Annotated in this window: 50 protein-coding genes (2 of these 50 running past the window's edge); 29 read left to right on the forward strand and 21 right to left on the reverse strand. The window is 70.2% G+C overall.

Going from position 1 to position 55,561, the window contains the following annotated elements; translation table 11 throughout:
- Together IAI59_RS12705 and IAI59_RS12710 are read left to right on the forward strand one after the other, a co-directional pair.
- Positions 1 to 86: the 3' end of a hypothetical protein gene (locus tag IAI59_RS12705; RefSeq protein WP_207418297.1), read on the forward strand. The gene continues 130 nt to the left of window position 1, outside the view; the window shows 86 of its 216 coding nt (coding positions 131–216); its start codon lies beyond the left edge, outside the window; it ends in the stop codon at positions 84 to 86.
- Positions 87 to 134: 48 nt separating this feature from the next.
- The gene (locus tag IAI59_RS12710) at positions 135 to 1,202 is read left to right on the forward strand and encodes a threonine aldolase family protein (protein WP_207418296.1); all 1,068 of its coding nucleotides are present in this window, start codon (positions 135 to 137) and stop codon (positions 1,200 to 1,202) included.
- On the opposite strand, the gene IAI59_RS12715 is transcribed toward IAI59_RS12710, so the two are convergent.
- The 3 genes from IAI59_RS12715 to IAI59_RS12725 are packed head-to-tail and all read right to left on the reverse strand — an operon-like array spanning position 1,199 to position 4,636.
- The gene (locus tag IAI59_RS12715) at positions 1,199 to 2,596 is read right to left on the reverse strand and encodes a dipeptidase (protein WP_207418295.1); all 1,398 of its coding nucleotides are present in this window, start codon (positions 2,594 to 2,596) and stop codon (positions 1,199 to 1,201) included. The two genes, IAI59_RS12710 and IAI59_RS12715, sit on opposite strands and share 4 nt — an antisense overlap.
- A 37-nt stretch (positions 2,597 to 2,633) precedes the next feature.
- On the reverse strand, positions 2,634 to 3,968 hold the full coding sequence (locus IAI59_RS12720) for a sensor histidine kinase (protein ID WP_207418293.1): 1,335 nt from the start codon (positions 3,966 to 3,968) through the stop codon (positions 2,634 to 2,636).
- Positions 3,968 to 4,636 carry a response regulator transcription factor gene (locus IAI59_RS12725; protein WP_207418292.1) on the reverse strand — a complete coding sequence of 223 codons (669 nt, stop codon included), beginning with the start codon at positions 4,634 to 4,636 and terminating at the stop codon, positions 3,968 to 3,970. The genes IAI59_RS12720 and IAI59_RS12725 overlap by 1 nt, the downstream gene beginning before the upstream one ends.
- 131 nt (positions 4,637 to 4,767) lie before the next feature.
- Between IAI59_RS12725 and IAI59_RS12730 the strand changes: the two genes are divergently transcribed.
- From IAI59_RS12730 to IAI59_RS12740, 3 genes are read left to right on the forward strand one after another with little or no spacing between them, the layout of a single operon-like run.
- The gene (locus IAI59_RS12730; RefSeq protein ID WP_207418291.1) at positions 4,768 to 5,541 is read left to right on the forward strand and encodes an ABC transporter ATP-binding protein; all 774 of its coding nucleotides are present in this window, start codon (positions 4,768 to 4,770) and stop codon (positions 5,539 to 5,541) included.
- A 10-nt stretch (positions 5,542 to 5,551) separates the two neighbouring features.
- Positions 5,552 to 6,433, forward strand: coding sequence for an ABC transporter permease (locus IAI59_RS12735; RefSeq protein WP_207418290.1), 882 nt, complete (start codon positions 5,552 to 5,554; stop codon positions 6,431 to 6,433).
- A gap of 26 nt (positions 6,434 to 6,459) precedes the next feature.
- Complete coding sequence (locus IAI59_RS12740; RefSeq protein WP_237180831.1) at positions 6,460 to 7,485, forward strand: ABC transporter substrate-binding protein; 1,026 nt, start codon at positions 6,460 to 6,462, stop codon at positions 7,483 to 7,485.
- A 40-nt stretch (positions 7,486 to 7,525) separates the two neighbouring features.
- On the opposite strand, the gene tpiA is transcribed toward IAI59_RS12740, so the two are convergent.
- Positions 7,526 to 8,269 carry a triose-phosphate isomerase gene (tpiA, locus tag IAI59_RS12745; RefSeq protein ID WP_207418289.1) on the reverse strand — a complete coding sequence of 248 codons (744 nt, stop codon included), beginning with the start codon at positions 8,267 to 8,269 and terminating at the stop codon, positions 7,526 to 7,528.
- A 133-nt stretch (positions 8,270 to 8,402) separates the two neighbouring features.
- Here tpiA and IAI59_RS12750 point away from each other — a divergent pair, with 133 nt between their 5' ends.
- The 8 genes from IAI59_RS12750 to lexA all read left to right on the forward strand — a co-directional run bounded on the left by IAI59_RS12750 (position 8,403) and on the right by lexA (position 16,791).
- Positions 8,403 to 10,310, forward strand: coding sequence for a peptidylprolyl isomerase (locus IAI59_RS12750; protein WP_207418288.1), 1,908 nt, complete (start codon positions 8,403 to 8,405; stop codon positions 10,308 to 10,310).
- On the forward strand, positions 10,307 to 11,815 hold the full coding sequence (trpE, locus tag IAI59_RS12755; RefSeq protein ID WP_207418287.1) for an anthranilate synthase component I: 1,509 nt from the start codon (positions 10,307 to 10,309) through the stop codon (positions 11,813 to 11,815). Before IAI59_RS12750 ends, trpE begins: the two co-directional genes overlap by 4 nt.
- 11 nt (positions 11,816 to 11,826) lie before the next feature.
- A complete protein-coding gene (locus tag IAI59_RS12760; RefSeq protein ID WP_207418285.1) occupies positions 11,827 to 12,429 on the forward strand; it encodes an anthranilate synthase component II in 603 nt (200 codons plus the stop codon).
- On the forward strand, positions 12,429 to 13,436 hold the full coding sequence (gene trpD / locus IAI59_RS12765; protein ID WP_207418284.1) for an anthranilate phosphoribosyltransferase: 1,008 nt from the start codon (positions 12,429 to 12,431) through the stop codon (positions 13,434 to 13,436). The genes IAI59_RS12760 and trpD overlap by 1 nt, the downstream gene beginning before the upstream one ends.
- Positions 13,437 to 13,480: 44 nt before the next feature.
- Positions 13,481 to 14,287, forward strand: coding sequence for an indole-3-glycerol phosphate synthase TrpC (gene trpC, locus IAI59_RS12770; RefSeq protein ID WP_207418282.1), 807 nt, complete (start codon positions 13,481 to 13,483; stop codon positions 14,285 to 14,287).
- Positions 14,284 to 14,757 (forward strand): cyclic pyranopterin monophosphate synthase MoaC, encoded by a 474-nt coding sequence (moaC, locus tag IAI59_RS12775; RefSeq protein ID WP_207418280.1) that lies wholly within the window; start codon positions 14,284 to 14,286, stop codon positions 14,755 to 14,757. Before trpC ends, moaC begins: the two co-directional genes overlap by 4 nt.
- The gene (locus IAI59_RS12780) at positions 14,757 to 15,962 is read left to right on the forward strand and encodes a molybdopterin molybdotransferase MoeA (RefSeq protein WP_207418279.1); all 1,206 of its coding nucleotides are present in this window, start codon (positions 14,757 to 14,759) and stop codon (positions 15,960 to 15,962) included. The genes moaC and IAI59_RS12780 overlap by 1 nt, the downstream gene beginning before the upstream one ends.
- Before the next feature lie 106 nt (positions 15,963 to 16,068).
- Positions 16,069 to 16,791, forward strand: a complete 723-nt coding sequence (lexA, locus tag IAI59_RS12785) for a transcriptional repressor LexA (protein WP_207418278.1) — start codon at positions 16,069 to 16,071, stop codon at positions 16,789 to 16,791.
- Here the strand turns inward: lexA and IAI59_RS12790 are convergent.
- Complete coding sequence (locus IAI59_RS12790) at positions 16,785 to 19,001, reverse strand: ComEC/Rec2 family competence protein (RefSeq protein ID WP_207418277.1); 2,217 nt, start codon at positions 18,999 to 19,001, stop codon at positions 16,785 to 16,787. The two genes, lexA and IAI59_RS12790, sit on opposite strands and share 7 nt — an antisense overlap.
- A gap of 111 nt (positions 19,002 to 19,112) precedes the next feature.
- Here IAI59_RS12790 and gltX point away from each other — a divergent pair, with 111 nt between their 5' ends.
- From gltX to IAI59_RS12810, 4 genes are all read left to right on the forward strand, one after another.
- Positions 19,113 to 20,504, forward strand: a complete 1,392-nt coding sequence (gene gltX / locus IAI59_RS12795) for a glutamate--tRNA ligase (RefSeq protein ID WP_207418276.1) — start codon at positions 19,113 to 19,115, stop codon at positions 20,502 to 20,504.
- Between the two features lie 13 nt (positions 20,505 to 20,517).
- Positions 20,518 to 21,711 (forward strand): M20 aminoacylase family protein, encoded by a 1,194-nt coding sequence (locus IAI59_RS12800; protein ID WP_207418275.1) that lies wholly within the window; start codon positions 20,518 to 20,520, stop codon positions 21,709 to 21,711.
- Positions 21,708 to 22,169, forward strand: a complete 462-nt coding sequence (locus tag IAI59_RS12805; protein ID WP_207418274.1) for a hypothetical protein — start codon at positions 21,708 to 21,710, stop codon at positions 22,167 to 22,169. Before IAI59_RS12800 ends, IAI59_RS12805 begins: the two co-directional genes overlap by 4 nt.
- Positions 22,170 to 22,232: 63 nt before the next feature.
- Positions 22,233 to 23,021 carry a DUF6065 family protein gene (locus IAI59_RS12810; protein ID WP_207418272.1) on the forward strand — a complete coding sequence of 263 codons (789 nt, stop codon included), beginning with the start codon at positions 22,233 to 22,235 and terminating at the stop codon, positions 23,019 to 23,021.
- Here IAI59_RS12810 and IAI59_RS12815 read toward each other — a convergent pair.
- On the reverse strand, positions 22,993 to 24,333 hold the full coding sequence (locus IAI59_RS12815) for an ATP-binding protein (RefSeq protein ID WP_207418270.1): 1,341 nt from the start codon (positions 24,331 to 24,333) through the stop codon (positions 22,993 to 22,995). The two genes, IAI59_RS12810 and IAI59_RS12815, sit on opposite strands and share 29 nt — an antisense overlap.
- Positions 24,330 to 25,076, reverse strand: a complete 747-nt coding sequence (locus tag IAI59_RS12820) for a response regulator (RefSeq protein WP_207418269.1) — start codon at positions 25,074 to 25,076, stop codon at positions 24,330 to 24,332. Before IAI59_RS12820 ends, IAI59_RS12815 begins: the two co-directional genes overlap by 4 nt.
- A gap of 96 nt (positions 25,077 to 25,172) precedes the next feature.
- On the opposite strand from IAI59_RS12820, the gene IAI59_RS12825 reads away from it, so the two are divergent.
- The 6 genes from IAI59_RS12825 to IAI59_RS12850 are packed head-to-tail and all read left to right on the forward strand — an operon-like array spanning position 25,173 to position 31,558.
- The gene (locus IAI59_RS12825) at positions 25,173 to 25,823 is read left to right on the forward strand and encodes a DNA-3-methyladenine glycosylase family protein (RefSeq protein ID WP_207418267.1); all 651 of its coding nucleotides are present in this window, start codon (positions 25,173 to 25,175) and stop codon (positions 25,821 to 25,823) included.
- Between the two features lie 22 nt (positions 25,824 to 25,845).
- Positions 25,846 to 27,027 carry an aminotransferase gene (locus IAI59_RS12830; RefSeq protein WP_207418266.1) on the forward strand — a complete coding sequence of 394 codons (1,182 nt, stop codon included), beginning with the start codon at positions 25,846 to 25,848 and terminating at the stop codon, positions 27,025 to 27,027.
- Positions 27,028 to 27,045: 18 nt separating this feature from the next.
- Positions 27,046 to 28,269: an ABC transporter substrate-binding protein gene (locus tag IAI59_RS12835; protein ID WP_207418265.1), complete on the forward strand. Its 1,224-nt coding sequence runs from the start codon at positions 27,046 to 27,048 to the stop codon at positions 28,267 to 28,269.
- Positions 28,270 to 28,275: 6 nt separating this feature from the next.
- Complete coding sequence (locus tag IAI59_RS12840; RefSeq protein ID WP_207418264.1) at positions 28,276 to 30,114, forward strand: ABC transporter permease; 1,839 nt, start codon at positions 28,276 to 28,278, stop codon at positions 30,112 to 30,114.
- Positions 30,111 to 30,857, forward strand: a complete 747-nt coding sequence (locus IAI59_RS12845) for an ABC transporter ATP-binding protein (protein ID WP_207418263.1) — start codon at positions 30,111 to 30,113, stop codon at positions 30,855 to 30,857. Before IAI59_RS12840 ends, IAI59_RS12845 begins: the two co-directional genes overlap by 4 nt.
- The gene (locus IAI59_RS12850) at positions 30,857 to 31,558 is read left to right on the forward strand and encodes an ABC transporter ATP-binding protein (protein ID WP_207418262.1); all 702 of its coding nucleotides are present in this window, start codon (positions 30,857 to 30,859) and stop codon (positions 31,556 to 31,558) included. The genes IAI59_RS12845 and IAI59_RS12850 overlap by 1 nt, the downstream gene beginning before the upstream one ends.
- A 638-nt stretch (positions 31,559 to 32,196) precedes the next feature.
- Here IAI59_RS12850 and IAI59_RS12855 read toward each other — a convergent pair.
- The 4 genes from IAI59_RS12855 to IAI59_RS12870 are packed head-to-tail and all read right to left on the reverse strand — an operon-like array spanning position 32,197 to position 37,450.
- Complete coding sequence (locus IAI59_RS12855) at positions 32,197 to 33,531, reverse strand: aspartate aminotransferase family protein (RefSeq protein ID WP_207418259.1); 1,335 nt, start codon at positions 33,529 to 33,531, stop codon at positions 32,197 to 32,199.
- A complete protein-coding gene (locus IAI59_RS12860; protein ID WP_207418257.1) occupies positions 33,528 to 34,571 on the reverse strand; it encodes a phosphotransferase in 1,044 nt (347 codons plus the stop codon). The genes IAI59_RS12855 and IAI59_RS12860 overlap by 4 nt, the downstream gene beginning before the upstream one ends.
- The gene (locus IAI59_RS12865; RefSeq protein ID WP_207418255.1) at positions 34,568 to 36,862 is read right to left on the reverse strand and encodes a molybdopterin-dependent oxidoreductase; all 2,295 of its coding nucleotides are present in this window, start codon (positions 36,860 to 36,862) and stop codon (positions 34,568 to 34,570) included. Before IAI59_RS12865 ends, IAI59_RS12860 begins: the two co-directional genes overlap by 4 nt.
- Positions 36,863 to 36,883: 21 nt before the next feature.
- Complete coding sequence (locus IAI59_RS12870; RefSeq protein ID WP_207418253.1) at positions 36,884 to 37,450, reverse strand: DUF2585 family protein; 567 nt, start codon at positions 37,448 to 37,450, stop codon at positions 36,884 to 36,886.
- Positions 37,451 to 37,562: 112 nt separating this feature from the next.
- Here IAI59_RS12870 and IAI59_RS12875 point away from each other — a divergent pair, with 112 nt between their 5' ends.
- Positions 37,563 to 38,801, forward strand: a complete 1,239-nt coding sequence (locus tag IAI59_RS12875; protein ID WP_207418252.1) for an O-antigen ligase family protein — start codon at positions 37,563 to 37,565, stop codon at positions 38,799 to 38,801.
- Here IAI59_RS12875 and IAI59_RS12880 read toward each other — a convergent pair.
- The 7 genes from IAI59_RS12880 to IAI59_RS12910 all read right to left on the reverse strand — a co-directional run bounded on the left by IAI59_RS12880 (position 38,798) and on the right by IAI59_RS12910 (position 47,147).
- Positions 38,798 to 39,622 carry a creatininase family protein gene (locus IAI59_RS12880; RefSeq protein WP_237181124.1) on the reverse strand — a complete coding sequence of 275 codons (825 nt, stop codon included), beginning with the start codon at positions 39,620 to 39,622 and terminating at the stop codon, positions 38,798 to 38,800. The genes IAI59_RS12875 and IAI59_RS12880 overlap by 4 nt on opposite strands.
- 20 nt (positions 39,623 to 39,642) lie before the next feature.
- Positions 39,643 to 40,617, reverse strand: a complete 975-nt coding sequence (locus IAI59_RS12885; RefSeq protein WP_207418251.1) for an ABC transporter ATP-binding protein — start codon at positions 40,615 to 40,617, stop codon at positions 39,643 to 39,645.
- Positions 40,614 to 42,458, reverse strand: a complete 1,845-nt coding sequence (locus IAI59_RS12890) for a dipeptide/oligopeptide/nickel ABC transporter permease/ATP-binding protein (protein WP_207418250.1) — start codon at positions 42,456 to 42,458, stop codon at positions 40,614 to 40,616. The genes IAI59_RS12885 and IAI59_RS12890 overlap by 4 nt, the downstream gene beginning before the upstream one ends.
- The gene (locus IAI59_RS12895) at positions 42,455 to 43,405 is read right to left on the reverse strand and encodes an ABC transporter permease (RefSeq protein ID WP_207418249.1); all 951 of its coding nucleotides are present in this window, start codon (positions 43,403 to 43,405) and stop codon (positions 42,455 to 42,457) included. Before IAI59_RS12895 ends, IAI59_RS12890 begins: the two co-directional genes overlap by 4 nt.
- Complete coding sequence (locus IAI59_RS12900) at positions 43,405 to 44,922, reverse strand: ABC transporter substrate-binding protein (RefSeq protein WP_207418248.1); 1,518 nt, start codon at positions 44,920 to 44,922, stop codon at positions 43,405 to 43,407. Before IAI59_RS12900 ends, IAI59_RS12895 begins: the two co-directional genes overlap by 1 nt.
- A 269-nt stretch (positions 44,923 to 45,191) precedes the next feature.
- Entirely contained in the window at positions 45,192 to 46,127 is a 936-nt protein-coding gene (locus IAI59_RS12905) for a dihydrodipicolinate synthase family protein (protein ID WP_207418247.1), read from the reverse strand.
- A gap of 36 nt (positions 46,128 to 46,163) precedes the next feature.
- On the reverse strand, positions 46,164 to 47,147 hold the full coding sequence (locus tag IAI59_RS12910) for a Gfo/Idh/MocA family protein (RefSeq protein ID WP_207418246.1): 984 nt from the start codon (positions 47,145 to 47,147) through the stop codon (positions 46,164 to 46,166).
- A 128-nt stretch (positions 47,148 to 47,275) separates the two neighbouring features.
- On the opposite strand from IAI59_RS12910, the gene secD reads away from it, so the two are divergent.
- The 3 genes from secD to IAI59_RS12925 all read left to right on the forward strand — a co-directional run bounded on the left by secD (position 47,276) and on the right by IAI59_RS12925 (position 51,111).
- The gene (gene secD, locus IAI59_RS12915; protein ID WP_207418245.1) at positions 47,276 to 48,859 is read left to right on the forward strand and encodes a protein translocase subunit SecD; all 1,584 of its coding nucleotides are present in this window, start codon (positions 47,276 to 47,278) and stop codon (positions 48,857 to 48,859) included.
- Positions 48,860 to 48,872: 13 nt separating this feature from the next.
- On the forward strand, positions 48,873 to 49,832 hold the full coding sequence (gene secF / locus IAI59_RS12920; RefSeq protein ID WP_207418244.1) for a protein translocase subunit SecF: 960 nt from the start codon (positions 48,873 to 48,875) through the stop codon (positions 49,830 to 49,832).
- A 97-nt stretch (positions 49,833 to 49,929) separates the two neighbouring features.
- Positions 49,930 to 51,111: an EAL domain-containing protein gene (locus tag IAI59_RS12925; RefSeq protein WP_207418243.1), complete on the forward strand. Its 1,182-nt coding sequence runs from the start codon at positions 49,930 to 49,932 to the stop codon at positions 51,109 to 51,111.
- Here IAI59_RS12925 and IAI59_RS12930 read toward each other — a convergent pair.
- Complete coding sequence (locus IAI59_RS12930) at positions 51,108 to 52,280, reverse strand: iron-containing alcohol dehydrogenase (RefSeq protein ID WP_207418242.1); 1,173 nt, start codon at positions 52,278 to 52,280, stop codon at positions 51,108 to 51,110. The genes IAI59_RS12925 and IAI59_RS12930 overlap by 4 nt on opposite strands.
- 106 nt (positions 52,281 to 52,386) lie before the next feature.
- On the opposite strand from IAI59_RS12930, the gene IAI59_RS12935 reads away from it, so the two are divergent.
- Positions 52,387 to 52,710 carry a YnfA family protein gene (locus IAI59_RS12935; protein ID WP_207418241.1) on the forward strand — a complete coding sequence of 108 codons (324 nt, stop codon included), beginning with the start codon at positions 52,387 to 52,389 and terminating at the stop codon, positions 52,708 to 52,710.
- On the opposite strand, the gene IAI59_RS12940 is transcribed toward IAI59_RS12935, so the two are convergent.
- Positions 52,707 to 53,993, reverse strand: a complete 1,287-nt coding sequence (locus IAI59_RS12940; RefSeq protein ID WP_237181125.1) for an MFS transporter — start codon at positions 53,991 to 53,993, stop codon at positions 52,707 to 52,709. The two genes, IAI59_RS12935 and IAI59_RS12940, sit on opposite strands and share 4 nt — an antisense overlap.
- An 86-nt stretch (positions 53,994 to 54,079) precedes the next feature.
- On the opposite strand from IAI59_RS12940, the gene IAI59_RS12945 reads away from it, so the two are divergent.
- The gene (locus IAI59_RS12945; RefSeq protein WP_207418238.1) at positions 54,080 to 55,012 is read left to right on the forward strand and encodes a LysR substrate-binding domain-containing protein; all 933 of its coding nucleotides are present in this window, start codon (positions 54,080 to 54,082) and stop codon (positions 55,010 to 55,012) included.
- Here the strand turns inward: IAI59_RS12945 and IAI59_RS12950 are convergent.
- On the reverse strand, positions 54,978 to 55,561 hold the 3' portion of the coding sequence (locus IAI59_RS12950) for an ABC transporter permease (protein WP_207418236.1). Its footprint extends 403 nt past the window's final position; 584 of the gene's 987 nt are visible here — the last part of the coding sequence; its start codon lies off the right edge, out of view — the gene reads right to left on this strand; its stop codon occupies positions 54,978 to 54,980. The two genes, IAI59_RS12945 and IAI59_RS12950, sit on opposite strands and share 35 nt — an antisense overlap.

Consider the following 55,561-nt stretch of genomic DNA (forward strand, 5'->3'; position numbering starts at 1 on the left):
TCGCGATCGTCGTGCTGACGGTGGCGGTCGCGCTGGTCCTGCTCGCGCGGCTCGGGTTGTTTATCTGGCGCGAATTGGGCGACTGACACGCCGGCGCTGGCCTTCCTGTCCCTTTGTCCGGAGCGACCCGCCTCATGGTCCATGCCCCCGATCGGCCGCCGGCCGATGCGCCTCTCGTTCGCATCAACCTGTATTCGGACACCCAGACCCGCCCCACCCGCGCGATGCGGGAAGCGATGCTGGAGGCGGAGGTAGGCGACGAGCAGTTCGGCGACGACCCCACCGTCAATGCCTTGTGCGACCGCATGGCCGCCCTGATGGGCAAGGAGGCGGCGGTTTTCCTGCCTTCCGGCACCATGTGCAACGTCGTCGCCATCCTGACGCATTGCCGCCCGGGCGAGGAAGTGCTGGCCCATGAAACGGCGCACATCCTGTCCAGCGAGGGCGGCGTGCATGCGGCTTTGGCGGGCACGCAGATCAACCCGTTGCAAGGTTCGCGTGGCATGTTCAGCGCGGACACCCTGCGCGCCGCGATCCGTCCCCGGAGCCGCTACGCCCCGCCTCAGCGCCTGCTGGAAGTAGAGCAGACGGCGAACATCGGCGGCGGGGCGGTTTGGCCGCAGGCGGAGCTGGACGCGGTGGTCGCCGTGGCGCGGGAGCAGGGCTGGTCCACGCACATGGACGGTGCCCGCCTGATGAACGCGGTGGTCGCCAGTGGCATCCCAGCGGCGGAGATGACCGCTGGCTTCGATTCGGTGTGGCTCGACTTCACCAAAGGCCTGGGCGCGCCGCTGGGTGCGGTGCTGGCGGGGTCGTCGGACTTCATCGGCCAGGCTTGGCGTTGGAAGCAGCGGCTGGGCGGCTCCATGCGTCAGGCCGGCATCTGCGCCGCCGGCTGCCTGCACGCTCTGGACCATCACGTGGACCGGCTGGCGGAGGACCATGCCAACGCCAAGGCCCTGGCCCGTGGCTTGCGGCAGATTCCCGGCATGGCGGTGGAGGAGCCGGATACAAACCTGGTGTTCTTCGACCCCGCCGAGAGCGGCATGGACGCGGCGGCGCTGGTGGGCGCGCTGCGCCTGCAGGGCATTCAGATCTCCATGCTCGGAGGCCGTATCCGCGCCTGCACGCATCTGGACGTGACCGCGGCCATGGTCGAGGAGACCCTGGCCGCGATCCGCACCATCGTGGCGAAGGGCTAGTCGCCGGCGGCCAGCCGCGCCATCAGGCGGGCGTGGCTGCGGGCACCGGCATGCAGGCAGGCCAGCTCGAACTTCTCGTTCGGGCTGTGCACCTGGTCGTCATCCAGGCCGAAGCCCATCAGCAGGCTGTCCAACCCGAGAATGCGCTTCAGGCTTTCCACCACCGGGATCGAGCCGCCGCCGCCTGCCAGCACCGCCGGCTTGCCAAACTCATCCTGCAAAGCGGTACGGGCGGCGGCGAGGTAGCGCGATTCGGTCGGGATCGACAGGCCGGGCGTGCTGGCGAAGACCTGCATTTCGAAGGTCGCATCGGCCGGGATGCGGGCCTGCACGAACTGGCGGATGCCCTCGACGATCTTCTCCGGCTCCTGCCCCGGCACAAGGCGGCAGGACAGCTTGGCATGGCCCTCGCAGGCAATCACCGTCTTGGAGCCGTCACCGGTATAGCCACCCCAGATGCCGTTGATGTCGGCGGTCGGGCGGGCCCAGAGCCGTTCCAGCGCGTGCCGGCCGGCTTCGCCCCCCGGGACGGACAAACCCTGGGCGCCGAGGAATTCAGCCTCGTCAAAGCCAAGGGCGGCCCATTCCGCGCGCTGGTTGTCGCCCGGTTCGATCACGCCGTCGTAGAAGCCGGGGATGTTGACGCGACCGTGCTCGTCCTTCAGGTCGCCCAGCACCTTGGTCAGCAGGTTCAAGGCATTGCCGGCGGAGCCGCCATACAGGCCGGAATGCAGATCCCGCGTCCCGAGGCGCAGGTCGATCTGCACATAGGCCATGCCGCGCAGGCTGACCGTCAGCGCCGGCGTTGCGGGGTTCCACATGTTGGTGTCGCTGATCAGCGCCACGTCGGCGGCCAGCGTCGCCTTCTCGGCCAGCAGCACGGCGTCCAGGTTCGGGCTGCCGACCTCCTCCTCGCCTTCCACCAGCACCGTCAGCCGCACTGGCGGGCCGCCCGCCACCTTGTCCCAGGCCCGCAGCGCGGCCAGCCAGGTCAGCACCTGGCCTTTGTCGTCCACGGCGCCGCGGGCAACAATGCGCCGGCCACGCGGCCCTTCCGTGACCACCGGCTCGAAGGGCGGGCTGTCCCACAGCGCCAGCGGCTCCGGCGGCTGCACGTCGTAGTGGCCGTAGATCAGGACGTGCGGGGCATCCCCCCCGGGGCCGGGATGCGTCGCGATGACCACCGGATGCGTCGGTGTGTCCTTGAGGGACACGGTGAAGCCGAGCGCCTCCAGCTGCCGTTGCAGCCAGGCGGCGGCATCGCGGCAATCGGGCGCATGGACCGGCTGGGCGCTGATGCTGGGGATGCGCAGCCATTCCATCAGGCTGGCTTCGGTTTCGCCCCGCGCGCTGTCGAGCGCGGCGAGGACGGCGGGGAGCTGTGTGTCGGACATGCGGCAGTGTCGCCCTGCCCCGCCCCGGCGCGCAAGCCTAGCCCGGAAGCGTCACGATCACCGCGAAGCCGATGCCGGGGCGGCTGCGAAAGGACAGCGTGCCGCCATGCGCCCGCGCCACCTGATCGGCGATGGCGAGGCCAAGGCCCGCGCCGCGCTGCTCCTCGCCCCGGCTGTGGAAGGGCTCGCGCACGTGTTGCCAGCGGGCATGGGGGATGCCGGGCCCGTCGTCCCTGATTTCCACCACCACCTGGCCCGCGTCGCGCATCACCACGACATCCAGGGTCTGCCGCGCGCCGTGGCGCAGCGCGTTGTGGATCAGGTTGCTCAGCGCCTCGCGCAGGCTGACGCGGTCGCCGAGCACGGTCACCGGCTGGGCGGGCAGGTCCAGGCCCAGCGCGACGTTGCCGGCCAAAGGCTCCAGAGACAGCAGCACCTGTCGCACCAGAGCCCCGAGGTCGATCGGCTCCGGCCGCACCACGCCGCTGCGGTGGACCACCATGGCGTGGTCGAACAACTGCGCCGCCAGACGGCCGAGTTGCGCGGCGCGGTCCTGCACGCGGTCCAGGTGCTGCCGGCGGGCCGCGTCGTTTGGCGCATCCTGCATCAGGTCCAGCTGCAGCGTCAGCGCGGTCAGCGGTGTCCTCACCTGGTGGGCGGCGTCGCCGATCAGTCGCTGCATCTGCCGGATGTGCGCGTCGAGCCGCGCCATGAAGGCGTTGATGGCGGTCAGGAGGGTGTTGATCTCGGGCGGGGCGCGCAAGTCCAGCGGCCGCAGGTCCTGCGGGTCCCGCGCCGCGATCGCCCGCTCCACCCGCACCAGAGGCGCCAAAGCCTGCCGGACCGCCAGAACGGTGCCCAGCAGGGCCACGGCACTCATCCCGAGGATCACCACCATGGCCTTGGCGGTCAGCCCTTCGGTCATGGCCTCGCGGGCCCGGAGGGTCTGCGCCAGCGTGACGGTGGCCCATCCCGAGGGCATGTCCCGGACCGTGGTCACGGTGCGGTAGCGCTGGCCGTGCAGGTATGCTTCCCCCAGCACGGGCCCCCTGGGGCGGCCCGTGGCGGCCGTGGGCAAGGCCGGGTTGCCGGCCACCACGATGCCGCGCGCATCCACGACCTTGTAGGTCACGAGATCCTGCACGGCGAGTCCGGCGATCACGGCGATCGGCGGCTCCACGGTCAGCACGCCGCCCTGCACGTACATGTTCTCGGTGATCTGCGCGGCGCCGGAAAGCAGCAGCGCGTCGAAAGCCTGATCCGCCGTCAGCCGGGCGTAGTAGCCGGCGGCGGCGGCAAAGGCGCCGGCGACCAGCAGGATCACCGCCAGCATGCGAGACAGGATGCGGGCATGCAGCGAGCGCTGGCGCATCAGCGCAGCACGATCTTGTAGCCCAGGCCCCGCAGGGTGCGGATCTCGGTGTTCGATGCCGCCAGCTTGCGGCGCAGCCGGGCCATGTGCTGCTCCACCGCGTTGAGGCTGGCGGTGTCATCCAGGCCGAACAGCCGGTCCACCATCTGCTCCTTCGGCACGATGCGGCCGGAACGGCCGACCAGCAGTTCCAGGATCATCTGCTCGCGCCGGGTCAGTTCCACCGCCTCCCCGGCCAGCGTCACGCCGTGGGTTTCGAGGTCGAGCGCGAGATCCCCGAAGCCGATCTGGTTGGTGGCGTTGCCGGTGCCCCGCCGCAGCAGCGCACGGACCCGTGCCTCCAGCTCACGTAAATCGAAGGGCTTGGTGAGGTAGTCGTCGGCTCCAAGATCCAGCGCCGTCACCCGGTCATCCACCTGCGAACGGGCGGTCAGCATCAGCACCGGCGTGCCGGACTTGCGCGCCCGCAGGCGGCGCAGCAGCGTCAGCCCATCCGTGCCGCCGGGCAACATGACGTCCAGGACCACGAGGTCATAGCTTTGCAGCTCCAGCCGGGCTTCGGCAGCCTCGGCCCCGGTTTCCCAGTCCACCAGGTGCCCGAGCTTTAACAGGCGGGCCTGCACCCCCTCGCCGACGTCTTTGGTGTCTTCGACCAGCAGCACGCGCATGTTCCGACCTTTGCTGCGGGTGCGAACGAAAGAATCTGATCCGCCGTCAGCTAGCCAACAGCTTCGCACGGTAGATCGGAGATCAAGGCCACGCCAGCAAGGTGCGGCATCCAGATAGGAGGAGGAAGCGGATGGCTCTCGCCACCCCCGGCGCAGACGTGCCCTTGCTGCAGGTGCAGGGCGTCACGCTGCAGTACAAGACCTCGGAATACGTCGTCACCGCCACGCACCGGGTCGATTTCGACGTCTATTCCTCGGAACGCTACGTGCTGCTCGGCCCGTCCGGGTGCGGCAAGTCGACGCTGCTCAAGGCCATCGGCGGCTACCTGTCCCCTTCCGAGGGTACGATCCGCCTGAAGGGGCGCGAAGTGCGCGAGCCTGGCCCCGACCGGATGATGGTCTTCCAGGAATTCGACCAGTTGCTGCCCTGGAAGACAGTGCAGGAGAACGTGGCCTTCGCCCTCACCGCGTCCGGCAAGGCAAGCGGTGCCGAGGCCAGGGACCGGGCGGCGCACTACATCGAGAAGGTGGGGCTCGCGAAGTTCGCCGACTCCCATCCCCACATGCTGTCGGGCGGCATGAAGCAGCGCGTCGCCATCGCGCGCGGCATGGCGATGGAGCCGGACGTGCTGCTGATGGACGAGCCCTACGCCGCGCTCGACGCCCTGACCCGACGGCGGATGCAGGAAGAATTGCTGCAGCTCTGGGACGACACGCGCTTCACGGTGCTGTTCGTCACCCACTCCATCGAGGAAGCGATCCGTATCGGCACGCGCATCCTGCTGCTGTCGCCCCATCCCGGGCAGGTGAAGGCGGAGCTGAACAGCATTCCGCCCGCCGAGCTGGGCACAGCCGCGCAGGCGGAGCTGGAAACGCGCATCAACGACATGCTGTTCGTTCACTAGGAGCCGCGCCATGAGCATCGCCCTGAACCAAGCACCGGTGCCGGCCCGCCCGGAAATCATCCGCGAGCCCGCGACCTCCGGCTTCGGCGCCGTCCAGAAGCCGATCTCCGCCTGGGAATCGGTCTACCGCCTCGGCTTCCTCCGCAAGGCGTTTATCCTGATCGTGCTTGCCGTGATCTGGGAGATCTACGGACGCTGGCTCGACAACCCGCTGCTGTTCCCGCCGTTTTCGGAAACCGCCTCGGCGCTGGTCGCCAACCTGCTTAACGGGGTGATCCCGGAACGCGCGATGGTGTCACTGAAGACCCTGGCGGTCGGCTACGTGATCGGCGTGGTCCTCGCCTCGCTGCTGACGGTGGTGGCCATCGGCTCGCGCATCGGCACGGACCTGCTGGAAACGCTGACGGCGATGTTCAACCCGCTGCCGGCCATCGCGCTGCTGCCGCTGGCGTTGATCTGGTTCGGGCTTGGCTCCGGCAGCGTCATCTTCGTGCTGGTGCATTCCGTGCTCTGGGCCATCGCCCTGAATACCCATGCCGGATTCCGCTCCGTGTCCAACACGTTGAAGATGGTCGGGCTGAATTATGGCCTGCGCAACATCAGCCTGGTCCGCCACATCCTGATCCCGGCCGCCTTCCCCAGCATCCTGACCGGGCTGAAGGTCGGCTGGGCCTTTGCGTGGCGCACACTGATCGCGGCGGAGCTGGTGTTCGGCGTGTCCTCGGGCAGCGGCGGGCTGGGGTGGTTCATCTTCGAGAACCGCAACCAGCTTGAAACGGCCAACGTCTTCGCAGGCCTGTTCTTCGTCATCATCATCGGCCTCTTCGTCGAGAACGTGATCTTCGCGAACATCGAGAAGCGCACGATCCGCCGCTGGGGCATGCAGCACTAACCAACAATATCGTCGGGAGAACGACCATGATCACCAAGCGTCACCTGCTGACCGCCACGGCTGCCCTCGGCACCGCCGGCGCCCTTGGCTTCAACATCCGCCCCGCCCATGCGGAGGTGAACCGCCTGCGCGTGTCGCACGGCTACGGCATCCTGTACCTGCCGCTGATCGTGATGCGCGACCAGAAGATGATGGAGAAGCAGGCCGAGAAGGCCGGCCTTGGCGGCATGGCGATGGAATGGCAGACGCTGGATGGCGGCAACGTCATCAACGACGCCATGCTGGCCGGCTCGCTGGACATCGCCGGCACTGGCTCCCCCGGCTTCATCACCCTGTGGGCCAAGGCGCGTGGCATTCCGCGGGCCGAGGTGATCGGCGTGTCGGGCATGAGCACCTGTGCGCTGGTGCTGAACGCCAACCGGCCGCATCTGAAGACGCTGGCGGACTTCACCCCGAACGACAAGATCGCCCTGCCTGGCATCAAGACCTCGCTGGCGGCGGTGGTGCTGCAGATGCTGGTGGCCAAGCAGTTCGGCGCCGAGAACTACGCCAAGCTCGACCCGATGACCGTCGGCCTGCCCCACCCCGAGGCGGCACAGGCGCTGCTGAGCGGCAAGACGGAGATCGCGGCGCATTTCGCCTCGCCGCCGTTCTCGATCATCGAGTTGAACAACCCGTCCATCCACAAGGTGATCGCCGCCAGCGACGTGTTGGGCGATTCGACACTGGACGTTATCTTCGCGCCCAAGCGCTTCGTGGATGCCAACCCGCGCACCATGCAGGTGTTCCTGGCCGCGCTGGACGAGGCGAACGAGTTCATCAGCAAGGACCCGATGGCCGCCGCCCAGGCCTTCAACCGCGTCACCCGCACCACGGCCACCGACGAGGACGTGGTGAAGATGATCAAGGACCCGGACACGCGCTTCTCCGCCACGCCGCACGGCGTTCTGGAGTATTCGCGGTTCATGCATTCCGTCGGCACGGTTCGCAACCGCGCGGACAGCTGGAAGGACCTGTTCATGCCGGCATTGCACGACCGCCAGGGGTCGTGACGACCTGCCGGCCCCGCGCGCGCGGGGCCGGCGGCGGCGCTTATGCGGCGTCGGCGATGGCCAGGAAGTCGGCCGCGACCAGGCTGGCACCGCCGACCAGGGCCCCGTCCACATGCGGCAGCGCCAGGATCGCCTTGGCGTTGCCGGGCTTGACCGAGCCGCCATACAGGATGCGCAGCTTGCCGCCTGCCTCGCCGAAGCGGCCTTGCAGCTCGGCGCGGATGCGGGCGTGCATGGCCGCGATATCCGCTTCCGTCGGCGTGCGGCCGGTGCCGATGGCCCAGACCGGCTCATAGGCCACCACGCCGCCGGCAGCCGCGAAGCCCTCCGGCAGGCTGCCCGCCAGCTGCGCCGCGACCACGCCCTCGGCCTCGCCCGACACGCGCTGCGCTTCGCTTTCACCCACGCAGACCACGGGCACCAGCCCGGCGGCCAGCACCGCCTCAGCCTTGGCCAGGACCACGGCATCGCTTTCGCCATGGTCGGCGCGGCGCTCGGAATGCCCCAGGATCACGTAGCGGGCGCCCGCATCGGCCAGCATCGGGGCCGAGACGTCGCCGGTGTGCGCGCCCTTGGCGGCGGCATGGCAGTCCTGGGCGCCCAGCGCCACGGCGCCGCCCAATGCCTTGGCGACCGGCAGCAGGTGCAGAAAGGGCGGGCACACCAGCAGCTCGGCGGTCCCGGCCGGGGCTGCGGCCACGCCGGCGGCCAGCTCCCGCGCCGCCGCCAGGGTGCCATGCATCTTCCAGTTGCCTGCGATCAGGGGGCGTACGCCAGGGGTCATGCCAGGGGGTCCTTCCGGTCGGCCTTGGGGATAAATCGTGCCGAGCAGGCGCTACCTGCGCCGGCAGCGTTTGGCAACCGCCCCCCTTTTGCCTATGGTCCGCCCCCGCTTCCCCCATTTCGCGCGGAATACGATGCTCACTGCGATGCGCCGCCTGGCCAGCACCTGGTTTGCCAAGGCCCTCTTCCTGCTGCTGGTCCTGTCCTTTGCCATCTGGGGCATCGAGGACGTCGTGCGGAACTTCGGCAACGGCAACGCCGTGGCCACGGTGAACGGCGACCCGATCGAATTGCCGGAAGCCCAGCTGGCCAGCCGGCGGGAGATCGCCCGCATCCAGCGCCAGCTCGGCAGCAACTTCCAGGTGACGCCGCAGATCGCCGAGGGCGTCAGCCGCCAGGCGGTCGAGAACCTCGTGATGGAACGCGTGCAGCGGCAGGAGGCGAACCGCCTCGGCGTTGCCGCGCCGGATGCGGCGGTGCGCGACTACGTGTGGAGCATCCCGGCCTTTCAGGGGGCCGACGGGCGCTTCAGCCGGCCGCTAATGGAAGGCTTCCTTCGCGGCAATGGCATGACCGAGGGCGAGTTCCTGGTGCTGCTGCGCTCGGACCTGCAGCGCCAGCAGCTCGCCGGCGCCATCCGCGCCGGTGCCGCGGGCCCGGACGCATTGACCCGCCCCTTGCTGGCCTGGCAGCAGGAGCGCCGCCTGGCCGACCTCGTCGTGCTGCCGCTGGCCGAGGCCCCCGAGCCCGCCGCGCCGGACGATGCGCAGCTGCGCCGCTTCCATGAAAACAACCCCGACCGCTTTTCATCCCCGGAATACCGGCGGGTCACGGTGCTGACGCTGTCCCCCGCCATTGTCGCGGCCGAGGTGCAGCCGAGCGAGGACGACCTGCGCGCCGCCTACGAGGCGCGCCGCGCGCAGTTCGAGGTACCGGAGAAGCGGGCGTTGGAGCAGGCGGTGATGCAAAGCCAGGACGCCGCCAACAAGGTCGCCGCCGAATGGCGTGCCGGCGCGGCCTTTCCGGCGATCGAGGCCCTGGCCCAGCAGCAGGGCGGCCAGGCGGTATCGCTCGGCACGGTGGGGCGCGACGAGCTGCCGGTGCCCGAGCTGGCCACCGCCGCCTTTGCCCTGCCGCCGGATGGCGTCAGCGACCCGGTGCAGACCGCCTTCGGCTGGCACGTGTTGAAGGTGACCGGCATCCAGCCCGCGCAGTCCCGCAGCTTCGACCAGGTGCGCGCCGAGCTGGCGGTGGATGTGACGCGCGAAAAGGCGGCCGACCTCGCCTACGAGCGCGCCAACGAGGTGGAGGACGCCCTGGCTGGCGGCGCCACCCTGGAGGAGGTCGGCCAGCGCTTCGGCCTGCCCGTGGCCAAGCTGGTGGTCGATGCCCGCGGCCAGACGCAGGACGGCACCCCCGCCCAGCTGAACCTTGATGGCGGCGGCCGCGACGTGGCGCTGCGTGCCATCTTCACGGCGGAAACCGGTCAGGCGCCACGCCTGGCCGAGGCCGGCCAGGTGGGGCTCTTCGCCTTCGACCTGCAGGATGTCATGCCGGCCGCCCTGCGCCCCTTCGACCAGGTGCGCGACCAGGTGCTGGCCGCCTGGACCGCCGACGCCCGGCGCCGGTCGCAGGAGGAGCGCGCAGCGGCACTGCTGGGGGCCGTCCGCGGTGGCAAGAGCCTGCCGGATGCCGCGCGCGAAGCCGGCCTCGCGCCGCGCCGCGTCGGCCCCTTCCCGCGCCAGGCGGACGCCCAGGGCGATGGCCGCAACAGCCCGCCGCCCGAGTTGCTGGCACCGCTGTTCGACACCGCCGAGGGCCAGGCCACCATGGCCGAGATCGGTGGTGGTTTCGCCGTCGGGCAGGTTGCGGGTATCATCCGCCCGGACACCGCCGCCGACCCGCTGGGCCTCGGCCGCGTCCGCACCGAGGTCGAGCAGGCCATGCTGTCCGACCTTGAGGCACAATATCTGGAAGCGCTGCGCCGTGGCGCCAGCGTTTCCGTCAACCCGACCTTGATGGGACAGGTCTCCGCACGATGAACGCCATCCGCAACCTCGACTTCGCCACCTTTGCCGCCGGGCTGTCCGCCGGGCAGGGGCAGGTGGTGTGGCGGGAAAGGGTGGCGGATCTGGATACGCCGGTCGGCACCTTCCTGAAGCTGGCGCAGGGCAAGCCCAACGCCTTTCTGTTTGAAAGCATCGAGGGCGGCGCGGCGCGCGGCCGGCACTCGGCGATCGGCATGGCGCCGGACCTGATCTGGCGGTGCCGGGACGGCCAGGCCGAGATCAACCGCCACGCACTGACCGCCCCGCATGCCTTCGTGCCGGCCGAGCAGCCGCCCATGGACAGCCTGTCCGCGCTGATCGGCGAATGCCGCATGGCCGTGCCGGCCGGTCTGCCCCCCATCGCCGTGGGTCTCTACGGCTACCTCGGCTATGACATGGTGCGGCATATCGAGGTGCTGCCGGACCTGAACCCGCACGGGCTCGGCACGCCGGACGCGGTGATGATCCGCCCGACCCTGGTGCTGGCGTTCGACCATGTGCGCGACACCCTGACCCTGACCACGCCTGTCTGGGCGGACGGCACGGACCCGCAGACCGCATGGGATGCCGCCCAGGCCCGGCTGGACGAGGCCGAGGCGGCGCTGGACCGCCCGGTGCCCCGCCCCGCCCCGCCCGCCACCCTGCCGCCGCTGCCGGAGCCGACCAGCAACTTCACCAAGGACGACTTCATCGCGGCGGTGGAGCGGGCCAAGGAATACATCCGCGCCGGCGACTGCTTCCAGGTGGTGCCCAGCCAGCGCTTCTCGGTGCCCTTCGGCCTGCCGCCCTTCGCGCTGTACCGGGCGCTGCGGCGCATCAACCCGGCGCCGTTCCTGGTTTATTTCGACTTCGGCGGCTTTTCCATTGTCGCCGCCAGCCCGGAAATCCTGGTCCGTCTCCGCGACGGCGAGGTTACGGTGCGCCCCCTCGCCGGAACGCGCCCGCGCGGCGCGACCCCGGAACAGGACAAGGCGCTGGAGCGCGAGCTCCTGGCCGACGAAAAGGAGCGCGCCGAGCACCTGATGCTGCTGGACCTCGGACGCAACGATGTCGGCCGGGTATCCGAGATCGGCAGCGTCAAGGTGACGCAGAGCTTCAACATCGAGCGCTACAGCCAGGTGATGCACATCGCCAGCGAGGTGCGCGGACGGCTGCGCCATGGCCTGACGGCGCTGGATGCCCTCAGTGCCGGCTTTCCCGCCGGCACGCTGTCCGGTGCGCCCAAGGTCCGGGCCATGCAGATCATCGAGGAGCTGGAGCCCTCCCGCCGCGGCATCTATGCCGGTGGCATCGGGTATTTCGGCGCCGATGGCGGCATGGATACCTGCATCGCGCTGCGCACCGCCGTGGTGAAGGACGGCGTCATGCACATCCAGGCCGGCTGCGGCGTGGTGGCGGATTCGGACCCGCTGGCGGAATACGAGGAAACCCGGGCCAAGGCCCGCGGGCTGGTGCGCGCGGCGGAAGAAGCCGTGCGCTTCGCCGCCGGCGGCCGGTAGGAGCGCGCCCCATGATCCTGCTGATCGACAACTACGATAGCTTCACCTTCAACCTGTTTCACTTCCTGGGCGACCTTGGCGCCCAGGTCGAGGTCCGCCGCAACGATGCCCTCACGGCACAGGATGCGTTGGACCTGCAGCCGGAGGCGATCCTGCTGTCCCCCGGCCCCTGCACGCCGAACGAGGCCGGCATCTGCCTGCCGCTGATCGAGGCCGCGGCGGCGGCGCGCGTGCCGCTGATGGGCGTGTGCCTGGGCCACCAGGCCATCGGCCAGGCCTTCGGCGGCGTGGTGGAGCGCGCGACCACCCCGGTGCACGGCAAGGTCTGGGACGTGAAGCATCGCGACACGGACCTGTTCGCCGGCCTGCCCTCGCCCTTCAAGGCCACGCGCTATCATTCGCTGGTGGTGCGGCCGGACGGCCTGCCGCCGGCGCTGGAAGCCACGGCGTGGACCGAAGACGGGCTGATCATGGGCCTCGCGCATCGCGACCTGCCGATCTGGGGCGTGCAGTTCCACCCGGAAAGCATCGCCAGCGAGCACGGCCATGACATCCTGCGGAACTTCCTGCGGATGTCCGGCGTGGCTTTGCCGGCGCGCAACGTGGCCGCCTGATGTCGCTGAAGCCGGTCCTGGCGCGCCTCGCGCTGGGTGAAACGCTCGCGGAGTCGGAGGCCGAGCAGGCCTTCGGCATCATCATGGAAGGCGAGGCGACGCCGGCGCAGATCGCCGCCATGCTGATGGCCATGCGCGTGCGTGGCGAGACGGTGGCCGAGATGACCGGCGCGGTGCGCGCCATGCGGGCACGCATGACGGCGATCGACGCGCCGCCCGGCGCCATCGACCTCGTGGGGACGGGTGGCGACGGGGTGGGGACGCTGAACATCTCCACCGCCGCCGCCATCGTGGTGGCGGGCTGCGGCGTGCCGGTGGCCAAGCATGGCAACCGGGCGCTGTCGTCCAAGTCCGGTGCGTCGGACGTCCTGTCCGCGCTCGGCATCAACCTGGACCTGCCGATCCCGGAACTGGGCGAGGTGCTGACGCGCGCCGGCATGGTGTTCCTGATGGCGCCGCGCCACCACGCGGCGCTGCGCCACGCCGCCGGGCCGCGCGTCGAGCTGGGCACCCGTACCATTTTCAATCTGCTGGGCCCGCTGACCAGCCCGGCCCGCGTGACGCGGCAGATGACGGGCGCCTTTCATCCGCGTTGGCTGCGCCCCATGGCCGAGACGCTGGCGCGGACGGGTACCGAGCATGCGTGGCTGGTGCATGGCCAGGGCCTGGACGAGCTGGCTCTTTCCGGCCCCAGCCAGGTGGTGGAGCTGCGCCAGGGCGCGTTTCGCGAATTCACCGTGGTGCCCGAGGATGCCGGCCTGCCCCGCGCGCCGGCCGAGGCCATCCTGGGCGGCGCGCCGGAAGACAACGCGGCCGCCCTGGTCGCCTTGCTGCAGGGCGCGCCCGGAGCCTACCGCGACTGCGTGCTGCTGAACGCCGCGGCGGCCCTTGTGGTCGCCGGTGTTGAGACCGATCTGCGCGAAGCCGCAGGACGCGCCGCCGCCGCCATCGACACCGGCGCGGCCTTTGCCGTGCTGGAGCGCCTGCGCGCCGCCACCAACCCCTGAGCCGAAGCCGCGCCTCCCCTGCCGCGCGAGGAAGATGACACCGGATGAACGCCCCCGCCCTGCCCGATACCCTGATCCGCATCCTAGCCGACAAGGCCGTGGAGGTGCGCGAGCGGTCTGCCCGGACCTCGACCGACGCCATCGAGAAACTGGCGCGCGACGGCGGCAAGCCGCGTGACTTCACGGGTGCCTTATGCGGCGCCGTGGCCGAAGGGCGGATCGGCCTGATTGCCGAGATCAAGCGCGCCTCGCCGTCCGGCGGCCTGATCCGGGACCCGTTTCGCCCCGCCGAGATCGCGCAGGCCTATGAGGCCGCCGGCGCCGCCTGCCTGTCCGTCCTGACGGACGCCCCGTATTTTCAGGGCTCGCCCGAACACCTGACCGCGGCACGGGCGGCCTGCTCGTTGCCGGTTCTGCGCAAGGACTTCATGGTCGACCCCTGGCAAGTCTACGAATCCCGCGCCATGGGCGGCGATTGCATCCTGCTGATCATGGCCGCGCTGTCCGATGCGCAGGCCAACGAGCTGGAGGATGTGGCGCGCAGCCTCGACATGTCCGTGCTGGCGGAAGTGCATGATGAGCGGGAGCTCGACCGGGCGCTGGGGCTGAACACCCGCCTGATCGGCATCAACAACCGGGACCTGCGGAGCCTGCGGACCGACCTCGCCACGGCCGAGCGGATGGTGCCGCTGGTGCCGGCCGATCGCATCCCGGTGGCCGAAAGCGGGCTGCGCGACCCGGCGGATGTGCAGCGCATGGCCGCTGTCGGCGCCCGCTGCATCCTGGTGGGCGAGCACCTGCTGCGGCAGCCCGATGTCAGCGCCGCCGCGCGGGCCATGGTGCAGGCGTGAGCGGCCTCACGCATTTCGACGCCGACGGCAAGGCGGTGATGGTGGATGTCTCGGACAAGCCCTCCACCACCCGCACCGCCGTGGCGCGCGGCCGCGTGGTGATGGCGCCGGGCACCCTCGCGACCATCCAGGCAGGGGGCATCGGCAAGGGCGACGTGCTCGGTGTGGCGCGCCTGGCCGGCATCATGGGCGCCAAGCGCACCGCCGACCTCATTCCGCTGTGCCACCCCCTGCCGCTGTCCTCGGTCCGGGTCGAGCTGGTGCCGGCGGCGCCGGATGCCGTGGAGATCGAGGCGACGGCGCGCACCACCGGCCAGACCGGCGTGGAGATGGAGGCGCTGACCGCCGTGACGGTGGCGGCACTCACGGTGTACGACATGTGCAAGGCCATCGATCGCGGCATGCGGGTGGAGGCGGTGCGCCTCATCCGCAAGGAAGGCGGCAAGTCCGGCCTTTGGGAAGCCCCCTGATGCTGTCGGTGGCCGAGGCCCGCGAGCGCATTCTGGGCGGGTTGCAACCGGTGGGTGCCGAAACGGTGTCGCTGCCCGAGGGCTGGGGCCGCGTGCTGGCGGCACCCGTGGCGGCGCGCCTGACGCAGCCGCCGGCCGACGTCTCGGCCATGGACGGCTACGCGGTGCGGGCGGCGGATGCGGTGAAGGGCGCGCGCCTCGTGGTGATCGGCGCGGCGCCGGCCGGGCATCCGTTCGGCGGCGAGCTGGGTCCGAACCAGGCGGTACGGATTTTCACCGGTGCCGCGGTGCCCACGGGCGCAGACGGCATTCTGCTGCAGGAGGATGCCGAATCCGGGGCTGACGGTGTGCTGGTGCAGGAGGATGTCCACCCCGGCCGTTGGATCCGCCGTGCCGGACTGGACTTCCATGTTGGCGAAGCCCTGCTGCCGGCCGGCCGCCGCCTGACCGCCCGCGACATCGGGCTGGCCGCCGCCGCCAACCATCCCTGGCTGAGCGTGCATCGGCAGCCGCGCGTCGCCATTCTGGCAACCGGCGACGAGATCTCCTTGCCGGGTGACCCGATGGGCGCGGGCGGCATCGTTTCTTCCAACGCGCACGCGCTGGCGGCGCTGGTCCGGGCTGCGGGCGGCGTGCCGATAGTGCTGCCGATCGCCCGCGATGATGCGGAAGCAATCGCCGCCGCAGCGCAGTCCGCGCGTGGCTGCGACCTCCTGGTCACCACCGGCGGCGCCAGCGTCGGCGAACACGACCTGGTCCAAAGCGCCCTTGGCCCGGCAGGCTTCGCGCTGGATTTCTGGAAGATCGCGATGCGGCCGGGCAAGCCGCTGATCTGGGGCAGGCTGGGGACAACGCCGCTGCTCGGCCTGCCTGGCAACCCGGTTTCCAGCCTGGTGTGCGGCGTGGTGTTCCTGTGGCCGGCGATCGCCGCGCTGGGCGGCCGCCCCGGGTTGCTGCCGCCCCTGCGGACGGCCCGCCTCGGTGCCGCCCTGGCCGCGAACGACCAGCGGGCGGACTTTCTGCGAGCCACGCTGAAACGCGACGCGCAGGGCCAGTGGGTGGCGACCGCGTTTCCCGCGCAGGACAGCTCCATGCTCAAGACGATGGCCAGGGCGGACGCCCTTCTGCTTCGCGCGCCGCATGCGCCGGAGGCACCGGCCGGCAGTTCCGTCGAAATTTTAGTGCTTGACGAGCTAGGTCTCTGAAAGGGCGCAAAAAGCGGTTGACCGACGCGGTGGAACCTTCGTAGAACATCGGTGACAGTTGCCGGTTTGTTCGCAGGCCGGTTCCGCTTTCAGGGAATTTCACCGCATGCTGACGCGCAAGCAGCACGAGTTGCTGATGTTCATCGACCAGCACCTGCGCGACACCGGGTTTTCGCCGTCCTTCGAAGAAATGAAGGAGGCCCTGAAGCTGCGGTCCAAGTCAGGGATCCACCGGCTGATCACGGCGCTGGAGGAACGCGGCTTCCTGAAGCGCCGGGCGCATCGCGCCCGTGCGCTGGAGGTGCTGCGGTTGCCGGAAGCCGTGCAGGCTCGTGCCGAGGCGACGCGTGGCACGGCCGGCGCCTCGCCCCTGCCCGCCAACGTCATTCGGGGCAATTTTTCCGGGGCGTCCGCCGCCAATGTGCGCAAGGCTTCGCCCGATACCGGGGCCGTGATGCTGCCCTTGTACGGTCGTATCGCCGCTGGCCAGCCGATCGAGGCGCTGCGGGACCAGGGCAGCAGCGTGGAGGTTCCGGCGGCGCTGCTCGCTTCCGGCGAGCATTACGCGCTCGAAGTTTCCGGTGATTCCATGACCGGCATCGGCATCATGGACCGCGACACCGTGATCATCCGTCGGGGCGATGTCGCGGAAAGCGGCGATGTTGTCGTGGCCCTTGTGGACGACACCGAGGTGACGTTGAAGACGCTGCGCCGGCACCGCAACTCGGTGGCGCTGGAAGCAGCCAATCCGTCCTATGAGACCCGCATCTTTGGGCCGGATCGCGTCAAGGTGCAGGGCAAGCTGATCGGGCTGCTGCGCCGCTACTGAGCGGCGCGTTCGGCAGCCGGCCGGGGCGGGGGCGGCACCCAGGGGCGCTGCCCCCGCCAGGCCCGGTCAGATACGATGCGGACGCCGTCTGCCGTCAGCCAGATGGCATGCGGCCCATCCCGCCAAACGCTGAAACGGTCCACGACTGCGGTGCTGCGGCATCGTCCGCGGATGGGCTCTGGCGAAATCATCACCTCGGACCGCCCACAATGCTCCCCGGCCTGGACGGGCGGTGCCGTTTCATTGCGGCGGGGCGCCCGTTCCAGCCGTAGCAGCATCGCGGCCGGCACGTCGGGACGGGGCTGGAAGCGGCAGGCGGTGAGCGTGCAGTCCATCGCGCCCTCCTCGGTGCGGCCTTCGGCGGGCACGGGGGTCGCGGCCTCCTCGCCCCAGCTCCGCAGCCAGCTATCCCGCGTCAGGCCGGAGGCTCCGCTCGCACGTTGCAGGTACACGGCATCGGGCGTGCGGAAGGCGATCAGCCGGGCGTCGCCGGACACCAGAATATCGGGCGGCGTCACCCAGGCTGCCGAGGCCAGGCCCAGCACCATCATCGGCACGCCCAGCAAACGCCAGCGCCGCTGCCACAGGCACAGCCATATCAGGCCAAAGGCGGTCAATCCCAGGCCCCAGGCCGGGATCGGCGCGGCAGCCAGCGCCGCCCCCGGCCAGGCGGCGACCGCATGCGCGACAAACAAGGTTGCTTCCACCCCCCAGCCCATGGGGACCAGGGCCCAGTGCTCCAGCCCCAGGGGCATCAGGGCCATCGCGGCCATGCCCGCGGGCATCACCAGGATGGACGTCAGTGGAATGGCCACGGCGTTGGACAACACCCCATAGACCTGCAGACGGCCGAAGTGATGCAGGCCGAACGGCGTGGTCGCAGCGCCCGCGAGCACCGATGTCATCACCAGCCCGAGCAGCAGCAGGGCCGGCTTGCGCCACCACCCGGCACCGGCGCGCCAGCGGCGCAGCGTCGGGCCTGCCCATTCATTGCCGGCGATCAGCACCATCACGGCGGCGAAGCTCATCTGGAATGAGGCGCCCATCACCGCATCCGGCTGCAGCAGCATGACAGCCGCGGCGGCCACGGCCAGGGCCCGCAGCGACAGCGCCCGGCGGCCGATCAGGATGCCGAGCGTCACCAGGGCGGCCATGGCGAAGCTGCGCAGCATCGGGACCTGCGCGCCGGTGAGCAGCACGTAGCCGAGGCCGACGATGAGGCTACCCGGTGCCGCGAGGGCACGGCTGTCGCCCCGCAGGGCCAGCCAGGGAATGAATGCCAGCAGCCAGCGCAGGATCCCGAAGGACAGCCCCATGACAATGGCGATGTGCAGCCCGGATACGGAAAGCAGGTGAGCCAGACCGGAGTCGCGCATCGCGTCCAGGTCGGTGGCGGGAATGGCGCTTTGCGAACCTGTCAGCAGGGCGCTCGCCACCGCCCCGGCGCCGCCGGGGATCTGGCCCCGCACCCTGGCCTCCACCTGTTGCCGCAGCCGCGCGAAGCTGGAGCCGGCGGGGGCTGCCTCCTCCAGCCGCTCGGCTTCCCCGATCGCGAAGCCGGAGCCCCCCAGGCCGGAAAAGAACGCGTTGCGCTGGAAGTCCCAGGCACCCGGATAGGCAGGCGGCGCCGGAGCACGGATCAGGGCGCGGACGCGCAGGTGATCGCCCGGTTCCGGGACCAGCGCGTCTTTGGCCCGCAGGCGGATGCGCAAGTTCCGGAGTAGTGGCGGGCTGTCCGCCGACAGGCGTGGGGCGGTCAGGGTCACGCGCAGCCCCTCGGCCAATGCATCGACACTCTCGACCACGCCCTCCACGACGACCGCCTTGTTGGGCAGGTCGGGCATCGGCGGCAACCGGTGGGCATGCCATGCGGCCACGCCGAGCCCCAGCAGGGCGAGCCCCGCCGATGAAGCGAACCAAGCGGCCAGGGGATGACGGCGCAACAGCAGCAGGGCCGCCAGCAGCATAGGCAGGGCGAGCCAAAGCGCTTCAAGCCCCGGCTCGCGGTCCAGGCTGAAATAGGCGACGATGCCACAGCCGAAGGCCACGGGCAGCCAAAGTGGCAGGCGGGTCCATTCCGCGGCCAGACAGCCTTCCGCGAAAGCCCAGGAACGCGGGAGCCTGAGCCGGCCGATAAGTCCTGCCGGCCGGCCAGCCCCACCCGCCGGCAGCGGATCCGGCAAGGCGCGCGGTGCGATCGTGGCGCCCATGGTCCCTCAACCTCTGCGCGCACTCTACAGCAAGCAGGCGCCATGGTAGAAGCGATCGCTCTGACGAAATCTGGCGAGCCGAGCAAGGCTCGAAGGAATCTGGCCGAGCCCATGACAGTCCGCACCCGCTTTGCGCCCTCGCCCACCGGCTATCTGCACATCGGCGGTGCGCGCACCGCGCTGTTCAACTTCCTGTTCGCTCGCCATCACGGTGGCCAGTACCTGTTGCGGATCGAGGACACCGACAAGGCGCGCAGCACCCAGGAAGCCGTGCAACAGATCCTGCACAGCCTGGACTGGCTGGGCCTTTCGCCGGACGAGGCACCCGTGATGCAAAGTGCGCGCGAGGCGCGGCATGCCGAGGTGGCGCGCGAGCTGCTGGCGCAGGGCAAGGCCTACCAGTGCTTCTGCACGCCGGAAGAGCTGGTGCAGATGCGCGAAACGGCGGCCGCCGAGGGCCGCCCGCCCCGCTACGATGGCCGCTGGCGCGACCGCGACCCGGCCGAGGCGCCCGCCGGCGTGAAGCCGGTGATCCGCATCAAGGCCCCGCGGGAAGGCGAGACGGTGGTCCACGACCTCGTGCAGGGCGAGGTGCGGGTGAAGAACACCGAGCTGGATGACATGATCATCCTGCGCTCGGACGGCACGCCGACCTACCTGCACGCCGTGGTGGTCGACGACCACGACATGGCGATCACCCACGTGATCCGTGGTGACGACCACCTGACCAACACCTTCCGCCAGGTGATGGTCTACGACGCCATGGGCTGGCACCGGCCGCATTTCGCGCACATCCCGCTGATCCATGGCGCGGACGGCGCCAAGCTCTCCAAGCGCCACGGCGCGGTGGGCGCATTGGAATTCCGCGACCAGGGCTTCCTGCCGGAGGCGGTATGCAACTACCTGCTGCGGCTCGGCTGGGGCCATGGGGACGAGGAGTTCGTGCCGCGTGACCGCGCCATCGAGCTGTTCGACCTCAAGGACGTCGGCCGCGCCGCCAGCCGCATGGACTATGCCAAGCTCAGCCACCTGAACGCCCAGTACCTGCGCGCCAAGGACCCGGACGAGATCACCGGCGACGTGCTGTCCATCCTGCGCGACCGCGGCGCCACTTTGCCGGAGGGGGCGGCCACCACCATCCGGGCGCTGATGGCCGACATCATGCCCCGCGCCCGCACGTTGAATGAGGCCGCCGACATGTGCGGCTTCGCCACCGCCAGCATTCCGCTCACCTTCGAGCCCAAGGCCGAAGCGCAGTTGACGCCAGAGGCCAGGGACCGGCTGCGCGACCTCGCCGAATTCCTGGAGGATGCCCCGTGGGAGCGTGCCGATCTGGACAAGTGGCTGCGCGACTACGCCGACGTGAAGGGCCTGAAGCTTGGTGCCGTGGCGCAGCCGCTGCGCGCCGCGCTGACCGGCAGCACGCAGTCGCCGCCCATCGACGCCGTGCTCTTCGCACTGGGCAAGGGTGAGGCCCTCGCCCGTATCCGCGCCGCCGCCTGACGGAGACCCACCGATGAACGACACCCTGCTTTCCGCCATTCGAGAGCTGCAGCCCGAGCTCTCCGCCATCCGGCGCGACATCCACACCCACCCCGAGATCGGGATGGAGGAGCAGCGCACGGCGGCGCTGGTCGCCGCCAAACTGCGGGAATACGGGCTGTCGGTCACGGAAGGCATCGGCAACACCGGCGTGGTGGCGACCCTCAAGGGCCGCCTGCCCGGCCAGCGCGCCATCGGCCTGCGGGCTGACATGGATGCGCTGCTGATCAACGAGACGACCGGCCTGCCGCATGCCTCGGTCAACCCGGGCAAGATGCATGCCTGCGGGCATGACGGCCACACCACCATGCTGCTGGGTGCCGCGAAATTCCTGTCGCAGAACCCTGACTTTGGCGGCACCGTGCACTTCATCTTCCAGCCTGCCGAGGAAGGCCGCGGCGGCGCCGTGGCGATGCTGAAGGACGGGTTGTTCGACCGCTTCCCGGTGGATGCGGTGTACGGTCTGCACAACGAGCCGGGCATGCCGCTCGGGCTGTTCTCCACCCGCACCGGCCCGGCCCTGGCGGCGAGCGACCGCTGGGTCGTCACCTTCCGCGGCACCGGTGGGCACGGTGGCGCCACGCCGCATCTTTCCACGGACGTGACGGTGGTGCAGGCGCAATTCGTGCTGGCATTGCAGACCATCGTCAGCCGCAACATCGCCGCCGTCGACTCGGCGGTGATCAGCGTGGGTGCGATCGAGGGTGGCGCCTTCGGCTCCACCAACGTCATGCCGGCCGTGATGCGGGTGGGCGGCACGGCGCGCTCCTACCTGCCGGAGGTGCGTGACACCATGGAGCGGCGGATCGCCGAACTGGCGCACGGCATCGCCGCGACCTTCGGCTGCACGGCCGAGCCGGAATACTTTCGCGGCACGACCGCACTGGTGAACCACGCCGAGCAGACCGTGACGGCCGTGGCCGCAGCCGGCGCGCTGGTGGGCGAGCAGGCGGTCGATGCCAACGCCAAGCCCGTGACTGGCGGCGAGGACTTCGCCCACATGCTGGAAGCCCGCCCCGGCGCCTTCATGTTCATGGGGCAAGGCGCCGGCGGTGCGACGTCCGAGGGGCTGCACACGCCGAGCTACGACTTCAACGACGACGCCATCCCCTTCGGCGTCGGCTACTGGGTCAGCCTGGTGCGCGAGGAAATGGGAGAGGCCCGGTGAGCCGTCCCTGGACCCTGCCGGCGGCTGCGGCGCTGGCCCTGGCCCTGGCCGCCCCGCTGGCGGCCGATGCCCAGCAGCCGGCGGGCCCTGCCGGGGGGCCGCCGCATGCCTGGCTGTTCGGCACCTGGACGGGCGGCATCTTTCCGGCATCGGAAACCGGCGGCGCCGGCTGCTTTGGCCAACCCAGCGTGATCTTCACGCAGGACATCGTGATGCGCAGCTCGCCGGTGGACGTGGCAATGCGCCAACGGCTGGTTCAAACCGCCACCGCCACGCCGCAAGGCGTCGAGTTCCGCTTGGTTCCGGCCGCACCCCCTGGCGGGCGCGTGCCGCTCGGGGCCGGCTTCGGCTGCGCCGATCCGAACCTGCTGCGGGTCGAGCGCCGGGGCAACAACGAGATCGTCTTTCCCGACTGCAGCGAATTCCCGTCCCCCTTGAAGCGCTGCACGACTCCCTGAGGCGTCAAGCCTTCGGTAACCCGGTCCGGGCTAGCCTCCGCCCATCGCATGGAGGAGGCCAGAATGGCCACCGATGGTCCGGACCGTCGCCTGATCGCCTATACCCTCGACCGACCCTTGCCGCCGATCCAGCCGGCGCCGGTGCGCCGCGACTGGATGGATGCCTCGCCCCAGGGCTTCGCCTATCGCTGCCTGCCACTCACCATCGCCAACAGCCATGGCTGGGTGGTGCTGGCGGAAAGCACCTCGGACGCGGTATGGAACGGCGGCGACCAACCCGGTGACATCGCCATCAAGCAGGTCGGGGGTCCCGGTGCGGCGCCGCTCAGCCATTTCGGCGCCGGCATCCTGACCTTTCATGTCGATGCGCTGATCCGCACGCCGCCGGGCATGAACCTCTGGGTGTCCGGCCCGCCTAATGCCGTGAAGGACGGCATCGCCCCGCTGTCCGGCGTCGTGGAAACGGACTGGGCACCCATGACCTTCACCATGAACTGGCGCTTCACCCGCCCCTTCCACTCCGTGCGCTTCACGGCAGGCGAGGCGATCTGCTTCTTTTTCCCCGTGCCGCGCGACATCGTTGCCGGCATGCAGCCGGAAACCCGCCCTCTGGCGGAGGACCCGGCGCTGCAGGCCGCCCACCACGGGTGGCGGCAAGCCCGCAACGGCTTCAATGCCGGGTTGAAGCAACCGGGCAGCGCGGAACAGGCGCAGGGCTGGCAGCGGCATTACCATCGTGGCCGGGCTCCGGTCGGCGGCGGCGCGGTGCATGGCCACGCCACCAAATCGCAGGCCCGCCCCTTTCCGCCACCCGCCCCAGCCGTCACTCGGGAAGCGTCGCCACCGCCCTGAGGCCGCCTTCCGGGCGGTTCCGCAGCACCACGTCGCCGCCATGCGCCCGCAGGATGTTGCGGGCGATGGGCAGGCCAAGGCCGGTGCCGCCGGTTTCCCGGTTGCGGCTGGCTTCCAGGCGGCGGAACGGCTGGAACACCGCCTCCAGCGACTCCTCCGGTATGCCGTCGCCATCGTCCTCGACCTTCAAGGTCAAGACGCCATGCACGGGCGCCTGCAACACGACGCGGGCGTTGCCCGCATAGTTCAGGGCATTGGCCACCAGATTCGCCAGCGCGCGCTTCAGGGCAATCGGCCGCCCACGAATGCGCTGACGGTCCGGCCCCTCATAGGCGATGGCGTCCTGTGGCAGATCAGGGCGCGCATCGGCCGCCTCGTCCAGCACCGTGCGGCACAGGGCAGCGAGGTCCACCGCCACCGAAGGCTCGGTCGCGGAATCGTCCCGCGCGAAGGCCAGCGTGGCGTTGACCATGGCTTCCATCTCGTCGAGGTCCGACAGCATCTTCCGCCGTTGCTCGTCGTCGTCCATGAACTCGGCGCGCAGCCGCAGTCGGGTGATGGGCGTGCGCAGGTCGTGGCCGATCGCCGCCAGCATCTGCGTGCGGTCCCCCACGAAGCGGCGGATGCGCTCGGCCATGGTGTTGAAGGCCCGGGCGGCGGTGACGACCTCGCTTGGCCCGCTTTCCGGCAGAGGCGGTGCATTGACGTCACGCCCCAGGCGCTCGGCGGCGCGCGACAGGGCGGAAACCGGGCGCACCAGCCGCCGCGTCGCCCACAGGATCAGCGCCAGCGCGGCGCCGGTCATGAGCATGAAGGCGACCAGAAAGGTTTCGGAATGCCAGGGGCGCGGCGGCGGCACCGTGAGCCAAAGGTTCAACCACGGCCCGTCCGGCAGCCGCATGGCCACCACCAGCAGGCCGGGATGCGGACCGCTGGCCACCAGCGCCTCGCGCGGGCGGAAGCGCGGCGGGCTGGACGCGATGAGATCGAGCTGGAACAGCCGCACCATGGACAGCGGCGCGCGCGACATGCCCGGCCGCACCGCGGGCGAGTCCGACAGGTCGGCGGCCAGCCCATCGGGCATCTCGATATCGAAGAGCATGGACTCGCGCCGGTCGGGCGGGGCCAGCAGCATGGTGCGCCAGATGCCAAAGGCCCGTGCGCTGATCTCGCGTGACATGCCCAGCCGCTGCAGGTCCACCCGGTCCAGGGCATGGATCGTCAGGCCCGCCGCCTGCACCAGCATCAGCGCGAGGGTCAGGAACAGCGCGGTGCGGCCGGCCAGGCTTCGCGGCAGCAGCCGGCGAATCACCCTGCGGCGCCCTCGATCCGCTCGTTGGCCTTTTCCACCGTGGCGGCCAGCACATAGCCGCCGCCGCGCACCGTCTTGATCAGGCTGGGGTTGCGCCCGTCATCCTCCAGCTTGCGCCGCAGCCGGGACACCGCGACGTCGATCGCCCGGTCGAACGGCCCGGCCTGGCGGCCGCGCAGCAGGTCCATCAGCATGTCGCGCGTCAGCACCCGGTTGGGACGTTCCACGAGCACCATCAGCAGCTCGTACTCGCCGCCGGTCAGCGGCACCTCCACGCCATCGGGGTTCAACAAGCGGCGGCGGGCGGGCTCCAGCGTCCAGTTCGCGAAGCGGATGCTCTTGGGGGGCGGCTCCTGGCTGGCACCGCTTTCGCCGTTCGCCCGGCGAAGCACGGCACGGATGCGCGCCAACAGTTCGCGCGGGTTGAAGGGCTTGGCGACGTAGTCGTCGGCCCCCAGCTCCAGCCCCACGATACGGTCGGTTTCCTCGCTCATCGCCGTCAGCATGACGATCGGCACGTCTGACTGGCCTCGCAGCCACCGGGCGAAGTCCAGGCCGGATTCACCCGGCATCATCAGGTCGAGCACGACCAGGTGGTACCGGCCGAGCGGCCAAAGGCGTCGGGCCTCCCGCGCATCGCGGGCCGCTGTGACGCGGCAGGACTGCCTTTCGAGGAATTTCGAAAGGAGGTCACGGATCTCCCTGTCGTCGTCGACGACCAGGATGTGCGGAGGCGGTTCCATGATATCGACCATAAGCTGAATATGGCGCGGGAGCGCGAGGACATTGTTACAGAGTTTCTTGTCAGCGCGTCCGGTATCCCTTCGTTGCAATTCGCCATGCGGGCATTGAGCGAAGCCCGCCCGGACTGGGTGCAGCCGGGGCTGGAGGGGTTGTTTCGCCTGGACCCGGACTTCGCCACTATCGAGCCCCTGGCAGGCCCCCTGCCCTGGCGCCGCCGGCCGCGGGGTTTCGGTGGTCTGGCGCGCAGCATCCTGGGGCAGCAGATCAGCAATCAGGCCGCCGAGGCCATCTGGCGCCGCTTCGTGGCGTTGCCAGGCAGCCTGCAGCCGGAAGGTCTCCTGGCGCTGCGGGACGAGGACTTCCGGGCCGCTGGCCTGTCCCGCCCCAAGGTGGCGCATCTGCGCGGCCTCGCCGCCGCGGCGTTGCGCGGCGAGCTGCGGCTGGATGCCCTTGACCGGATGACGGATGCGGAGGCCGTCGCCCATCTCGCGGCCCAGCGTGGCCTCGGGCCCTGGACGGCCCAGGTGCATCTGCTATTCGCCGAAGACCGGCCCGATGTGTTTCCGCATGGCGATGTGGCCCTGGCCGCCGCCCTGGCCCACCTGAAGAACCTTGCCACGCGCCCCACGCCCAACGCCCTGACGCGGCTGGCTGAGGGTTGGAGCCCCTGGCGCTCGCTGGCGGCGCGGCTGCTGTGGCATTATTGGCGGCACGTGACCGGGCGCCCGGTTGGCGAGGCCGATTAGCCGTGCCACCCTGCGCCGCATCATGCCCCGTCTCCGCCTGTCCGCCCGCGCCGATGCCACCGACACGCCGCCCATCCCGGCCGCCCGAGGCTGGGCCGCGCGCTATGCTGGCGCGGCCGGGCCGATGCTGGACCTGACCCAGGCGGTGCCGGGCTATCCGCCGCATCCTGAACTGCTGGATCGGCTTGGCCATGCGGCGGCGGAGCGTGGCACGGCGGGATATGGTCCCATTGATGGCGACGTCGGGCTGCGCGAGGCGCTGGCGGACGAGCTGTCCGTGGCTTACGGCACCCCGGTCGGGGCGGAGGATGTTTCCATCACCGCCGGTTGCAACCTGGCCTTCACCATGGCGATGACGGTGCTGGCGGGCAGCGGCGATGCGGTGCTGCTGCCGGTCCCCTGGTATTTTAACCACCGCATGACGCTGGAGCTGCTGGGCATCCAGGCCCTGCCCTTCGCCACGCGCGCCGAAGACGGCTTCATTCCCGACCCGGACGCGCTGGCGGCGGCCATCACGCCCCAGGTCCGCGCCGTGGTCCTGGTGACGCCGAACAACCCGACCGGCGCCATCTATCCTCCGGATGTCATCGGGCGCATCGCCAGGCTGTGCCGCGAGCGCGGCGTGTGGCTGGTGCTGGACGAGACCTATCGTGACTTCCTGCCGGAGCCCGCGGCCGCGCCGCATGGACTGTTCGCCGAAGCTGGTTGGCAGGATGGCGTCGTGCAGCTTTATTCCTTTTCCAAATCCTATTGCATTCCTGGGCACCGGATGGGTGCCATCGTCGGTGGCGGCGCCTTTCGCCAAGGGCTGCTGAAGGTGCTCGACAGCTTCCAGATCTGCCCATCGCGCCCGGCCCAGGCGGCCCTGGCCTGGGCGATCCCGGCGCTGCGGGGCTGGCGTGCCGGCAACCGCGCCGTCATGGCCGGCCGCGCCGCCGCCTTCTCCGCCGCCATGGGCACGCTGCCCGATTGGCATGTCGACGCGATGGGAACCTACTTCGCTTATCTCCGCATCCCGTCGGGCATGCCGGATGCCATGCCCATGGCCGAGCGGCTGGCGGCCGAGCGGGGCCTGCTCGTGCTGCCCGGCCCCTTCTTCGGCCCCGGGCAGGAACGGCATCTGCGCCTCGCCTTCGCCAACGCCGGGGATGCCGCGCTGGCCGCGCTGCCCGCCCGCCTCGACCACGCCACCCAGCTCGCCTGAATGCCGAGGATGCCCGCCATGACCGCCGATCTTCCTGTGCTGCCCCGCCGCGCCGTTCTGGGCGGCCTGGCCGCCGCCGCCCTGGCGCGGCCGGCGATGGCCCAGGGCGGGCCGATCCGCATTGGCGAGATCAATTCTTATACCGCCCAACCGGCATTCCTGGGGCCCTACCGCAATGGCTGGCTCCTGGCGCAGGAGCAGATCAACGCCGCCGGCGGCGTGCTCGGGCGGCCGCTGGAAACCCTGTTCCGCGACGATGCCGGCAAGCCGGAGGACGCCGTCCGGCTGGCGGGCGAATTGCTGAACAGCGAGAAGGTGGCGCTGCTGGCCGGCGGGTACCTGTCGAACGTCGGGCTGGCGCTGGGCGACTTCGCCAATCAGAACAAGACACTTTATGCCGCCGGTGAGCCGCTGACGGATGCGCTCGTCTGGTCCAAGGGCAACCGCTACACCTTCCGCCTCCGCCCCAGCACCTACATGCAGGCGGCCATGCTGGTGGAGGAAGCGGCCAAGCTGCCCGCGAAGCGCTGGGCCGTGGTGGCGCCGAACTATGAATACGGCCAGTCCGCCGTCCGGTGGTTCCGCGAGCTGCTGCAGAAGGCGAAGCCGGAGGTCGAGTTCGTGGGCGAGCAGTTTCCCGCCCTGGGCCGCATCGATGCCGGAGCCACGGTGCAGGCGCTGGAAAGGATGCGGCCGGATGCCATCTTCAACGTCACTTTTGGGGTCGATCTGCTCAACTTCGTCCGCCAGGGCAACACCCGTGGGTTGTTCGAGAACCGCGCCGTCGTTTCCATGCTCAGCGGAGAGCCGGAATACCTGGAACCGCTGGGCGAGGAATGCCCGGACGGCTGGATCGTCACCGGCTACCCACGCGACACCCTGGAAGACCCGGCGCATGTCGCCTTCCGCGACGCCTACCGCAAGCGCTTCAACGAAGCACCGAAATGCGGCTCCGTGGTCGGGCACGACCTTATGCAGGCCATCGCCGCCACCATCCGCCGCGCCAACGCACTGGGCACCGAGGCACTGGTGGATGCCTTCGAAGGCATTCGCTACGCCACGGCCTATGGCACGGGCGAAGTGGAGTTCCGCAAGATCGACCATCAGGCGACGCTGGGCTGCTTCGTGGGCCGTACCAAGCTGAATGGCCGGGTCGGCGGCATGGTGGACTGGCGCTACGCGGACGGTGCCCGCTACCTGCCGGACGACGCCACCGTGCGGAGCTGGCGCCCCCAGGGATAGCGCGCCTTGGATCAGCTGGTCCTCCAGGGACTGAACGGACTGGCGAGCGCCTCCTCGCTGTTCCTGGTGGCGGCGGGGCTGACGGTGATCTTCGGCGTCAGCCGCATCGTCAACTTCGCCCATGGCAGCCTGTACATGCTGGGCGCCTATCTGGGCTGGACACTGACAACGCAGGGGCCGCTGGCGCAGCTTGGCGGCCACACGGGCTTCTGGGGCGGCGTGCTGCTGGCCGCGCTGGCGACGGGCGCGATCGGCGCCGCCATCGAGTTCCTGGTCCTGCGGCGGATCTACCGCGCGCCGGAGCTGTTCCAGTTGCTGGCCACCTTCGCCATGGTGCTGATCGTGCAGGACCTGACCCTGCTGGCCTGGGGGCCGCAGGACCTGCTGGGGCCCCGCGCGCCCGGCCTGCGGGGAGCCACGGAGATCCTGGGGCTGCGTTTTCCGCGATACGAGCTGTTCCTGATCGCCGTCGGGCCGGCGGTGCTGGGTTTGTTGTGGCTGCTGTTCCATCGCACCCGCTTCGGCATCCTGTTGCGCGCCGCGACGGAGGACCGCGAAATGGTGGCGGCGCTCGGCGTGGACCAGCGGCGGCTGTTCACCAGCGTCTTCGCGCTCGGCGCCGCGCTGGCCGGGCTGGCGGGCGCGCTGCAATTGCCGCGCGAGGCGGTGAACTTGCACATGGACATGGCCGTGATCGTCGAGGCCTTCGTGGTCGTGGTGATCGGCGGCCTCGGCAGCCTGGGGGGGGCGGCGCTGGCGGCGCTGCTGATCGGGGAATTGCAAGCCTTCGGCATCCTGGTCTTCCCGCGCATCACATTGGTGCTGGCCTCTCTGGTGATGGCACTGGTCCTGGTGCTGCGGCCGCACGGGCTGCTGGGCCGCAAGCCGTCTGGCCTGCTGCCGGCGGCGGTGCCTGCCGCGCCATTGCCCCACGCGCCCGGCTGGCTGGCCTGGGCCGGGGGCGTGGCACTGGCCGCGCTGCTGGCGCTGCCGCCGTTGCTGGGCGACTACCCCCTGTCCATCCTGGCTGACATGGCGGCGATGGTGCTGTTCGCCGCCAGCCTGCACCTGATCATGGGGCCGGGCGGCATGGCCAGCTTCGGCCACGCCGCCTATTTCGGCGCCGGCGCCTATGCCGCCGCGCTGCTGGCCAAGCATCTGGGCGCGCCCATGGAAGCGGGCCTCGCCCTGGCCCCCTTCGCGGCCGGGCTGGTCGGGCTGGTATTCGGTTGGTTCTGCGTGCGGCTGTCGGGCGTGTATTCCGCCATGTTGACCCTGGCCTTCGCGCAGATTGCCTGGAGCGCGGCCTTCCAATGGGTCGAGGTGACGGGCGGCGACAACGGCATCCTCGGCGTCTGGCCCAGTGATTGGGCGCGCGGCAAGCTGGCCTTCTGGTACCTGTCCCTCATGCTTTGCGGCCTGGGGGTGGTGGCGCTGCGGCAGGTGCTGTTCTCCCCCTTCGGGATGGCGCTGCGGGCACAGCGCGATTCGCCGTTGCGGGCCGAGGCCATTGGCATCGATACCTTTCAGGTCCGCTGGGCGGCCTTCGCCCTGGCCGCGGCCGCGGCCGGGCTGGCGGGCGCGTTGTTCGCCTACGGCAAGGGCAGCGTCTTCCCATCCTTCCTGGGCATTCCCCGCAGCGTCGATGCGCTGGTGATGGTGTTGCTGGGCGGGGTGCAGACGGTGGTGGGGCCCGTGCTGGGTGCCGTCGCCTATGTGGGCCTGCAGGAACAGCTGGTACGCATCTCCGACCTGTGGCGGCTGGTGCTGGGGCTGGCGATCCTGGCCATGGTCATCCTGTTTCCCGGTGGCCTGGCGGGTGCCCTGCGGAGCCGCCGGCCATGACCATGCTGGAAGCGCGGGGGCTGCGGAAGAGCTGGGGCGGCGTGGCGGCGGTGGATGGCGTCTCGCTATCCGTGCAGGCGGGGGAGATGCTGGCGCTGATCGGCCCCAACGGCGCCGGCAAGAGCACCTGCTTCAACATGCTGAACGGGCAGATCCGTCCCGATGCCGGCCAGGTGCGGCTGTTCGGCCAGGATATCACCGGCCTGCCGCCCCGCCGGGTGTGGCGGCTGGGCGTGGGGCGGACCTTTCAGGTCACAGCGACCTTCGGCTCCATGACCGTGCTGGACAACGTACGGATGGCGTTGCTGTCGCACCACCGCAGGCTGGCAGCGCTGTGGCGCCCGGCCAGTGGCCTGTATGCCCGGGAAGCCGCCGAGGCGCTGGCTCAGGTGGGGCTGGCCGACCAGGCCGCACGCTCCTGCGGCGTGCTGGCTTATGGCGACCTCAAGCGACTGGAGTTGGCGATCGCCCTGGCCAATGCCCCCCGCCTGCTGCTGATGGACGAGCCCACCGCCGGCATGGCCCCAGCGGAGCGCGGCGGGTTGATGGCGCTAACCGCGGAGATCGCCCGGGCACGGGGCATCGCCGTGCTGTTCACGGAACACGACATGGACGTGGTTTTCGGCCACGCCGACCGGGTGATGGTGCTGCACCATGGCGCCGTGATCGCCAGCGGGGCGCCCGCCGCCATCCGCGCGAATACGAGGGTGCGCGAGGTTTATCTGGGCCAGGAGCCGGCGTGATGTTGCGGGTGGAGGGGCTGGAAGCCCGATACGGCCGCGCGCAGGTGCTGCACGGCATCAGCCTTTCCGTCGCGGCGGGCGAGGTGTTGTGCCTCCTGGGCCGCAACGGCGCGGGCAAGAGCACCACCATGAAGGCCATCATGGGGCTGGTTCCCCCCAGCGGCGGGCGGGTCGTCTTCGCCGGGCGCGAGATCGGCGGGCTGCCACCGCATGAGGTCGCGCGGGCCGGACTGGGCTACGTGCCGGAGGAACGCCGCATCTTCACCGGCCTGACGGTGGAGGAGAACCTAGAAGTGGGACGCCGCCCCGCCCCGGCGGGACAGCCCGCCTGGACGGCGGAGCGCGTCTACGCGCTGTTCCCCGTGTTGGGCGACATGCGCAAGCGGACAGGTGGCCGGATGAGCGGTGGCGAGCAGCAGATGCTGGCCGTGGCGCGGACCCTGATGGGCAACCCCCGCCTGCTGCTGCTGGACGAGCCGAGCGAGGGCTTGTCCCCCTTGGTGGTCCAGCGAATGGCGGAGGCGGTGCTGACCTTGAAGCAGGACGGCATGCCGATCGTGCTGTCCGAACAGAACCTCGGCTTCGCCGCCAGGGTCGCGGACACAGCGTGCGTGATCGAAAGCGGCGAAATGCGCCACACCGGCACCATGGCCGGATTGCTGGCCGACGCAGAAGCCAGAAGGCGCTACCTTTCGGTGTGAAAGGCAGCGCCCTGGACCTTAGCGGTAGTAAGGCCGCGGCGGGGGCGGCCCGCGACGGCGGCGGCGGCGCCACCGTGGCGGCGGGGGCGGCGGCGGACGGCGATATGCACGCCGGCGCCAGCGCGGGGGCGGCTGGGCCTCGGCTTCCCCGGTGGTGGCAATGGTCGCGGCACCGGCCAAGCCGATGGCGGCGACCAGATTGAACAGCAAGCGGCGTCTCAGCAACGCGGCGTCCTCCTGACGATCGACCAAGCGTCAACGCGGCCTTGGCGGTGTCCGTTCCATGACAAGAGGTTCATGCGTCAGGCGGTGATCCACAGCAGTGCCCAGGCGAACAGCCAGCCGGCGAGGATGCCCATGATGCCGCCGGCCAGCCCCTGCTCGACCAGCGGGTGCACCCGCAGCCGAAGCGCCGCCGCTGCCGCGCGGCGGAGCCACCAGCGAGGGGATGCCCGCGCCACCTGCCATGAAGCGCGGGCCGGCCAAAGCGGCCGATGCCGCAGCGGGGGGGTAGCGAGGGAGAAGGCAGGTTGCTGCTGCATGAGAACATCATGAACATAACCAGAACGTTGCCGTCAAGCGTCGTTTGAACCCTTTTTGTTCTCGCTTCCGTGGGTGTGGCATGGTTGCCGCGGCGGCTAGGCGACCTCGCGCAACGTCGCGTCCAGCGCATCGAGGAAGCGGTCGGCATGCTCGCGCCCGAAGACCAGGGGCGGCCGGATCTTGAGCACGTTGGCATGGGGGCCGGAGGCGCTGATCAGCACGCGGCGCTCCCGCAGCCCGTTCACCAGCTTGGCCGTCGTCGCGCCATCTGGAGCACGTGAGGCGCGGTCCCGCACCAGTTCCACGCCGATAAACAGCCCCGCCCCGCGCACGTCCCCGATCGCCTCGTGGCGCAGCGCGAGTTGGCGCAGGCCGGCCTGCAGATAAGCACCGGTATCGCGCGCGTTGCTGACCAGCCCCTCGCCCTCGATCACCTCCAGCACCGCCTGCCCCACCGCGCAGGACACCGGGTTGCCGCCAAAGGTGTTGAAGTAGCGGGTGCGGTCCCCGAAGCCTTGTAGGATCTCCGGCCGCGCGACCATGGCGGCAATGGGGTGGCCGTTGCCCATCGGCTTGCCCATGGTCACCAGATCCGGCTCGATGCCATGGCGCTGGAAGCCCCACATGGACGCGCCCGTGCGGCCGAAGCCAGGCTGCACTTCGTCGGCGATGAACAGCCCGCCCGCTTCGCGGATCGCCGCCACCGCCGGCGCCAGAAAGCCTGCCGGCTCGGCGAAGACGCCGTCGGACGAGAAGATGGTATCCACCAGCAGCGCGGCGGGCTGGATGCCATGTGCGCGCAGGTCCGCAGCGGCATCGCGCACGGCGGCGGCGAAGGCCTGCCCGACATCCGCGCCACCGGCACGAAACTGGTCCGGCGCCGGGATGGTGCGGATGTTCGGCCCCGGCGTGACGCCGGCACCGAGCGAGGGCGACATCTCGGAGATCACCGCCGTCACGCCGTGATAAGCGAGTTGCGTGACGATGAAGCCGCTGCCGCCGGTGTGGCTGCGCGCCACGCGATAAGCGAGGTCGTTGGCCTCGCTGCCCGTGCAGGTGAACATCACCTGGCTGAGGGCGGGCGGAAAGTAACCCAGCAGCTTCTCGGCGTAGTCGAGGATGACGTCGTTGATGTAGCGGGTGTGGGTGTTCAGCGTCGCCGCCTGGCGGGACAAGGCCGCCACGACGTGCGGGTGGCAATGCCCGACGCTGGCGACGTTGTTGTAGACGTCGAGATAAGCGTTGCCGTCCGGGTCATAAAGCCACACGCCCTCGCCGCGCACGAAGTGCACGGGGTTGGCGTAGAACAGGCGGTAGGCCGGGCCGAGCAGCTTCTGCCGGCGCTCGATCAGCGCGCGCTCGCGCGGGGCGACGGCATTGGTCGCCCGGGCGTCGAAGGCATTGATCATGGTCGGCGTGCTGGCGGTCATGGGCGGGCACTTTCAGCGCAGGCAGCGTGGAACAGGGCGGCGGCCTGGTCGCGTGGAATGGCGGCGAGCCGTTCCAGCCCCGCCCAGGACCGCGGGTAGTTGCGCAGGATATAGGCGGCGTTGTCCGGCTGCCGCTCCGCCCGCCAGCCACTGATGGCGACGCTGATGACCCCGCGCACGGCGATCAGGTCGAACAGGATGTCCAGCTCCTCCGGCAGCAGCGGGCAGATCGCGTGATAGCCGGCGACGATCTCGGCCGGACCGGCCAGCGGATGCCCCTCGGCCTGCACGTGATAGGCGCAGGCGGTGGCGAGGTCCTGCACCAGCGGTGCGCACACCATGTCGCCGAAGTCGATGACTCCGGCGATGCGGTCGTCCGCCACCGCGTCGGCCAGCACGTTGTGCGGGTTGAAGTCGTTGTGGATCACCTGCCTACGCAACCCCCGCATGGCGGGCACCGCCAGCCGCTCGAAGGTATCGAGCAACCCTTCGGGCACGGCGCGGCGGGCGGGGTCCTGGATATGCGCCAGCAGCGGCCGCACCCGGGCGGCGTGCTGGATGTCCCACAGCAGCACATGGTCCTGCGCCGGGTGGCTGAAGCCGCGCAGCGCCAGCCCCACCCGCGCCAGCAGGGCGCCCAGGGCGCGGCGCTGCGCGGCGCCGGGGGTGGCCAGGTGCAGCGGCCGCCCGGGCAGCCAGGAATACACGCGCACCAGCCGCGAAGGCTGGCCCGGAACCTGCCACGGCACGACGAGCGGCAACCGCGCGCGGGGCACAGGCAGCGTGGGGTCCGCTTCGGCCAGGTGCAGCAGCGCCCGCCCCTGGAAGTCCGTGACCAAGGAGTCTTCGGCGGGATGCACAACCTTCAGCACGTATTCGCCGCCATCCGAGGCAAGCAGATGGAAGTTGCGGTCGCGCTCGCCGGTCAGCGGCTTGGCGGTGGCCTGCAGCCCGAAATGCGCGGCCGCGAGGGCTTCGGCATCGGCGGTGGAGGCAGGCGGCGGCGGTGCATCCAGCACCTCGCCCAATGCCATACTCATGCCGGCTCCAGGATCTGTGGCGGCTGCAATACGGCGACCGCCGGCAAGGGTCCGTCAAAGGCCACCACCTCCACCAGGCACGACTGGGCGGCGCATCCCTGGCCCAGGCGCGAAGTGCCGACGTCCTGCGTCAGCACATTGGGGTTGCCGTGGCGGTCCAGCCCGTCTTCGCCCGGGTCCCACCACGCGCCCGTGGCCATCGCCACCACGCCGGGGCGGATGCCCTCCGAAAGCTTCAGGCCCGCCAGCACGGCGCCGCGATCATTGAACATCCGCACGACGGCGCCATCCGACAGGCCGCGGGCGGCGGCGTCATCGGGATGCATCAGCATGGGCTCGCGGCCCTGGACCTTGCTGGCCTGCGCCACCCGCCCCTGGTCCAGCTGGCCATGCAGCCGCGTGGCTGGCTGGTAGGACAGGAGATGCAGCGGAAAACGTCGGGCCTGCTCCGCGCCCAGGTACTCGCGCGGCGCGTGCCACTCGGGGTGCCCACCGATCTCGGCGTAGCCGAAGCTGGCGATGGTTTCGGAAAACAGCTCCACCTTGCCGGAAGGCGTGTTCAGCGGATGCGCCGCCGGGTCACGCGCGAAGTCGGAAAACAGCACGAAGTCCTGGTCCGGACGCGGCGTTTCCACGAAGCCTTCCGTCCAGAAACGGTCGAAGTCGGGTGCCTCGAACCCCTGGCGGGCGCAGGCCGCGCGCCAGCGCTCGTAGAGGTGGCGCAGCCACGCGGCTTCGTCGCGCTGCTCGGTGAAGCGGTCGCGGAAGCCCAGGGCGTCGGCCATGTCGGCCAGCATGTCGTGGTCATTGCGCGCTTGTGCGAGCGGCGGAATCGCCTGGTGCATGGCGCGCACGAAGCGGTCGCGGGACGAGGAGCCGATGTCGTTGCGCTCCAGCGTCGTGGTCGCCGGCAGTACGATGTCCGCATGGCGCGCGGGGGCGGTCCACCATGGTTCCTGCACCACCACCGTATCCGCACGGCACCAGCCGCGCAGCAGGCGGTTGAGGTCCTGGTGGTGGTGGAACGGGTTGCCGCCGGCCCACCAGATCATGCGGATGTCCGGCAGCGGGATGTCACGGCCGTTGTACTGCATCACCTCGCCCGGCCGCTCCAGCAATTCCGTCACACGGGACACCGGGATGGCCACGCCGGCCGGGTTGCGCGTGGCGGGCAGCGACACGGAGGGCAGTTCCCAGCGCGGCGTGCCCATTCCGTTCAGGCTGCCATAGCCGAAGACCACGCCCTGCCCCGGCTGGCCGATGCCGCCCAGCATGGCGGCCAGTGCCACCAGCATCCACCAGGGCTGCTCGCCATGCTCGGCGCGCTGGATGGACCAAGTGGCGGTCAGCATGGTCGGCGCGGCGCCGGCTTCCAGCGCCAGGCGGCGGATGGTGGCAGCCGGCACCTCGGTGACAGCGGAAGCCCATTCGGGCGTTTTCGGCACGCCATCCGCGTCGCCCAGGATATAGGGCCGCAGCTTGTCCCAGCCGGTGCAGTGGGTGGCCAGGAAGCTCCGGTCCTCCAGCCCCGCCGCCAGCAGCACATGCGCCATGCCCAGGAGCAGCGCGGTGTCCGTGTTGGGGCGGATCGGCACCCATTCGGCATCCAGGAAGTCCGGCGTATCGCCCTTGAAGGGCGACACGTTGACGAAGCGCACGCCGGCTTCCGCCACCTGCTTCAACCAGGGCACGTATTCATGCGCGCCCGCGCCGCCGGCGGTGACCAGCGCATTCTTCAGCGGCAGCCCGCCAAGGCAGAACATGAGCTTCGTGTGCTTGGCGATGCTGGGCCAGTCCGTCACCTGCCCCTGCATGATGTCGTTGGTGCCGACGATATGCGGCATCAGCGTCATGCCGGCACCGTAGGAATAATTCGTCACCTGCGTGGTGTAGCCGCCACCGAGACCCAGGAAGCGCTGCAACTGGCTCTTGGCATGGTGGAACCGCCCGGCCGACGACCAGCCATAGGACCCGCCCATGATCGAGGCATGGCCGAACGCGCCGCGGACCCGTTGCGTTTCCTCCGCCACCAGCCGGATGGCCTGGTCCCACGGCACCGGCACGAAGGCGTCGCTGCCGCGAAGCGATCCGCGCCGCTCGCCTTTCAGCCAGCCGGAACGCACATAGGGGCGGTCGATCCGCACGCGGGAATGCACCGCGTCCGGCACGGACTGGATCAGGGCGCCTGGATTGGGGTCCCGCGCGAAGGGTCGCACGCCCGTGACGCGCCCGTTCTCCACCACGGCTTCAAAGGCGCCCCAGTGGGCGGAATGCGGCTTGAGCTCGGTCATGGGTGGAAACCTATCGCTCCTTCAGCCAGCCTGCCAGTTGCGCACCGCATCCGTCGGCCACACCAGCATCAGCACGTTCAGCGTCAGGTTGTCACGGATCGCCAGCAGCGCGGCAAGTTCCAGGGCCACCACCAGCACCACGCCAGCCCAGGCCGGCAGCCGCGCCGCCAGCGCGAAGCCGAGCAGCATCGCGCCGACATCCGACATGGAATTAAGCACGCTGTCGCCGTTGTAGCCGAGCGCGATGGTGGCATCCCGGTAGCGGGCGATCACCTGCGGGGTGTTTTCCACGATCTCCCACGCCGCTTCCACCAGTGTCGCCGCCACAGCGCGGGCCGGCAGGCCATGGCGCCGCATCAGCCAATGCGCGGCACCATAGAACAGCAGCCCGTGCACGACGTGGGACAGCGTGTACCAGTCGGCGACATGCTGCGATCCCTCGGAGCCGTTCGCCACCCCGTACCAGAGCTTGATGCTGCCGCATTCGCACACCGGCACGCGGCCCATCGCCAAAAGGACCACCACCATGGCGGCGAGGATGCCCAGAATGACCGCGGTGGCGGCCGGCGGGGACAAACGAGTTGGCATGGCAGGCTCCCGGCCGGTTCGGCCAAGCCAGCGCTAACACGCCCGGTTGCCGATTTCACCCCGGCGCCTGTTTGCCTTACAGCACTGTGGCCACTCCGCCGGGATCTGCGCCATGAACCAGCCTGCCGACCGTCTCGACTGGCGCGCCCCCAGCCTGCCGCTGATGGCGGGTGCCGTGGTCGCCCCCTTCGCCGCCGTGCTGCAATCCAAGGCGATGACGCCGATCGGGCTGCTGGCGCTGGTGGCCTGCGTCCTGCTGGCCCGCTGGCGGCAGGGCCACTGGCCCTGGCCGCGGGCGGTGACCGGGTGGGCGGGCGTGGCGCTGGGCGGCTGGGCTGCGGTCACCGCGCCGGGAGCCATTGATCCCCATCGCAGCCTGTCAGAGGCCGCGGCGCTGCTGGCCATGGTGCTGCTGGCATCCGCCGCCGCGCGCGCCGTGGCCGGGGATGCGCCCGCGCAGCGCCGGCGGCTCGGCCACGCCGTGATGATCGGGTTGGCGATCGGGCTGCTGACCGCCCTGGCGGACCACCTTTCCGGCAATGCCATCCGTGCCGGCGTGCGGGGCTTGACGGTGGCACCGGAAAGCCTCGCCTTCGGGTTGAAGCCCGCGGCGTCGGTCATGGCGCTGCTGCTGCCCCTCGTCGCGGGGGCCGACCTGCCGGCGCGCTGGCGCGGCGCAGCGCTGGCCGCCGGGCTGGTGCTGCTGCTGGTCCTGCCGGGTGACACGGCCAAGCTGGCGGCCCTGGCCGGACTGGGCGCGGCTGCCGTGGTTGCGTGGCGGCCTGGCATGGCGCGCGTGCTGGCGGCGGTGCTGGCCGTGGCCATGCTGGCCACGCCGGTGCTTCTGGGCCCCACCATCACGGCCATCGGGCCCAGGATCGAACAGCTGCCACCCTCCGGCATCCACCGGCTGATGATCTGGGACTTCGCGCTCGGCCGCGCGGCGGAAAAGCCGTTGAAGGGCTGGGGCATGGAATCGTCCCGCAGCATCCCGGGCGGCGATGCGCGGCCGGACGACGCGCGGCTCGCGCGTCTGGGCATCACGGACACGTTTCTACGCTCATGGTTCGCGCAGCCGCACCTGCGCCTCCTGCCCCTGCACCCGCACAACGGGCCGCTGCAGATCCGCTTGGAACTGGGTTGGATTGGCAGCGCGCTGGCGGCGCTGACGGTGCTGCTGCTGGGCTTCGCGGCGCCGCGCTGCGCGGTGCCGGCGGCGGCATCGGGGGCGCTGGCGTCTGGCTTCGTGACGTTCTTCGCCAGCTTCGGCGCTTGGCAGAACTGGTGGCTGTGCGCGGCGGCGATGGCACTGGCCATCGCCGCCGGCATGACGATGCCCAGGCGGCGTTAAGCCGGCACCTTGGACGCGAAATGCGCGGAGAAGTCCGCGACGATCTGCGTCAGCTTGTCCACCAGCACCGCGCCGGTTTCAGCCGAGCAGAGCTTCGGATCGCCCTTGGCGACTCCCTGGTGGTAGGTGTCGTCATATTCCATCGGCAGGCCGATCTCGGCGCCCTGGAAGCTGGCGGCGCCCAGCCCGGTATAGGGCAGGCCCAGGACGCTGTCGTTCTTCAGCGGCTGCGCCTCCGGGATCATGTCGGTGCGCAGCAGTTCCGGAAACAGGTGCAGGCCGATGCTGGTCAGCGGGTCGGCGCCGTGGCCGGACACCGCCTTGGCCTTCTCCGCGCCGATCAGCCCAGGCAGCAGGCCGTAGCTGATGCGCCACAGATACAGGCTCGGCATCACGATCTTCTTTTCGGTCCACAGCGCGCGGGCCACCTCGGCGATGGGGCCGACATTGCCGCCGTGGCCGTTGATGACGATGACGCGCGTCAGGCCGTTGCGGTGCAGGCTGGCCACCATGTCGGTGATGACGCTGATCAACGTCGCCTGGCTGATGGCGATGCCGCCGACCATCGGGCCGAACCAGTCGGCGCCACCGAAAGGCAGCACGGGGGCGACGAAGGTGGGCGTGCCGGCGGCGGTGGCGCGCAGCGCGGCCAGCTCCGCCACCTTCTCGGCCAGGAGGTAGTCGCCCATCGGCGCGTGCGGGCCCTGGTCCTCGTGGCTGCCCATGGGCAGCAGGATGATGGGGTTCTTCGAGAAGGCCTCGCGCCCCTCCCCGCCGGTCAGCGTGCCCATGTGGACCTTGGGCGAAGTCAGTGCAGCCACTTGGCGTACTCCAGTTCTTGTTACGAGATTTCTTCGGCCCGGATGCAGGCGACGCGGGAGGCGCCGTCGCCGAAGGGCCGCAGCTCCGGCACCACTTCCGCGCAGGCGTCGCGCGCATGGGCGCAGCGCGTGCGGAACACGCAGCCGGATGGCGGGTTGGACGGGCTTGGCGGGTCGCCCTGCAACAGGATGCGCTGGCTGCGCTTCGCCGGGTCGAGCATCGGCGTCGCGGACAGGAGCGCCCTGGTATAGGGGTGGATCGGGCGCGCGAAGATCTCTCGCGCCGTGCCCTCCTCCATCACCTTGCCCAGATACATCACGATCACCCGGTCGCAGAGGTTGGCGACGACCGGCAGGTCGTGACTGATGAACATCATCGCGAGGCCGAGGTCCCGCCGCAGGTCGCCCAGCAACTGGATCACCTGCGCCTGGATGGACACGTCCAGCGCCGAAACCGGCTCGTCCGCCACCAGGAACTCCGGACCGGTGGACAGCGCGCGCGCGATGCCGATGCGCTGCCGCTGGCCGCCCGAGAACTCGTGCGGGAAACGCGCGGCATGCGCCGGGTCCAGCCCCACCTTGGCGAGCAATTCCGCCACCCGCGCACCGCGTTGCGCGCGCGGCAGGATGCCATGGATGCCGATGCCATCGGCGATCTGATCACCCACCCGGCGGCGCGGGTCCAGGCTGCCATAAGGGTCCTGGAAGACGATCTGCATGCGCTTGCGGGCCGCCCGCCACTCGGCGCGCGAGCCACCGGTGACCGGCTTGCCGTCAAAGCGGACGGTGCCCTCCGTCACCGGCATCAGCCCCAGCATCAACCGCCCCAGCGTGCTCTTGCCCGAGCCGCTTTCGCCCACCACGCCCAGCGCCTCGCCACGCGACACGCTGGCGTCGATGTGCTTAACCGCCTGCACCGGCTTGCCCTTGTGGAACACGCCCTTGCCGGGAAAGGTCTTCGACAGGCCAATGGCTTCGATCAACGGTGCGCTCATGCCATGGCCTCCGAACGGGCGAGTTCCGGCCAGCGGATGCAGCGCACCTGCCGCGCGTCGCGGATGTCCTCCAGCGCCGGCGGCGCGGCCTCGCAGGCCGGCTTGGCGAAGCGGCAGCGCGGCGCGAAGCGGCAGCCGACCGGAAAGGCATGCGGCGGCGGCACGATGCCGGGGATGCCGACCGGCGGCGCCTCGCCTTCCGGCACCGCGTCCAGCAGGGCGCGGGTGTAGGGGTGCAGCGGGTTGCCGAAGACATCGGCCACGCTGCCCTGCTCCACCACCTGCCCGGCATACATCACCGCCACGCGGTCCGCGATCTCGGACACCACGCCCAGGCTGTGGGTGATGAAGATCATCGCCGTGCCGGTTTCGCGCTTCAGGTCGTTCAGCAGGTCCAGGATCTGCGCCTGCACGGTAACGTCCAACGCCGTGGTCGGCTCGTCGCAGATCAGCAGCTTCGGGCGGTTGGCGATGCCCATGGCGATCATCACGCGCTGCCGCATGCCGCCCGACATCTCGTGCGGGTAGACCCGCAGCCGCTTCGCCGGGTCGGCGATGCCGACACGTTTGAACAACTCCTCCGCCTTGGCCCAGGCCTCGCCAGAGGAGACCTTCTGGTGCGCCTGGATCGCCTCGACCACCTGGGCGCCGACGCTGTGCACCGGGTTCAGGCTGCTCATCGGGTCCTGGAACACCATGGCCATGGGGCCACCGCGCAGGGCGCGCATTCCCGGCTCGTCCAGCCGCAGCACATCCTTGTCCCCCAGCCAGGCATGGCCCTCCACCGGCACCGCGACCGGCGGCAGCAGGCCCATCACCGCCGTAGCCGTGACGGACTTGCCGGAGCCGCTTTCACCCACGATCGCCAACGTCTCGCCCGCATGAACGGACAGCGAGACGTCCTGCACCGGACGGATCGGCCCGCGCGGGGTGGCGATCTCGACGGTCAGGTTGCGCACCTCCAGCACCGCGTCGGTGCGCGGCGCCGGGGCCGGCAGCAGGCCGGGCAGCACGCGGTCCACCAGCCGCAGCGGGCGGCGGGCGGCAGGGGTGCGCGGGTCCACCGCGTCGCGCAGCCCGTCGCACAGCAGGTTCATGGCGAGGATGGTGATGGTCAGCGCGATGCAGGGCCACAGCAGCAGCAGCGGCGCCTGCTCCATGGTCGCGCGCGCGCCACGGATCATCAGGCCCCAGGACGGCGCGGGCGGCACGACGCCAAGGCCCAGGAAGCTCAGCCCGCTTTCGAGCACCACCGCCGAGGCGACGGCGAGCGAAAGCTGCACCAGCACCGGCCCCGCCACGTTGGGCAGCACGGTGCGGCCCAGGATGCGCCAGGTCGGCGCACCCAAAGCCCGGGTCGCCTCCACATAGTCCAGGCTGCGGGCGGACAGCACCTCGGCATAGGTGACGCGGGCGAAGCCGGGGAGATACAGCACCGACAGCACCAGGATCAGCGTGCCCGCGCCGGGGCCCATCAGCGTGACAACCAGCAGCGCCAGCAGCACCGGCGGGAAGCACAGGATGATGTCCATGCTGCGCACGGTCAGGATCTCGCCCAATCCGCGGAACCAGCCGCCGATCAGCCCGAAGGCGGTGCCGATGACACCCGCGATCAACGCCGAGGCGAAGGCGACGCCGAGGCTGGTGCGCGCGCCCCAGACCAGCCGCGACAGCACGTCCCGCCCGAATTCGTCCCGCCCCAGGGGCGAGCCTGGCATGGCGCCCGCCAGCCGGTGGGCGATGTCCTGCCGCACCGGGTCCGACAGGCCCAGAATGGGGGCCGCGATGGCGACCAGAATGATGAAGGCGACGACCGCGCCCGGAATCCAGAGCTTCCTCATGCCGTGCGGATCCTCGGGTCGAGTGCTGCGTAGAGCAGGTCCATGATCAGGTTGATCAGCAGGAACAGGCCGGAAATGGTCAGCACGATGCCGACGACCATCGGGTAGTCCCGCGCTTCCACCGCGCGCAGCAGCGGCGTGGACAGGCCCGGCCAGTTGAACACGTATTCCACCAGCACCGTGCCGCCCAGCAGCGTGCCCATGTGCAGCCCCAGCACCGTCAGGACGGGCGTCATGGCATTGCGCACCACATGGCGCAGCAGCACCCGGTTCGGCGAGATGCCCTTGGCCCGCGCGGTGCGCACGTAGTCGCGCGACAGCGCGTCCAGCACGGAGGCGCGGGTCATGCGGTACACCACCGCCGCCAGCCCCTTGGCGATGGCGATGGCCGGCAGCGCCAGCAACGTCAGGTGCTGCCCCGGGTTCTGCGCCAGCGCCACGTAGCCGCCCGCCGGCATCCATCGCAGCGTCTGCGCCAGGACCAGGACCAGAAGCGTGCCCACCACGAAGACCGGCACCGCCAGCAGCAGCGCCGCCGTGCCGGAGGCGATGCGGTCGAACAACCCGCCCCGGTGCAGCGCGGCATAGGTGCCGGCCGGGATGCCGACGACCACGGCGATCAGCGTGCCCGCCAGGATCAGCTCCAGCGTGCGCGGCAGGCGCAGCGCGATCTCGTCCAGCACGGGGTACTCATCGACCAGCGAGGTGCCGAGGTCGCCGCGCGTCAGCCCCATCAGGAAGCTGCCATACTGGTCGATCAGCGGCCGCTCCAGTCCCAGCCGGTCCCGCAATTCGGCCACCGCCGCCGCATCCGGCGCCACGCCGCCGGTGGAAAGCAGAATCTCGGCCGGGTCACCGGGCACCAGGTGCAGGGTCATGAAGACGATGGTGGCGACGATCCATGCCAGCGCGATGGATACGCCGATGCGGCGGAGGAGCCAGCGCATCAGCCGAAATACGTCGCTTCCAGCATCGCGCCGGACGTGGTGCTGAGGGCGCCGGGCAGGTTGGTGAACCCCTGCACGCCGGTGGCCATGCCATAGCCCTGGCTGCGCCAGGCAAGCCCGACCAGCGGCACTTCCTCCAGCGCCGCGCGCTGCATGTTCTTGTAGATCTCGACGCGCTTGGCCTGGTCCAGCTCTCGCCGCCCCTCGGCCAGCAGTGCCGCGGTGCGCGGCGCCTGCACGCCGAAGGACCGGCCGTGCGAAGGCGACAGGCTGGGATCGAGCACACTGGTCAGCCCGTCGGGATCGTTGTTCTCGGCCGACACGCCGTGGATCGCGATCTCGTATTGCCCGCGCGTGCCCAGGCTGACGCGGGTGGACCAGTCCGGCAGCCGCAGCTCCGCCTGGATGCCGACGGCGGCGAGGTGCTGCTGCACCACTTCCGCCGTGTCCTTATGCATGCCGAACTGCGCGGTGGCCAGGATGGTGGTGGAAAAGCCGCCGCCGACGCCAGCCTCGGCCAGCAACGCCTTGGAGCGCGCAGGATCATAAGCCCAGCCGCGCGCCAGTTCGGCATCGTACCAGGGCGTGCCTTCGACGATGGGCAGGCCTTCCAGCACCTTGCCGCGCCCGAAGAAGGCGGCCTTGACGATGTCCTCGCGGCGGATGGCATGGGCCACGGCGCGCCGCACGCGGGCATCGGCGAAAGGCCCCTTGGTGCCGTTGAACAGCACGTCCATGAAAGGCCCTTCCACGGCGTCGAGCTTCAGCCGTGGCTCGGCCTCCACCATGTTCATCGACTGCCAGGGGACGTATTCGATCATGTCCACGTCGCCGGACTGCAATGCGGCGGCTCGCAGGTTCTCGTCTGCGTAAACCACGAAGCGGATGCCCTTCAGCTTGGGCAGCCCGGAATAATGGTTCGGCACCGCGACCAGATCGACCGAGGTACCACGCTCCTGCCCCGCGATGCGGAAAGGCCCGGCCCCGACAGGTGCATTGGCTTCAGACTTCCGCCAGATCAGGCCCATGTTGTAGCCGGCGAACCAGTGCGGCAACGACGCCACCGGCTCGCCGGTGTGCAGCCGCAAGGTGTGCTGGTCAGGCGTCTCGATCCGCGTCACCTGCTGGAACTGCGCGCGCATGTAGGCGGTTGAGCGTTCGCCCGCGATTTGCTCGATGTTCCACTTGATGTCGTCGGCCGTCACCGGCTCGCCATTCTGGAACTTGGCATCGGGGCGCAGCTTGAACAGCCAGGACCCGTCGTCCTGCCGGGCGAAGGATTCCGCCAGCTCGCCGCGCAGCTCGCCCTTGCTGTCGTAGGATACCAGCCGGCGGTGGATCAGCATCTTCACGGTGCCGGCGGAAGCGCCGGTGCTGACCCAGGGCTGCAGGTTGGGCGGAAAGGCCGACAGGCCAAAGCGCAGGATGCCATTGGAGGCCTGTGCCCGCGTGGCGGTGCCGCGAAGAAAGGGCAAGGCGGCACCGGCGGCGAGCAGGGCGCGGCGGGTCGGGGTCATGGCAATCTCCGGGCCAGGAGCGGCGTGAAACCGCAGGATCGGCAGGGCAGCAGCAATGAGCTCCCGGCAGTGTCGAGCAATCGACGAGGCAGCCGCAAGAGGGAATGGCGCCAATTTTTGGGAAACGGATCGGCCCGCTGCCTGTTTTGAAGGCACTCGCCTGATCTGGCAGGCGGAATCACGCGCAGCCTGTGTATCGCAGAATGAAACGATCAAAACAGACAAAAAAAGCCGCCGCCCGGCCAGGGCGGCGGCTCCGGATCGTCAGGTCAGACGGCGGCCAGCTTGGCGCGCGGGTCGTGACGCGCCACGCGGGACAGCAGGTATTCTACTTCCGTCTTCGCCTTGGCGCTCATGGCCACGCCGGGCTTGCGCTGCGCGTCGGAAGCGATGATGCCGCGCCGCGCCATCAGGTACTTGCGCACCGCAAGCCCGACCACCGGCTGCTGCTCGTAGCGCAGCAGCGGCAGGTGGGCGTCGAACAGGTCATGCGCCTTGTCCCGCTCGCCGGCGGCGGAAAAGCGGACCAGGTCCACCAGCATGTCCGGGAAGGCGTAGCCGGTCATGGCGCCGTCCGCGCCACGCTCCGTCTCGAAATCCAGGAACAGCCCGCCATTGCCGCACAGGATGGACACGCGGCGCATGCCGTCGGCCTCGAAGCCGCGCATGGCGGAGATCTTCTCCAGGCCCGGCCAGTCCTCGTGCTTGACCATCACGCAGGATGCGTTGTCCATGATGATCCGCCGGATCACCCCCGGCGTCATGACCACCGTGAAGTTCAGCGGGAAATCCTGCAGCACGAAGGGCACGTCCTCGCCGATCGCCTCGACCGCCTGGCGGTAGTAGGTGACGATCTGGTCGTCCGTGCGCAGCGTGTTGGGCGGCGCGATCATCACGCCCGCCGCACCGGCGTCCATGGACGCGCGCGCCAGCGCCCGCATGGCGGCGAAGCCGGGTGCCGACACACCGACCACCACCGGGATGGAGGAGGCGCGCTTGATGAAGCGCTTGGCGATGTCCAGCGCCTCGGCGCCTTCCAGCTTGGGGGCCTCGCCCATCACGCCCAGCACGGTGAGGCCCGTGCTGCCGCATTCCAGATAAAAATCGGTCATCCGGTCGATCGACGTCTCGTCGATCCGCCCGTCGGCATGGAATGGCGTGGGGGCGATCGGGAAGACGCCCTTGGCGGTGTTGTCGAGCAGCATCGTCAGTCTCTCCTGGAGCGATGCCGCGCAGCCTAGTCAGCCCGGGGCGGAGGGCAACCCCGCCCGGCCCAGTGATTCGCTGATAGCGGCCTCGACCCGCAGCGCGGCATCCAGCGCCGCGCGCCCGGCGGCGCCATCCACCACGGCCGGCGTCCCGTTCCGGCACGCGGCAATAAAGGCGGCCTGCTCATGCTCCAGGTTGTCGTGGTCCTGCCAGGATAGGGTCTCGATGCCGTGGCCGGGCAGTTGCTCCAGCCCAGCCCCCTGCCCCTTGCGCACCAGCTTCAACTCCCGCGCCAGGAAGTCCAGGCTGGCATAGCCCTCGGTGCCGAAGACCCGCAGGCGGCGTTCCATCTTCAGGCTGGCGCGGCTGGCGGTGATGGTCGCCTGGGCACCGCCCGCGAAGCGCAGCCGGGCGTTGGCGATGTCCACCCGGTCCGAGCAGACGGCGGTGCCCACGGCCTCCACCGCCTCCACCGGCGCGCCGCCCGCCAGGGAGATCACGAGGTCCAGGTCATGGATCATCAGGTCCAGCACCACCGACACGTCCAGGCCGCGTGGCCGGAACGGGGCGATCCGCACCGCCTCCATATAAAGCGGCCGGCCGACGCCGGCCGACCCCAGCAGCGTCGCGAAGCCGGCGCCGAAGCGCTCCACATGGCCGACCTGCAACACCCGCCCGGCCGCGGCCGCCTGGGCGACCAGCGCATCCGCCTGCTCGCGCGTCGCGGCGATCGGCTTTTCCACGAACACATGCTTGCCGGCGGCCAGCGCCTGGGACGCCAGCTCGAAATGAAAGGCGGTGGGGGCGGCCACGATCACCGCGTCCGCCGCGGCCACCAGCTCGGCCAGCGGCCAGGCACGCGTCGCGGCCTCGCCCGCCACCAGCGCGGCGCGGGCCGGGTCGGCGTCCGAAAGGCCCAGAAACTCGACCGTGCCCGCGCCCGCCGCCTTGGCCGCCTTCAATGCATGGAAGCGGCCGAAATGGCCCGCGCCCAGAATGCCCAGCTTGATGCCCATCGCCCCGCTCCGCGCTGTCTCGTCCGGCCGCGCCTGTAGCAGAGTGTCGCCGCCGGTGCATGATGGGTTGCTTCGCGCCGCGCGCGACAGCATGTTCCCGCCCTCTGAACTGGGGGGCCTTCCTGGCCATGCTGTACTTCGCGCGGTGGAAGGTCGCCGCCATTCTGGGCGTGATCCTGTTGGGGGTGCTGCTGGCCCTGCCCAACCTGTTTCCGCGGTCCGCCATTCCCTCCTGGCTGCCGGCGCGGCAGATCTCGTTGGGCCTCGACCTGCGCGGCGGCTCCTATCTGTTGCTGGAGGTCGACCTCAACGCGGTGGTGCGGGAGCGGCTGGAAAGCCTCGCGGACGCCGCCCGCACCCGGCTGCGCACCGCCAATGTCGGCTACACCAACCTGTCCGCCCAGCCCGAGCAGCGGCAGCTGTCCTTGCGCCTGCGCGATCCGGGGCAAGCCGAGGCCGCCCTGGCGGCGCTGCGCGAATTGTCCAACCCGGTGCCCACCGGCGGCGGCGCCACGGCGGCCGATCTGGAGCTGGCGTCCAGCAACGGGCTGATCACCGCGACGCTGAGCGAGGCGGCACTGCGCGCCCGCGCCTCGGGCGCCGTGGAGCAGTCGGTCGAGATCGTCCGGCGCCGCATCGACGAAAGCGGCACCTCTGAGGCGCTGATCGCCCGCCAGGGTTCCAGCCGCATCCTGGTGCAGTTGCCCGGCGTCGAGGACCCGCAGCGGATCAAGGACCTGCTGGGCCGCACCGCCCGCATGACCTTTCGCCTGCTGGACGAGAACGCCAACCTCCAGGCTGCCACCCCGCCCCCCGGCGTCGAGTTCCTGGATGGCGAGCAGCCGGGCCAGCGCTACCCGGTCCGCCGCCGCATCGAGGTGGACGGCGCCAACCTGTCCGACGCCCGCACCGGCCAGAACCCGCAAACCGGCGAATGGGTGGTGAACTTCACCTTCGACAGCGTCGGCACCCGCCGCTTCGCGGAGGTCACGCGCCAGAACGTCGGCCGCCCCTTCGCGGTGGTGCTGGATAACAAGGTGATCACCGCGCCGGTGATCCGCGAGCCGATCACCGGCGGCAATGGCCAGATCAGCGGCAGCTTCAACGCCGCATCGGCCAACGACCTGGCGGTGCTGCTGCGCGCCGGCGCCCTGCCCGCGCCGCTGACGGTGGTGGAGGAGCGCACGGTCGGCCCCGAACTGGGGGCGGACGCCATCCGCGCCGGCCTGCTGAGCCTGGCGATCGGCGCTTCCTTCGTGTTCCTATACATGGGACTGGCCTATGGCCTGCTGGGCTGGCTGGCGAACATCGCGCTGTTCGTGAACCTGATCCTGATGGCCGCCGCCCTGTCTGTCCTGGAAGCGACGCTGACCCTGCCGGGCATCGCCGGCGTGGTGCTGACGCTGGGCACCGCGCTGGACGCCAACATCCTGATCAACGAGCGCATCCGTGAGGAAACGCGCGCCGGGCGGCCACCCGCCAGCGCGCTTGAGGCCGGCTTCACCAAGGCATCCGGCACCATCCTAGACAGCAACCTGACCAACCTCATCGCCATGGCGTGCCTGTACGGCTTCGGCTCCGGCCCGGTGCGCGGCTTCGCCATCACCGTGGCCATCGGCACCATCGTGCAGATGTGGACGGCCACCACGCTGGTGCGTTTGTTCGTGTCCTGGTGGTACCGTTCGCGCCGTCCGCGCGTGCTGCCGGTTTAAGGGGGCTTACGCCATGTTCCTTTCGCGCCCCCTGTTCCGGCTGGTGCCGGACGACACCAAGATCCCCTTCATGAGGGGCGGCAAGGTCGGCATCGCCTTTTCGATCTTCCTGTCCGTCGCTTCCGTGATCCTGGCCTTCTATCCGGGCCTGGAGAAGGGCGTGGACTTCCGCGGCGGCATTGTCATGGAGGTCCGGACCCCGGAACCCGCCAACCTCGGCGCGCTGCGCGGCGCGACGGGCGGGCTGGGGCTCGGCGACGTGGGCCTGCAGCAGTTCGGTGACGCCAACTCGGTGCTGCTGCGCCTGCCGGTGCAGGGCGACGAGGCAGCGACGCAGAACGCGGTCAACAGCGTCCGTTCCGCGCTGGAAAGCGTGGCCCCCGGCACCCGCATCCTGCGGACCGAGGCGGTCGGCAACCGCGTGTCGGGCGAGTTGTTCCTCGGCAGCCTGATCGCGCTTGGCGTCTCGATGCTGGCGATGATGATCTACATCTGGGTGCGCTTCGAATGGCAGTTCGCCGTGGGTGCCATTGCGACCCTGCTGCTGGAAACCACCAAGGTCATCGGCTTCCTCGCCATCACGCGCATCGAGTTCAACCTGACCACGGTGGCCGCCGTGCTGACCATCATTGGCTTTTCCGTCAATGACAAGGTCGTGGTCTACGACCGGATGCGCGAGAACCTGCGCAAGTTCAAGACCATGCCGCTGCGCGCGCTGATCGACCGTTCGATCAACGAAACGCTGAACCGCACGCTCGGCACGTCCATGACGCTGCTGCTGTCCGCCCTGCCGCTGGCCATCTTCGGCGGCGACGCCCTGGCGGGCTTTGCCATCACCATGGTCTTCGGCATCATCGCTTCCGCCTCGTCCTCGATCTTCATCGCGGCGCCGATCCTGTTGTTCCTGGGAGAAAACCGCCTCCGCAGGGGGACGGAAGCGCCGGCTGTGGCCCCTGCCCGCCCGGCACGTTAACCAGACCTAGAAATATAAAAAGTGAGACAGTCCTTGTCATTTGGGGCAAACACCCTCTAGAAGTAGCCCGAGCCCCTGGGGCTGCTGGAGAGTCGTGATGTCACTGCGCTTCCGTTCGGCCAAGCCGGACGAAGCCCGCATGCTGCTGTTGGCGCGAGACCCGAGGCTGGTGTCCGCCACTCGGGCAGCCGCACGCGGGCTGGAGCGCCTGCCGCCGCGCCTGATGCGCGACGGACGAGAAGTGCTGGCGCTGCTGCTGGCCTCCGCCGAACCGCCACGCCAGATCATCTGCCAACCCTCCGTGGCGGGTCCGAGCTGGCCTGCCCTGCTGGCCACCGCATCCGACCCCTTCGGGTCCACGGACATGGTGCTGGTGGCGGAGGGCAGCGGTGCGCATCCGCTGCCGGCCGGCGTGTCGCCAGCCGGGATCACCTGGGCAACCGCGGAGCCGCTGGAACTCGCACGGGCGCTGCGCCAAGCCGCCGCGAACCGCAAGCAGGTGCCGACCGACAATCCCGAGCATCTCGCCGCCGGCCTGCGACGCGGCGAGATCGCGGTGCGTTACCAGCCCGCCGTGCGGATTTCCGACCGTCGCCCCGTCTTGCTGGAGGGTTTGGCGCGCTGGCAACGGCGGGACGACACGCCGCTCAGCCCGGATGCCTTCGTACCGATGGCGGAGCGGCATGGCATGGGGCGGGCGCTGTCGATCGCCGTCGCCGACCGGGCTTTTTCCGAAATGGCCGGGCATGCCGCGCGTGTCGGGGCCTCGCTGTCGCTGAACCTGCCGTTGAACGTGCTGGTGGAGCGTGACGTACCGTCGTGGCTGCGGGCGTTGCAGCGCCGCAAGCACTTTCCCCTCGGCGCGCTGACGCTGGAAATGACTGAAACGACGCCGGTGCTGGACCGCTCGGCGCTGCGCCGCGCCTTGCTGCGCCTGCGTGACGCCGGCCTGCCCGTGCTGGTGGACGACCTGGGGCTGGACGAGGACCGTGGCTGGCTGCTGTCGCTTCCCTTCGCGGGCATCAAGCTGGACCGCCACCTGACCACCGCCATGCCGCGGCAGGCCCGGGCCCGTGCCGAGGTCCGGCGCATGGTGCGGCTGGCCCATGCGGCGCGCATGACCGTCACGGCCGAAGGTGTGTCCGACGCGCGGCTTTGGCGCGCCGTTGCCGCGGCGGGCGTGGACAACGCCCAGGGCTATGCCATCGCGCGGCCGTTGCCGGCCATGGCTTTGCCAGCCTGGCACCGGGCCTGGATGGCCCAGGCCATCCCGCGCTAGCCGGCGTAGACCTCGCGGTACAACGCGACGATATCGCTGGCATCGGGCACGCGCGGGTTGTTGCCCGGGCTGCCGGACGCCAGGGCCTGCTCCGCCATCAGGGGCAACAGCGCTTCATACCGGGCGGCATCGATGCCGTAGTCGCGCGGGCCGGGCACCCCCAGTTCACGGTTCAGCGCGGATAGCTCACGCAGCAGGGCCTGTGCCGCAGCGTCGTCCGCCGCGTCCGTCCCGGCCAGCCCCATGATACGGGCCGCGCCGGCATAGCGTGCCAAGCCCGACTGCAGGCCGAAGGCAGTGACGACGGGCAGCAGCATGGCGTTGGACAGCCCGTGCGGCACATGGAAATGCGCGCCGATCGGCCGGCTCATGCCATGCACCAGGGCGACGGAACTGTTGGAAAAGGCCAGCCCCGCCAGGGTCGCGCCTTCCATCATCGCGGCGCGGGCGGCGGCATCGTCCGGCACCGCGTAGGCCCGGCGCAGGTTGGCGGCGATCAGCCGCATCGCCGCCGTGGCATACAGGTCGGAAAAGCTGTTGGCCCGCGCGCTGACATAGGCTTCCAGGGCATGGGTCAGGCTGTCGATGCCGGTGTCGGCCGTCACGCGGGGCGGCACGCTGAAGGTGAGCTCGTAATCCACGACCGCCGCCAGCGGCAGGGCGCCCAGCCCGGCGATCAGCATCTTCTCGTCGCTGGACGTGTCGGTGACGATCGTGAAGCGTGTCGCCTCGCTGCCGGTGCCGGCGGTGGTCGGCACGCAGATCACCGGCAGCGCGGCGTGGTCGGCCGAGGCGGGCACCTTGAAGTCCCGCAGCCGCTGCCCGGGCGAGGCCGCCGCCAGGATGGCGATCGCCTTGGCGGTATCCATCGGGCTGCCACCGCCAAAGCCGATCAGGCAGTCGAACTGCCCTTCCCGCAGCGCGGTCACCCCGGCGGCGACCACGGTATCGGTCGGATCCGGCACGGTTTCAGAAAAGACCTTCGCGGCGATTCCGGCCGCGCCTAGCGGGGCCAGCACCCGGTCCACCGTGCCGGACCCTACCATCCAGGGGTCGGTCACCACCAGCGGCCGCAACAGCCCGAATTCCGTCAGCAACGCGGGAAGCCGTGCCAGCGACCCGCCGCCGATCAGCAGCTTGCGGGGGGCGAGATGGGTGATCAGGGTCATGTGGCGAGGCCTCCTCCGGTCCGGCGCGGTGCCCGGGGCCCGCGCTCTCCTGGCGCCAGGATCGGCCAGAACGACGCGGCCGTCCATGCGTGGTAGGCTGGGCGGCATGAGCACCATCGCGCTGTACCTGGCCGCCGCCGTGGCGGAGATCGCGGGCTGCTATGGCATCTGGGCGTGGCAGCGGCTGGGGCGCGGATGGCCCTGGGCCCTGGCCGGGCTGGCCAGCCTCGCGCTGTTCGGCTGGCTGCTGGCGCGGGTGGATGCCGATGCCGCCGGGCGGGCCTATGCGGCTTATGGCGGCATCTACGTCGCCTGCGCCTTGCTGTGGCTGTGGGGCGCCGAGGGCGTGAGGCCGGACCGGTGGGATGTGCTGGGGGTGGCGTTGTGCCTGTCCGGCACGGCGGTCATCCTGCTGGCGCCGCGCGGCTAGCCCGCCACGGGTTGCAGGCGCGACAGCCGCAGCCCAGCCACCAGCGCCAGGGCCAAACAACCGCCGACCAGCCAGGTCACGCCGGGCCAGCCCTGCCCGGCCCATGCCACGCCGCCGGCGGCACCGACGATGGAGGACCCCATGTAGTAGCAGAACAGGTACAGCGAGGAGGCCTGCGCCCGCGCCACCCGGGCCCGCCGCCCGACCCAGGAACTGGCGAGGGAATGCGCGCCGAAAAAGCAGAAGGTCATCACCGCGATGCCGGCGATGATGGCGGGCAGCCAGTCCATCGCCATCAGCATCAGCCCGCCCAGCATGGCCGCCAGGATCAGCCACAGCAGCCGACGCCGGCCAAAGCGGTCCGCCAATCCGCCGATGAAGGTGGAGGAGGCGATACCCACGAGGTAGACGGTGAAGACCGAAGCGACCACCGCATGGCTGAGCCCGAAGGGAGGCGCCAGCAGCCGGTAGCCGATGTAGTTGTACACGGTGACAAAGGCGCCCATCAGCAGGAAGCCCACCAGGAACAGCCAGCGCAGCCCGCCGTCGCGCAGGTGCAAGGCGAAATTCTCCACCAACCCCCGGAGCTGCAACGGCCGGGCGTGAAAATGACGCGACGGCGGCAGGCACTGCCAGAACACCACCGCGGCCCCCAGCCCCAGCACGCCGATGCCGCCGATCGCCAGCCGCCAGCCGCCCCATTCCATCAGCACGCCCGAAACGACCCGCCCCAGCATGCCACCCATGGCGGACCCGCTGATGTAGAGCCCCATGGCATATCCGGACGATCGCGGGTGCACCTCCTCCGCGATGAACGCCATGGCCACCGCCGGCAGCCCGCTCAGCAGGATGCCCTGGACCAGCCGCAGCCCAAGAAACGAGTTCCACCCCGGCACCAGGGCACAGGCTATGGTAATGGCTGCGGATGCGAAGACCGACACCAGCATCACCGGCTTGCGTCCCAGCGCCTCCGACACCGCGCTGGCGACCAGCATGCACACGGCCATCGCCGCGGTGGGTAGCGACAGCGACAAACTGGCCGCGGCCGGGCTGACACCGAACACCCTGGAAAATTCCGGCATCATCGGCTGCACGCAGTACAGCAGCGCAAAGGTGGCGATGCCGGCACACAGGAAAGCCAGGTTGGTTCGCAGAAAGGCGGCCGTTCCGCGCTCGATGAACGGGGCGTCATCCAACGCCGGCGGCTCGGCGACGGGGGCGGCCTGTGGGGGGCGGGTCAAGGTTTGCGTCATCGAGGCGTCCAGGCTGCTGCGTCGCAACATGCGCCCCGCGCCGGTCATCGCACAGACTGTCGCAGGCGCGATTTTATTCGGCTAGGTTGAATACTGTCTTCCGATGGATCAGCCTCATGGAGCTCCGGCATCTGCGCGCCTTTCTCGCGGTCGCGGAAACACTGCATTTCGCGCAGGCGGCGGAGCAGCTCGGCATCTCCCCGCCTGCTTTGACCGAGCAGGTCCAGGGGCTGGAAACCCTGCTGGGTGCCCGGCTGTTCCGGCGAACCAAGCGCAGCGTCGCGCTGACGGATGCCGGACGGCTGTTCCTGGCCGAGGCACGACCGGCACTGGAACAAGTGCGGCGTGCCGAGCGGATCGGGCGGCTTGCCGGGCGGGGCGAACGCGGCATCGTGACCGTGGGCTTCGCGGCTTCCGCCGCCTTGTCCGGCGTGCTGGCGTCGAGCGTGAGCGCCTGGCGGCAAGCCCAGCCGGAGGTCGAGTTGCGGTTGCAGGAACTGGAAACCATGCCGCAGCTCGCCGCCCTGGCGGAGGGACGGCTCGATATCGGCTTTATCCGCCCCCCGGTCCCCCTGCCCGACGGCGTGGCCATGGTGCCGCTGCTACGGGAGCCTTTGTGGCTGGCCCTCCCCGCCGGGCATCCGCTTTGCGCTTCGCGGGATATCGCCCCCTCGGAACTGGCGGACAATCCCTTTATCAGCCCAGATTTCGACGCCGGCCAGGGCTTCCACCACCACACCATGGCCTTCGGCGCGCAAGGCGGCTTCGTCCCGCATATCGCGCATCGTGGACGGGACCTGGTGGCGGTCGTGTCGCTGGTCGGCCTGGGGCTCGGCGTGGCGCTGGTCCCGGAATCGCTGCGGGACTGCCTGCGCGCACCGGGGGTCGAGTACCGCCCCCTGGCAGGCACGCCGCCCCGTTCGGAACTCGCCGCCGCCTTCCGGCGCGGCGAGGCCGCGCCGGCGACGCGGGCCTGCATCCGGTTGCTGCGGCAGGCCAGCGCGCGGCTGGACGCTACTCCGCCGGAACTGCCGCCTGTGCCCGCATGAGCGCGCGCTGCTGCTTGCGCTTGCCGAACTGCTGGTCGGCGATGACGCCCAGCAGGATCACGCTGCCCATCACCGCGAAGTTGAGCGAGGACGGGATGCCCAGGATGTTCACGAGGTTCTGCAGGATCTGCAGCAGCACCGTGCCGAGCACGATGCCGAGGATGCTGCCCTCCCCGCCGCGCAGGGAGCAGCCGCCCAGCACGGCGGCGGCGATGGCATAGAGTTCGTAGAAGTTGCCGAAGGAGGATGGCGAGACGGACGACGTGTAGAACACCAGCAGCACGGTGGACAGGCCGGCGAGGCCGCCGCCGATCAGGTAGGCGCCGGCGATGACGGCCGATGTGTTGATACCCGAATGCCGCGCCGCTTCCTCGTTCCGCCCGACCGCGTAGAGGTAGCGGCCGAACACGGAACGATGCAGCAGCACCCACATGGCGGCGGCCACGATGACCAGGATGATGAAGGGGTGGGGCACGCCGAAGCTGCGCCCCGATGCCAGCCAGGTCAGGAAGTCCAGGTCGCTGCCCGCGTAGCCGAAGCCCATGGTGC

The organism is Roseomonas haemaphysalidis, from assembly GCF_017355405.1.
In the GTDB taxonomy this organism is placed as follows: domain Bacteria; phylum Pseudomonadota; class Alphaproteobacteria; order Acetobacterales; family Acetobacteraceae; genus Pseudoroseomonas; species Pseudoroseomonas haemaphysalidis.

What these genes read in the sequence shown, in the direction of transcription:
- IAI59_RS12780 (WP_207418279.1), top strand. Translation starts at nt 14,757, where the DNA reads ATGCTGTCGGTGGCCGAGGCCCGCGAGCGCATTCTGGGCGGGTTGCAA.
- secD (WP_207418245.1), top strand. Translation starts at nt 47,276, where the DNA reads ATGCTGTACTTCGCGCGGTGGAAGGTCGCCGCCATTCTGGGCGTGATC.
- trpE (WP_207418287.1), top strand. Translation starts at nt 10,307, where the DNA reads ATGAACGCCATCCGCAACCTCGACTTCGCCACCTTTGCCGCCGGGCTG.
- IAI59_RS12750 (WP_207418288.1), top strand. Translation starts at nt 8,403, where the DNA reads ATGCTCACTGCGATGCGCCGCCTGGCCAGCACCTGGTTTGCCAAGGCC.
- IAI59_RS12930 (WP_207418242.1), bottom strand. Translation starts at nt 52,280, where the DNA reads ATGACCCTGATCACCCATCTCGCCCCCCGCAAGCTGCTGATCGGCGGC.
- lexA (WP_207418278.1), top strand. Translation starts at nt 16,069, where the DNA reads ATGCTGACGCGCAAGCAGCACGAGTTGCTGATGTTCATCGACCAGCAC.
- IAI59_RS12715 (WP_207418295.1), bottom strand. Translation starts at nt 2,596, where the DNA reads ATGTCCGACACACAGCTCCCCGCCGTCCTCGCCGCGCTCGACAGCGCG.
- IAI59_RS12710 (WP_207418296.1), top strand. Translation starts at nt 135, where the DNA reads ATGGTCCATGCCCCCGATCGGCCGCCGGCCGATGCGCCTCTCGTTCGC.
- IAI59_RS12790 (WP_207418277.1), bottom strand. Translation starts at nt 19,001, where the DNA reads ATGGGCGCCACGATCGCACCGCGCGCCTTGCCGGATCCGCTGCCGGCG.
- IAI59_RS12855 (WP_207418259.1), bottom strand. Translation starts at nt 33,531, where the DNA reads ATGACCGCCAGCACGCCGACCATGATCAATGCCTTCGACGCCCGGGCG.
- IAI59_RS12925 (WP_207418243.1), top strand. Translation starts at nt 49,930, where the DNA reads ATGTCACTGCGCTTCCGTTCGGCCAAGCCGGACGAAGCCCGCATGCTG.
- gltX (WP_207418276.1), top strand. Translation starts at nt 19,113, where the DNA reads ATGACAGTCCGCACCCGCTTTGCGCCCTCGCCCACCGGCTATCTGCAC.
- IAI59_RS12820 (WP_207418269.1), bottom strand. Translation starts at nt 25,076, where the DNA reads ATGGAACCGCCTCCGCACATCCTGGTCGTCGACGACGACAGGGAGATC.
- secF (WP_207418244.1), top strand. Translation starts at nt 48,873, where the DNA reads ATGTTCCTTTCGCGCCCCCTGTTCCGGCTGGTGCCGGACGACACCAAG.
- IAI59_RS12875 (WP_207418252.1), top strand. Translation starts at nt 37,563, where the DNA reads ATGAACCAGCCTGCCGACCGTCTCGACTGGCGCGCCCCCAGCCTGCCG.
- IAI59_RS12725 (WP_207418292.1), bottom strand. Translation starts at nt 4,636, where the DNA reads ATGCGCGTGCTGCTGGTCGAAGACACCAAAGACGTCGGCGAGGGGGTG.
- IAI59_RS12900 (WP_207418248.1), bottom strand. Translation starts at nt 44,922, where the DNA reads ATGACCCCGACCCGCCGCGCCCTGCTCGCCGCCGGTGCCGCCTTGCCC.
- IAI59_RS12885 (WP_207418251.1), bottom strand. Translation starts at nt 40,617, where the DNA reads ATGAGCGCACCGTTGATCGAAGCCATTGGCCTGTCGAAGACCTTTCCC.
- IAI59_RS12810 (WP_207418272.1), top strand. Translation starts at nt 22,233, where the DNA reads ATGGCCACCGATGGTCCGGACCGTCGCCTGATCGCCTATACCCTCGAC.
- IAI59_RS12730 (WP_207418291.1), top strand. Translation starts at nt 4,768, where the DNA reads ATGGCTCTCGCCACCCCCGGCGCAGACGTGCCCTTGCTGCAGGTGCAG.
- IAI59_RS12865 (WP_207418255.1), bottom strand. Translation starts at nt 36,862, where the DNA reads ATGACCGAGCTCAAGCCGCATTCCGCCCACTGGGGCGCCTTTGAAGCC.
- IAI59_RS12845 (WP_207418263.1), top strand. Translation starts at nt 30,111, where the DNA reads ATGACCATGCTGGAAGCGCGGGGGCTGCGGAAGAGCTGGGGCGGCGTG.
- IAI59_RS12850 (WP_207418262.1), top strand. Translation starts at nt 30,857, where the DNA reads ATGTTGCGGGTGGAGGGGCTGGAAGCCCGATACGGCCGCGCGCAGGTG.
- IAI59_RS12890 (WP_207418250.1), bottom strand. Translation starts at nt 42,458, where the DNA reads ATGAGGAAGCTCTGGATTCCGGGCGCGGTCGTCGCCTTCATCATTCTG.
- IAI59_RS12835 (WP_207418265.1), top strand. Translation starts at nt 27,046, where the DNA reads ATGACCGCCGATCTTCCTGTGCTGCCCCGCCGCGCCGTTCTGGGCGGC.
- IAI59_RS12735 (WP_207418290.1), top strand. Translation starts at nt 5,552, where the DNA reads ATGAGCATCGCCCTGAACCAAGCACCGGTGCCGGCCCGCCCGGAAATC.
- IAI59_RS12945 (WP_207418238.1), top strand. Translation starts at nt 54,080, where the DNA reads ATGGAGCTCCGGCATCTGCGCGCCTTTCTCGCGGTCGCGGAAACACTG.
- trpC (WP_207418282.1), top strand. Translation starts at nt 13,481, where the DNA reads ATGAACGCCCCCGCCCTGCCCGATACCCTGATCCGCATCCTAGCCGAC.
- IAI59_RS12760 (WP_207418285.1), top strand. Translation starts at nt 11,827, where the DNA reads ATGATCCTGCTGATCGACAACTACGATAGCTTCACCTTCAACCTGTTT.
- IAI59_RS12895 (WP_207418249.1), bottom strand. Translation starts at nt 43,405, where the DNA reads ATGCGCTGGCTCCTCCGCCGCATCGGCGTATCCATCGCGCTGGCATGG.
- trpD (WP_207418284.1), top strand. Translation starts at nt 12,429, where the DNA reads ATGTCGCTGAAGCCGGTCCTGGCGCGCCTCGCGCTGGGTGAAACGCTC.
- IAI59_RS12870 (WP_207418253.1), bottom strand. Translation starts at nt 37,450, where the DNA reads ATGCCAACTCGTTTGTCCCCGCCGGCCGCCACCGCGGTCATTCTGGGC.
- IAI59_RS12905 (WP_207418247.1), bottom strand. Translation starts at nt 46,127, where the DNA reads ATGCTGCTCGACAACACCGCCAAGGGCGTCTTCCCGATCGCCCCCACG.
- IAI59_RS12940 (WP_237181125.1), bottom strand. Translation starts at nt 53,993, where the DNA reads ATGTTGCGACGCAGCAGCCTGGACGCCTCGATGACGCAAACCTTGACC.
- IAI59_RS12910 (WP_207418246.1), bottom strand. Translation starts at nt 47,147, where the DNA reads ATGGGCATCAAGCTGGGCATTCTGGGCGCGGGCCATTTCGGCCGCTTC.
- IAI59_RS12800 (WP_207418275.1), top strand. Translation starts at nt 20,518, where the DNA reads ATGAACGACACCCTGCTTTCCGCCATTCGAGAGCTGCAGCCCGAGCTC.
- IAI59_RS12720 (WP_207418293.1), bottom strand. Translation starts at nt 3,968, where the DNA reads ATGCGCCAGCGCTCGCTGCATGCCCGCATCCTGTCTCGCATGCTGGCG.
- IAI59_RS12830 (WP_207418266.1), top strand. Translation starts at nt 25,846, where the DNA reads ATGCCCCGTCTCCGCCTGTCCGCCCGCGCCGATGCCACCGACACGCCG.
- tpiA (WP_207418289.1), bottom strand. Translation starts at nt 8,269, where the DNA reads ATGACCCCTGGCGTACGCCCCCTGATCGCAGGCAACTGGAAGATGCAT.
- IAI59_RS12935 (WP_207418241.1), top strand. Translation starts at nt 52,387, where the DNA reads ATGAGCACCATCGCGCTGTACCTGGCCGCCGCCGTGGCGGAGATCGCG.
- IAI59_RS12740 (WP_237180831.1), top strand. Translation starts at nt 6,460, where the DNA reads ATGATCACCAAGCGTCACCTGCTGACCGCCACGGCTGCCCTCGGCACC.
- IAI59_RS12860 (WP_207418257.1), bottom strand. Translation starts at nt 34,571, where the DNA reads ATGAGTATGGCATTGGGCGAGGTGCTGGATGCACCGCCGCCGCCTGCC.
- IAI59_RS12825 (WP_207418267.1), top strand. Translation starts at nt 25,173, where the DNA reads ATGCGGGCATTGAGCGAAGCCCGCCCGGACTGGGTGCAGCCGGGGCTG.